At 63.6% G+C, this 55,339-nt stretch carries 56 protein-coding genes and 1 other RNA gene (1 of these 57 cut by a window edge); 43 read left to right on the plus strand and 14 right to left on the minus strand.

The features are described 5' to 3' along the window. Nucleotides 1-11 precede the first annotated feature (11 nt). On the minus strand, nt 12-908 hold the full coding sequence (locus ACQ4OD_RS16565) for a GlxA family transcriptional regulator (protein WP_173862478.1): 897 nt from the start codon (nt 906-908) through the stop codon (nt 12-14). Between the two features lie 207 nt (nt 909-1,115). Beyond that, nucleotides 1,116-2,156, minus strand: a complete 1,041-nt coding sequence (locus ACQ4OD_RS16570; RefSeq protein ID WP_198754372.1) for an NADP(H)-dependent aldo-keto reductase — start codon at nt 2,154-2,156, stop codon at nt 1,116-1,118. A gap of 256 nt (nt 2,157-2,412) precedes the next feature. On the opposite strand from ACQ4OD_RS16570, the gene rplM reads away from it, so the two are divergent. From rplM to ACQ4OD_RS16605, 7 genes are all read left to right on the plus strand, one after another. Further along, nucleotides 2,413-2,841, plus strand: coding sequence for a 50S ribosomal protein L13 (gene rplM / locus ACQ4OD_RS16575; protein WP_008097538.1), 429 nt, complete (start codon nt 2,413-2,415; stop codon nt 2,839-2,841). Nucleotides 2,842-2,855: 14 nt separating this feature from the next. Beyond that, complete coding sequence (gene rpsI / locus ACQ4OD_RS16580; protein ID WP_003260797.1) at nt 2,856-3,248, plus strand: 30S ribosomal protein S9; 393 nt, start codon at nt 2,856-2,858, stop codon at nt 3,246-3,248. Nucleotides 3,249-3,513: 265 nt separating this feature from the next. Continuing rightward, the gene (petA, locus tag ACQ4OD_RS16585) at nt 3,514-4,107 is read left to right on the plus strand and encodes a ubiquinol-cytochrome c reductase iron-sulfur subunit (RefSeq protein WP_023628711.1); all 594 of its coding nucleotides are present in this window, start codon (nt 3,514-3,516) and stop codon (nt 4,105-4,107) included. After that, nucleotides 4,107-5,318 carry a cytochrome b gene (locus ACQ4OD_RS16590; RefSeq protein WP_023628712.1) on the plus strand — a complete coding sequence of 404 codons (1,212 nt, stop codon included), beginning with the start codon at nt 4,107-4,109 and terminating at the stop codon, nt 5,316-5,318. Before petA ends, ACQ4OD_RS16590 begins: the two co-directional genes overlap by 1 nt. Beyond that, nucleotides 5,318-6,097, plus strand: coding sequence for a cytochrome c1 (locus tag ACQ4OD_RS16595; protein WP_110700469.1), 780 nt, complete (start codon nt 5,318-5,320; stop codon nt 6,095-6,097). The genes ACQ4OD_RS16590 and ACQ4OD_RS16595 overlap by 1 nt, the downstream gene beginning before the upstream one ends. Before the next feature lie 118 nt (nt 6,098-6,215). After that, the gene (locus ACQ4OD_RS16600) at nt 6,216-6,839 is read left to right on the plus strand and encodes a glutathione S-transferase N-terminal domain-containing protein (protein ID WP_102682663.1); all 624 of its coding nucleotides are present in this window, start codon (nt 6,216-6,218) and stop codon (nt 6,837-6,839) included. Nucleotides 6,840-6,852: 13 nt separating this feature from the next. Then, entirely contained in the window at nt 6,853-7,272 is a 420-nt protein-coding gene (locus tag ACQ4OD_RS16605) for a ClpXP protease specificity-enhancing factor (RefSeq protein ID WP_102682664.1), read from the plus strand. Between the two features lie 56 nt (nt 7,273-7,328). Here the strand turns inward: ACQ4OD_RS16605 and ACQ4OD_RS16610 are convergent, their stop codons facing one another. The 5 genes from ACQ4OD_RS16610 to ACQ4OD_RS16630 form a co-directional block, all read right to left on the minus strand. Further along, a complete protein-coding gene (locus tag ACQ4OD_RS16610; protein WP_102682665.1) occupies nt 7,329-7,547 on the minus strand; it encodes a YgdI/YgdR family lipoprotein in 219 nt (72 codons plus the stop codon). Between the two features lie 59 nt (nt 7,548-7,606). Further along, complete coding sequence (locus tag ACQ4OD_RS16615; RefSeq protein ID WP_102682666.1) at nt 7,607-8,185, minus strand: BON domain-containing protein; 579 nt, start codon at nt 8,183-8,185, stop codon at nt 7,607-7,609. Next, nucleotides 8,182-8,775: a phosphoheptose isomerase gene (locus ACQ4OD_RS16620; protein ID WP_102682667.1), complete on the minus strand. Its 594-nt coding sequence runs from the start codon at nt 8,773-8,775 to the stop codon at nt 8,182-8,184. Before ACQ4OD_RS16620 ends, ACQ4OD_RS16615 begins: the two co-directional genes overlap by 4 nt. A gap of 87 nt (nt 8,776-8,862) precedes the next feature. Continuing rightward, a complete protein-coding gene (locus ACQ4OD_RS16625; protein ID WP_046857017.1) occupies nt 8,863-9,234 on the minus strand; it encodes a YraN family protein in 372 nt (123 codons plus the stop codon). Continuing rightward, complete coding sequence (locus tag ACQ4OD_RS16630) at nt 9,234-11,051, minus strand: penicillin-binding protein activator (RefSeq protein ID WP_430944595.1); 1,818 nt, start codon at nt 11,049-11,051, stop codon at nt 9,234-9,236. Before ACQ4OD_RS16630 ends, ACQ4OD_RS16625 begins: the two co-directional genes overlap by 1 nt. A gap of 188 nt (nt 11,052-11,239) precedes the next feature. Here ACQ4OD_RS16630 and rsmI point away from each other — a divergent pair, with 188 nt between their 5' ends. From rsmI to lpxC, 18 genes are all read left to right on the plus strand, one after another. Next, the gene (gene rsmI, locus ACQ4OD_RS16635; RefSeq protein ID WP_102682669.1) at nt 11,240-12,115 is read left to right on the plus strand and encodes a 16S rRNA (cytidine(1402)-2'-O)-methyltransferase; all 876 of its coding nucleotides are present in this window, start codon (nt 11,240-11,242) and stop codon (nt 12,113-12,115) included. Between the two features lie 67 nt (nt 12,116-12,182). Next, nucleotides 12,183-12,542, plus strand: an RNA gene (gene rnpB / locus ACQ4OD_RS16640) — RNase P RNA component class A. 309 nt (nt 12,543-12,851) lie between these two features. Continuing rightward, nucleotides 12,852-13,307, plus strand: coding sequence for a division/cell wall cluster transcriptional repressor MraZ (gene mraZ, locus ACQ4OD_RS16645; protein WP_011535546.1), 456 nt, complete (start codon nt 12,852-12,854; stop codon nt 13,305-13,307). Then, a complete protein-coding gene (gene rsmH / locus ACQ4OD_RS16650) occupies nt 13,304-14,251 on the plus strand; it encodes a 16S rRNA (cytosine(1402)-N(4))-methyltransferase RsmH (protein WP_046857014.1) in 948 nt (315 codons plus the stop codon). Before mraZ ends, rsmH begins: the two co-directional genes overlap by 4 nt. Next, complete coding sequence (ftsL, locus tag ACQ4OD_RS16655) at nt 14,248-14,541, plus strand: cell division protein FtsL (protein WP_023630124.1); 294 nt, start codon at nt 14,248-14,250, stop codon at nt 14,539-14,541. The genes rsmH and ftsL overlap by 4 nt, the downstream gene beginning before the upstream one ends. Beyond that, nucleotides 14,541-16,271: a peptidoglycan D,D-transpeptidase FtsI family protein gene (locus tag ACQ4OD_RS16660; protein ID WP_177485990.1), complete on the plus strand. Its 1,731-nt coding sequence runs from the start codon at nt 14,541-14,543 to the stop codon at nt 16,269-16,271. The genes ftsL and ACQ4OD_RS16660 overlap by 1 nt, the downstream gene beginning before the upstream one ends. Continuing rightward, on the plus strand, nt 16,271-17,758 hold the full coding sequence (gene murE / locus ACQ4OD_RS16665) for a UDP-N-acetylmuramoyl-L-alanyl-D-glutamate--2,6-diaminopimelate ligase (RefSeq protein ID WP_198754375.1): 1,488 nt from the start codon (nt 16,271-16,273) through the stop codon (nt 17,756-17,758). The genes ACQ4OD_RS16660 and murE overlap by 1 nt, the downstream gene beginning before the upstream one ends. Continuing rightward, nucleotides 17,751-19,118, plus strand: coding sequence for a UDP-N-acetylmuramoyl-tripeptide--D-alanyl-D-alanine ligase (locus tag ACQ4OD_RS16670; RefSeq protein WP_430944596.1), 1,368 nt, complete (start codon nt 17,751-17,753; stop codon nt 19,116-19,118). The genes murE and ACQ4OD_RS16670 overlap by 8 nt, the downstream gene beginning before the upstream one ends. Then, a complete protein-coding gene (gene mraY, locus ACQ4OD_RS16675) occupies nt 19,118-20,200 on the plus strand; it encodes a phospho-N-acetylmuramoyl-pentapeptide-transferase (RefSeq protein ID WP_011535540.1) in 1,083 nt (360 codons plus the stop codon). Before ACQ4OD_RS16670 ends, mraY begins: the two co-directional genes overlap by 1 nt. Nucleotides 20,201-20,206: 6 nt before the next feature. Continuing rightward, the gene (gene murD / locus ACQ4OD_RS16680; RefSeq protein WP_198754377.1) at nt 20,207-21,553 is read left to right on the plus strand and encodes a UDP-N-acetylmuramoyl-L-alanine--D-glutamate ligase; all 1,347 of its coding nucleotides are present in this window, start codon (nt 20,207-20,209) and stop codon (nt 21,551-21,553) included. Next, a complete protein-coding gene (ftsW, locus tag ACQ4OD_RS16685; RefSeq protein WP_102682675.1) occupies nt 21,550-22,764 on the plus strand; it encodes a putative lipid II flippase FtsW in 1,215 nt (404 codons plus the stop codon). Before murD ends, ftsW begins: the two co-directional genes overlap by 4 nt. Then, nucleotides 22,754-23,833 carry an undecaprenyldiphospho-muramoylpentapeptide beta-N-acetylglucosaminyltransferase gene (murG, locus tag ACQ4OD_RS16690; RefSeq protein ID WP_139668788.1) on the plus strand — a complete coding sequence of 360 codons (1,080 nt, stop codon included), beginning with the start codon at nt 22,754-22,756 and terminating at the stop codon, nt 23,831-23,833. The genes ftsW and murG overlap by 11 nt, the downstream gene beginning before the upstream one ends. Beyond that, entirely contained in the window at nt 23,826-25,274 is a 1,449-nt protein-coding gene (gene murC, locus ACQ4OD_RS16695) for a UDP-N-acetylmuramate--L-alanine ligase (protein WP_102682676.1), read from the plus strand. Before murG ends, murC begins: the two co-directional genes overlap by 8 nt. After that, the gene (locus tag ACQ4OD_RS16700; RefSeq protein WP_198754378.1) at nt 25,271-26,227 is read left to right on the plus strand and encodes a D-alanine--D-alanine ligase; all 957 of its coding nucleotides are present in this window, start codon (nt 25,271-25,273) and stop codon (nt 26,225-26,227) included. The genes murC and ACQ4OD_RS16700 overlap by 4 nt, the downstream gene beginning before the upstream one ends. 5 nt (nt 26,228-26,232) lie before the next feature. Beyond that, a complete protein-coding gene (locus ACQ4OD_RS16705; protein ID WP_023629819.1) occupies nt 26,233-27,102 on the plus strand; it encodes a cell division protein FtsQ/DivIB in 870 nt (289 codons plus the stop codon). Nucleotides 27,103-27,116: 14 nt separating this feature from the next. After that, a complete protein-coding gene (ftsA, locus tag ACQ4OD_RS16710) occupies nt 27,117-28,385 on the plus strand; it encodes a cell division protein FtsA (protein WP_094010215.1) in 1,269 nt (422 codons plus the stop codon). A gap of 55 nt (nt 28,386-28,440) precedes the next feature. After that, complete coding sequence (ftsZ, locus tag ACQ4OD_RS16715; protein ID WP_016395521.1) at nt 28,441-29,637, plus strand: cell division protein FtsZ; 1,197 nt, start codon at nt 28,441-28,443, stop codon at nt 29,635-29,637. Between the two features lie 112 nt (nt 29,638-29,749). Beyond that, nucleotides 29,750-30,661: a UDP-3-O-acyl-N-acetylglucosamine deacetylase gene (gene lpxC / locus ACQ4OD_RS16720; protein ID WP_046857004.1), complete on the plus strand. Its 912-nt coding sequence runs from the start codon at nt 29,750-29,752 to the stop codon at nt 30,659-30,661. A 145-nt stretch (nt 30,662-30,806) separates the two neighbouring features. On the opposite strand, the gene ACQ4OD_RS16725 is transcribed toward lpxC, so the two are convergent. After that, on the minus strand, nt 30,807-31,268 hold the full coding sequence (locus tag ACQ4OD_RS16725; RefSeq protein WP_110700451.1) for a DUF721 domain-containing protein: 462 nt from the start codon (nt 31,266-31,268) through the stop codon (nt 30,807-30,809). A gap of 334 nt (nt 31,269-31,602) precedes the next feature. Here ACQ4OD_RS16725 and secA point away from each other — a divergent pair, with 334 nt between their 5' ends. From secA to ACQ4OD_RS16745, 4 genes are all read left to right on the plus strand, one after another. Beyond that, nucleotides 31,603-34,338: a preprotein translocase subunit SecA gene (gene secA, locus ACQ4OD_RS16730; protein WP_111531711.1), complete on the plus strand. Its 2,736-nt coding sequence runs from the start codon at nt 31,603-31,605 to the stop codon at nt 34,336-34,338. 88 nt (nt 34,339-34,426) lie between these two features. After that, the gene (gene argJ / locus ACQ4OD_RS16735; protein WP_102682680.1) at nt 34,427-35,644 is read left to right on the plus strand and encodes a bifunctional glutamate N-acetyltransferase/amino-acid acetyltransferase ArgJ; all 1,218 of its coding nucleotides are present in this window, start codon (nt 34,427-34,429) and stop codon (nt 35,642-35,644) included. Between the two features lie 94 nt (nt 35,645-35,738). Further along, entirely contained in the window at nt 35,739-36,371 is a 633-nt protein-coding gene (locus tag ACQ4OD_RS16740) for a glutathione S-transferase family protein (protein ID WP_102682681.1), read from the plus strand. Then, nucleotides 36,368-37,312: a Nudix family hydrolase gene (locus ACQ4OD_RS16745; RefSeq protein WP_198754381.1), complete on the plus strand. Its 945-nt coding sequence runs from the start codon at nt 36,368-36,370 to the stop codon at nt 37,310-37,312. The genes ACQ4OD_RS16740 and ACQ4OD_RS16745 overlap by 4 nt, the downstream gene beginning before the upstream one ends. 139 nt (nt 37,313-37,451) lie before the next feature. Here ACQ4OD_RS16745 and ACQ4OD_RS16750 read toward each other — a convergent pair whose 3' ends face one another. The 3 genes from ACQ4OD_RS16750 to ACQ4OD_RS16760 are packed head-to-tail and all read right to left on the minus strand — an operon-like array spanning nt 37,452 to nt 41,002. Further along, on the minus strand, nt 37,452-38,018 hold the full coding sequence (locus ACQ4OD_RS16750) for a cob(I)yrinic acid a,c-diamide adenosyltransferase (RefSeq protein WP_430944597.1): 567 nt from the start codon (nt 38,016-38,018) through the stop codon (nt 37,452-37,454). 1 nt (nt 38,019) lies between these two features. Beyond that, nucleotides 38,020-40,047 carry a sensor histidine kinase gene (locus ACQ4OD_RS16755; protein WP_102682684.1) on the minus strand — a complete coding sequence of 676 codons (2,028 nt, stop codon included), beginning with the start codon at nt 40,045-40,047 and terminating at the stop codon, nt 38,020-38,022. A gap of 37 nt (nt 40,048-40,084) precedes the next feature. Next, nucleotides 40,085-41,002 (minus strand): putative 2-dehydropantoate 2-reductase, encoded by a 918-nt coding sequence (locus ACQ4OD_RS16760; protein ID WP_430944598.1) that lies wholly within the window; start codon nt 41,000-41,002, stop codon nt 40,085-40,087. 101 nt (nt 41,003-41,103) lie between these two features. Between ACQ4OD_RS16760 and ACQ4OD_RS16765 the strand changes: the two genes are divergently transcribed. The 3 genes from ACQ4OD_RS16765 (at nt 41,104) to ACQ4OD_RS16775 (ending at nt 43,976) form a co-directional block, all read left to right on the plus strand. Continuing rightward, entirely contained in the window at nt 41,104-41,589 is a 486-nt protein-coding gene (locus ACQ4OD_RS16765; RefSeq protein WP_139668800.1) for a YajQ family cyclic di-GMP-binding protein, read from the plus strand. Nucleotides 41,590-41,702: 113 nt separating this feature from the next. Further along, nucleotides 41,703-42,539: a mechanosensitive ion channel family protein gene (locus ACQ4OD_RS16770; RefSeq protein WP_023631294.1), complete on the plus strand. Its 837-nt coding sequence runs from the start codon at nt 41,703-41,705 to the stop codon at nt 42,537-42,539. 198 nt (nt 42,540-42,737) lie between these two features. Further along, a complete protein-coding gene (locus tag ACQ4OD_RS16775) occupies nt 42,738-43,976 on the plus strand; it encodes an MFS transporter (RefSeq protein WP_110700435.1) in 1,239 nt (412 codons plus the stop codon). Nucleotides 43,977-44,065: 89 nt separating this feature from the next. On the opposite strand, the gene ACQ4OD_RS16780 is transcribed toward ACQ4OD_RS16775, so the two are convergent. Together ACQ4OD_RS16780 and ACQ4OD_RS16785 are read right to left on the minus strand one after the other, a co-directional pair. After that, the gene (locus ACQ4OD_RS16780) at nt 44,066-45,613 is read right to left on the minus strand and encodes an AmpG family muropeptide MFS transporter (protein WP_102682686.1); all 1,548 of its coding nucleotides are present in this window, start codon (nt 45,611-45,613) and stop codon (nt 44,066-44,068) included. A 44-nt stretch (nt 45,614-45,657) separates the two neighbouring features. Further along, nucleotides 45,658-46,011 carry an MGMT family protein gene (locus tag ACQ4OD_RS16785; RefSeq protein ID WP_198754384.1) on the minus strand — a complete coding sequence of 118 codons (354 nt, stop codon included), beginning with the start codon at nt 46,009-46,011 and terminating at the stop codon, nt 45,658-45,660. Nucleotides 46,012-46,163: 152 nt separating this feature from the next. On the opposite strand from ACQ4OD_RS16785, the gene ACQ4OD_RS16790 reads away from it, so the two are divergent. The 5 genes from ACQ4OD_RS16790 (at nt 46,164) to groL (ending at nt 50,845) form a co-directional block, all read left to right on the plus strand. Next, nucleotides 46,164-47,171, plus strand: coding sequence for a DUF481 domain-containing protein (locus tag ACQ4OD_RS16790; protein ID WP_102682688.1), 1,008 nt, complete (start codon nt 46,164-46,166; stop codon nt 47,169-47,171). Between the two features lie 162 nt (nt 47,172-47,333). After that, nucleotides 47,334-48,059, plus strand: coding sequence for a HugZ family protein (locus tag ACQ4OD_RS16795; RefSeq protein ID WP_139668804.1), 726 nt, complete (start codon nt 47,334-47,336; stop codon nt 48,057-48,059). 66 nt (nt 48,060-48,125) lie between these two features. Continuing rightward, nucleotides 48,126-48,587, plus strand: coding sequence for an FxsA family protein (locus ACQ4OD_RS16800; protein WP_102682690.1), 462 nt, complete (start codon nt 48,126-48,128; stop codon nt 48,585-48,587). Nucleotides 48,588-48,862: 275 nt separating this feature from the next. Next, nucleotides 48,863-49,156, plus strand: coding sequence for a co-chaperone GroES (locus tag ACQ4OD_RS16805; protein WP_003260750.1), 294 nt, complete (start codon nt 48,863-48,865; stop codon nt 49,154-49,156). 48 nt (nt 49,157-49,204) lie between these two features. Next, nucleotides 49,205-50,845, plus strand: coding sequence for a chaperonin GroEL (groL, locus tag ACQ4OD_RS16810; RefSeq protein ID WP_046856989.1), 1,641 nt, complete (start codon nt 49,205-49,207; stop codon nt 50,843-50,845). 83 nt (nt 50,846-50,928) lie between these two features. Here the strand turns inward: groL and ACQ4OD_RS16815 are convergent, their stop codons facing one another. Continuing rightward, a complete protein-coding gene (locus ACQ4OD_RS16815; protein WP_198754386.1) occupies nt 50,929-51,657 on the minus strand; it encodes a phosphatase PAP2 family protein in 729 nt (242 codons plus the stop codon). 62 nt (nt 51,658-51,719) lie between these two features. Between ACQ4OD_RS16815 and ACQ4OD_RS16820 the strand changes: the two genes are divergently transcribed. The 6 genes from ACQ4OD_RS16820 to ACQ4OD_RS16845 form a co-directional block, all read left to right on the plus strand. Further along, nucleotides 51,720-51,857, plus strand: a complete 138-nt coding sequence (locus ACQ4OD_RS16820) for a hypothetical protein (RefSeq protein ID WP_177485988.1) — start codon at nt 51,720-51,722, stop codon at nt 51,855-51,857. Then, the gene (gene colR, locus ACQ4OD_RS16825; protein ID WP_102682693.1) at nt 51,838-52,521 is read left to right on the plus strand and encodes a two-component system response regulator ColR; all 684 of its coding nucleotides are present in this window, start codon (nt 51,838-51,840) and stop codon (nt 52,519-52,521) included. The genes ACQ4OD_RS16820 and colR overlap by 20 nt, the downstream gene beginning before the upstream one ends. Then, nucleotides 52,511-53,836 carry a sensor histidine kinase gene (locus ACQ4OD_RS16830; RefSeq protein ID WP_139668808.1) on the plus strand — a complete coding sequence of 442 codons (1,326 nt, stop codon included), beginning with the start codon at nt 52,511-52,513 and terminating at the stop codon, nt 53,834-53,836. The genes colR and ACQ4OD_RS16830 overlap by 11 nt, the downstream gene beginning before the upstream one ends. A gap of 107 nt (nt 53,837-53,943) precedes the next feature. Continuing rightward, nucleotides 53,944-54,624, plus strand: a complete 681-nt coding sequence (locus ACQ4OD_RS16835; protein WP_046856985.1) for a class I SAM-dependent methyltransferase — start codon at nt 53,944-53,946, stop codon at nt 54,622-54,624. A gap of 6 nt (nt 54,625-54,630) precedes the next feature. Then, nucleotides 54,631-55,332 carry a lipopolysaccharide kinase InaA family protein gene (locus ACQ4OD_RS16840; protein WP_198754387.1) on the plus strand — a complete coding sequence of 234 codons (702 nt, stop codon included), beginning with the start codon at nt 54,631-54,633 and terminating at the stop codon, nt 55,330-55,332. Then, nucleotides 55,329-55,339, plus strand: partial view of a hypothetical protein gene (locus tag ACQ4OD_RS16845; protein ID WP_139668812.1) — the start only. 220 nt of this gene lie beyond the right edge of the window; only the first 11 of its 231 coding nucleotides appear in the window; it begins with the start codon at nt 55,329-55,331; its stop codon lies off the right edge, out of view. Before ACQ4OD_RS16840 ends, ACQ4OD_RS16845 begins: the two co-directional genes overlap by 4 nt.

Below are 55,339 nucleotides of genomic sequence, written 5' to 3' on the forward strand. Positions count from 1 at the left end.
CCTTGTCGTATTCAGGCCTCTTGCATGAACTGCTGGCGATACTGGTTCGGCGACAACTCCGTGTGCTGGCGGAACAGCCGGGCGAAGAAACTCGCGTCGTCGTAGCCCACCTCGTAGCTGATCGTCTTTATGCTCTTGCGCGTGCTCGACAGCAGGCCCTTGGCGGTCTCGATGCGCAGGCGCTGCAGGTAGTGCAGGGGCTTGTCGCCGGTGGCACTCTGGAAGCGGCGCATGAAATTGCGGATGCTCATGCCGTGGTTGCGCGCCACATCCTCGAAGCGGAACTTGTCGGCGAAGTGCTCTTCGAGCCAGTGCTGGATCTGCAGGATGATCAGGTCCTGGTGCAGCTTCTGGCCGCCGAAGCCCATGCGCCCCGGGGTATAGCTGCGCTGCACCTCGTAGAGGATGTCGCGGGCCACCGCGCGGGCCACGTTGGCGCCACAGAAGCGCTCGATCAGGTAGATGTACAGGTCGCAGGCCGAGGTGGTGCCACCGGCGCAGTAGAGATTGTCGGCGTCGGTCAGGTGTTTGTCCTGGTTCAGGCGGATCTTCGGGAAGCGCTCGGCGAAGCTGCTGAAGAAGCGCCAGTAGGTGGTCGCCTCCTTGCCGTCGAGCAGCCCCGACTCGGCCAGCCAGAACACGCCGCTGGCCTCGGCGCATAGCACCGCGCCACGGGCATGCTGCTCGCGCAGCCAGGGCAGTACCTGCGGATAGCGTTGCAGCAGGTTGTCGAAGTCGTCCCAGAAGGCCGGCAGGATGATCACGTCGGCGTCGTTGAGGCCGCTGTCGACCGGTAACTGCACGTTGCTGAAGCTGTCCACGGGCAAACCGTCCGGGCTCACCAGGCCGATCTCGAACATCGGTTGCAGGCCCAGGCCCAGCTGCTTGCTGTAGCGCAGGCTGGCCAGGTGGAAGAAGTCCTTGGCCTGCATCAGTGTCGAAGCGAACACTTTATCAACGGCCAGGATGCTGACGCGCCGCAGCGACGCCGGGGGTTGGGTAAACATCATTGTCATTGTTCTTATAGGGTAGAGTGGTCAATCACCGGCTGGATCGTCTTATTTTTTGGCGATTGTGTCTACCCCACGAAAGAGCAGTGCAGCGCCTGCGTTGCATCAAGGCGCGGGGTTTGGCTGCTCCTGATGGACCGCCTCGATTGCCGCCAGCAGTTCATCGCCCAGATTCAACGCCTGGCTGTCGATATTGCTGCGCAGTTGCTCGAGGTTCGTCGCGCCGATGATGTTGCTGGTCACGAACGGCTGCCGGGTCACGAACGCCAGCGCCATCTGCGCCGGGTCCAGCCCGTGTTCGCGGGCCAGCTGCACATAGCGGCCGCAGGCGGCCACGGTCTGCGGATTGGAATAGCGGGCAAAGCGGCTGAACAGGGTCAGGCGGGCGTGTTCCGGGCGGGCGCCGTTTTCGTACTTGCCCGACAGCATGCCGAAGGCCAGCGGCGAATAGGCCAGCAAACCGCACTGCTCGCGGATTGCCACCTCTGCCAGGCCCACTTCGAAGCTGCGGTTGAGCAGGTTGTAGGGGTTCTGGATCGACACCGCGCGGGGCCAGCCGCGGGTTTCGGCCAGGTGCAGGAATTTCAGGGTGCCCCACGGGGTTTCGTTGGACAGGCCGATGTGGCGGATCTTGCCGGCGCGCACCTGTTCATCGAGCACCTCCAGGGTTTCCTCCAGCGGAGTGAAGATGTCCTGGGGCAGGTGCTGGTAGCCGAGCTTGCCGAAGAAGTTGGTGCTGCGCTCGGGCCAGTGCAACTGGTAGAGGTCGATGCGGTCGGTCTGCAGGCGCTTGAGGCTCTCCTCCAGCGCGGCGACGATGTGCTGGCGGTTGTGCTTGAGTTGGCCATCGCGGATGTGGCTGATGCCGTTGCCGGGGCCGGCGACCTTGCTGGCGAGGATCCATTCGTCACGGTCGCCGTTGGCGGCGAACCAGTTGCCGATGACGCGTTCGGTGGCGGCGTAGGTCTCCGGGCGCGGTGGCACCGGGTACATCTCGGCGGTGTCGATGAAGTTGATGCCGCTGGCCTTGGCCAGGGCGATCTGGGCGAAGGCCTGGTCCTGGGTGTTCTGTTCACCCCAGGTCATGGTGCCCAGGCACAGGGCGCTGACATCGAGGTCGGTACGACCGAGCTTGCGGTATTCCATCGGGAAGGTGCTCCGTGACAAAGAAGTCCATAAAAGCAGGTTGAAATTTTTCCTGCAATCTGGATAATTCTGCCCCTCTCCGTGTGGCGGAAGTGATGCACCACCATGCAGGGAACCCTTGTCGAACATTGGCGTGCCCGACCCGAGCCCCCAAAAGCGTCAGCGTTCGGCTGCGCGCTTGCCCTTGGCAAGCTGTGCACTATCCAGTAAGATTCGCCGTCTATTTTTCGCTGGGCGGCCTCTGAGGCTTTAGAGAATGAAAACTTTTACTGCTAAACCGGAAACAGTAAAGCGCGAGTGGTTCGTAGTCGACGCCGCTGGTCAGACCCTGGGTCGTCTGGCTACCGAAATCGCTAGCCGCCTGCGTGGCAAGCACAAGCCAGAATACACCCCTCACGTTGACACCGGCGACTACATCGTCGTCATCAACGCCGAGCAGATCCGTGTGACTGGTGCCAAGTCTTCCGACAAGATGTACTACTCCCACTCCGGCTTCCCGGGCGGTATCAAGGAAATCAACTTCGAGAAGTTGATCGCCAAGGCCCCTGAGCGTGTTATCGAAACCGCGGTCAAAGGCATGCTGCCGAAGAACCCGCTGGGTCGCGACATGTACCGCAAGCTGAAAGTGTACGCGGGTGCTGCTCACCCACACACTGCTCAGCAGCCTCAAGAACTGAAGATCTAACGGGATAGTTCATTATGTCGGCGACTCAAAACTACGGCACTGGCCGTCGCAAGACCGCAACCGCTCGCGTTTTCCTGCGTCCAGGTACCGGTAACATCTCCATCAACAACCGTTCTCTGGACGTGTTCTTCGGCCGCGAAACCGCTCGCATGGTTGTTCGCCAGCCGCTGGAACTGACCGAAACCGTTGAGAAGTTCGACATCTACGTCACCGTTTCCGGTGGTGGTGTCAGCGGTCAGGCCGGTGCAATCCGCCACGGCATCACCCGCGCCCTGATGGAATACGACGAAACCCTGCGTGGCGCTCTGCGTCGTGCTGGCTACGTCACCCGCGACGCTCGTGAAGTTGAGCGTAAGAAAGTGGGTCTGCGTAAAGCGCGTAAGCGTCCTCAGTACTCCAAGCGTTAATACCGCTTCGGCAGTCGAAAAAAGCCCGGTTCCTTTTTGGAACCGGGCTTTTTTTATGTCTTCAACTAACCTGTCTGCTAGTCCGTGGCCGTTTGTCGCATAGACGCAGATCAAGCAAAGCGAGGGTAGTAGCCCGACGAGCGGGTAATCACCTTGTCAGCGTGTGGATTTGTTCCTTACCATTGCGGCCAATTTTTAGTGCCACAGACGTACCTAAGTAGATGCCTGTTCAAACAGGCCAAGCAAGCTGATGGGAGAGGACTGAATGAGCAATGACGGCGTCAACGCAGGCCGGCGCCGCTTCCTCGTAGCCGCGACATCCGTGGTCGGGGCAGCGGGGGCAGTGGGGGCAGCGGTACCGTTCGTGGGGTCATGGTTTCCCAGTGCCAAGGCGAAAGCCGCAGGGGCACCGGTGAAGGTCAATATCGCCAAGGTCGAGCCCGGTCAGCAGATGGTAGCTGAATGGCGGGGGCAACCTGTATTCATCGTGCGGCGAACGGAGGAGATCCTCGGTAATCTGAAAAAGATCACCGGTGAGCTGTCCGATCCTGAATCCAAGGCGTCGGTGCAGCCGACCTACGTCGACCCGCAAGTTCGCTCGATCAAGCCCGAGATTCTCATCCTGGTAGGTCTGTGCACGCACCTGGGTTGCTCGCCAACCTTCCGCCCTGAAGTTGCCCCGGCTGACCTGGGGCCGAAGTGGGTCGGTGGCTATTTCTGCCCCTGCCACGGTTCGCACTACGACCTGGCCGGGCGCGTCTACAAATCCCAGCCGGCGCCTCTCAACCTGCCAGTGCCACCGCACTCGTACGAGTCGGACGAAATCATCGTCATCGGCGTCGATCAGGAGAACGCATGATGAGCAAGTTCATGGAGTGGATCGATGCGCGCTTCCCCGCGACGAAAATGTGGGAAGACCATCTAAGCAAGTATTACGCGCCCAAGAACTTCAACTTCCTGTACTTCTTCGGCTCCCTGGCGTTGCTGGTGCTGGTCAACCAGATCGTCACCGGCGTGTGGCTGACCATGAGTTTCACCCCCTCGGCGGAAGAGGCCTTTGCCTCGGTCGAGTACATCATGCGCGACGTCGAGTACGGCTGGATCCTGCGCTACCTGCACTCCACCGGCGCCTCGGCGTTCTTTATCGTGGTCTACCTGCACATGTTCCGCGGGCTGCTCTACGGCTCCTACCAGAAGCCGCGCGAGCTGGTCTGGTTGTTCGGCATGCTGATCTACCTGGCGTTGATGGCCGAGGCGTTCATGGGCTACCTGCTGCCCTGGGGGCAGATGTCTTACTGGGGTGCCCAGGTGATCATCTCGCTTTTCGGTGCGATCCCGGTAATCGGTGATGACCTGACCCAGTGGATCCGTGGTGACTACCTGATCTCCGGCATCACCCTGAACCGCTTCTTCGCCCTGCACGTGGTGGCCCTGCCTATCGTGATCCTGGGCCTGGTGGTGCTGCACATCCTGGCGCTGCACGAAGTGGGTTCGAACAACCCCGATGGCGTGGACATCAAGAAGAAAAAGGACGAGAACGGCATCCCGCTGGATGGCATCCCGTTCCACCCGTACTACACCGTCAAGGATATCGCCGGTGTGGTGGTGTTCCTCTTCGTGTTCTGTGCCGTGGTGTTCTTCTTCCCGGAAATGGGTGGCTACTTCCTGGAAAAACCGAACTTCGAACAGGCCAACGCCTTCAAGACCCCTGAGCATATCGCCCCTGTCTGGTACTTCACGCCGTTCTACGCGATTCTGCGCGCGGTGCCCGACAAGCTGTTCGGGGTGATTGCCATGGGCGCGGCAATCGCGGTGCTGTTCGTGTTGCCCTGGCTTGACCGCAGTCCGGTGCGCTCGATGCGCTACAAGGGCTGGCTGAGCAAGATCTGGTTGCTGGTGTTCTGCGTGGCCTTCGTCATCCTTGGCGTGCTGGGCGTGCTGGCGCCGACCCCGGGGCGTACCTTGCTGTCGCAGGTGTGCACGGTGTTGTACTTCGCCTACTTCCTGCTGATGCCGTTCTACACAAGGCTCGAGAAGACCAAACCGGTTCCGGAAAGGGTGACTGGCTGATGAAAAAGTTTATTGCAGTATGCTTGCTGGCATTGATGCCTGGCCTTTCGTTCGCCGCCGAACACGGCCTGGAGCTGGACAAGGTCGATATCGACCTGACCGACAAGGCCGCGATGCAGGATGGCGCACGCACCTTCGCCAACTATTGCATGGGGTGCCATAGTGCCAAGTTCCAGCGATACGAGCGTGTCGCCGACGACCTGGGGATCCCCCACGAGCTGATGCTCGAAAACCTGGTGTTCACTGGCGCCAAGATCGGCGACCACATGAAGATCGGCATGCAGCCCAATGATGCCAAGACCTGGTTCGGCGCTGCGCCGCCCGACCTCACCCTGGTTGCCCGGGTGCGTGGCAACGATTGGTTGTACACCTACCTGCGCAGTTTCTATGAAGACAAGTCGCGGCCATACGGGGTAAACAACAAGGTCTTCCCCAACGTCGGCATGCCTAACGTGCTGGTTGGCCTGCAGGGCAACCAGGTGATTGGCTGCAAGCAGGTGCAGAGTGTGGTCGACGGCAAGAAGCAATATGACCCGCTGACCGGCAGCCCATTGACCCATGAAGCGTGCGACCAGCTGACCGTCGAGGAGAAATCCGGTACCCTGACGGCTGAGCAGTTCGACGAGAAGGTCAAGAACCTGGTGACCTTCCTGGCCTATTCGGCCAACCCGGTCAAACTGGAAAGCCAGCGCATCGGTACCTACGTGTTGCTGTACCTGGCTTTCTTCTTCGTGTTCGCCTACTTGCTCAAGCGCGAATACTGGAAGGACGTGCACTGATCACGCAGTAGTTTCTGGTAGTTGAACGCGCCCGGGGTGCCCCAGTCATGTCGCTGGGGCACCCCGGGCGCGTTTTCATTTGCAGTTTTTACAAGCATCCCGTGCGAGGAGGCGCTACATGGGCGCAACCAACAGGTTAGCCTGCTATTCCGACCCCGCTGACCATTACTCTCATCGGGTACGCCTGGTGCTCGCGGAGAAAGGCGTCACGGTGCAGATCATCGATGTCGACACCAACCGCCTGCCGCCCAAGCTGGTCGAAGTGAACCCTTACGGCAGCTTGCCGACCCTGGTCGATCGCGATCTGGCGCTGTACGAGTCGAGCGTGGTGATGGAGTACCTCGAGGAGCGTTACCCGCACCCGCCGCTGATGCCGGTCTATCCGGTGGCCCGCGGCAACAGTCGCCTGCTGATGCACCGCATCCAGCGCGACTGGTGCAGCCTGGCCGACACCGTGCTGGATCCGCGCAGCAGCGAGCCGGCACGTACCCAGGCGCGCAAGGAGTTACGCGAGAGCCTGACGGGCGTGGCCCCGCTGTTCGCTGAAATGGCCTGCTTCATGAGTGAGGAGCAGAGTCTGGTCGATTGCTGTCTATTGCCCATACTCTGGCGCTTGCCGGTGATGGGTATCGAATTGCCGCGGCAGGCCAAGCCGCTGCTGGATTACATGGAGCGACAGTTCGCCCGCGAGCCTTTCCAGGCGAGCCTGTCTGCTACTGAACGTGAAATGCGCAAGGTTTAAAGAGGAGCCGTTGATGAACTCCAGTCGCCCCTATCTGGTTCGCGCGCTGTACGAGTGGATCGTCGACAACGATTGCACGCCCCATATGCTGGTCAACGCCGAGTACCCGGCCGTTCAGGTGCCCCAAGGTTTCGCCAGCGATGGCCAGATCGTCCTGAACATCTCTCCCAGTGCCGTGCGCAGCCTGCACATGGACAACGAGGCGGTGAGTTTCGAAGGACGCTTCGGTGGTGTGGCGCACACGCTGTATGTGCCCATCGGCGCCATCCTGGGGATCTATGCCCGGGAGAATGGCCAGGGTATGGTCTTCGAGCTGGAGCCGCCGCTCGCGGACGAGGATGACCTTGAGGACGACGTTGTCGAGCCGGATGACGATGGTCCGCCCGAGCCGCCGCGTCCCAGTGGTCGTCCGAGCCTGAAAGTCGTGAAGTAACAGGCAGGGACAAAAAAGGCGATCCGCAGGGATCGCCTTTTTCATGGCTGCCGCAATTACAGGTCCTTGATGCTCTGCACCTGGTCCTTGTTGATGCGGGTCGGCTTGCCGTCCAGTTGCTTGAACTCGTAGAAGCCGGAGTTGCGGTCGAAGTGCGGCGTGTCGGTGGTCTGCAGTTCGCGGCCATCGTTGAGGGTGATCACGCTCGGGGTGGAGCAGCCGGCCAGGGTGGCGAAGGTGCCGATCAGCAGGGCGGGCAGCAGAAACTTCTTCATGGGGTACTTCCTGGATCAGAGTGAAAAAGGCGAGCGTCCCGACGCTCGCCGAGGGGTTGTCAGTCGATGTATTCGAACAGCTTGACGATCTTCTGCACGCCCGACACACCCTGCACCACATTGGTGGCGGCGTTGGCCTCTTGTTGCCTGACCAGGCCGAGCAGGTAGACGATGCCATTTTCGGTGATGACCTTGATGCGTGAGCTGGGCACGCTCTCGTCGGTCAGCATCTGGGTCTTGATCTTGGTGGTCAGCCAGGCGTCGTTGTTGCGCGCCAGGATCGATGACGGCTGCATCACCTGCAGCTCGTTGTGCACCTTCTTGACTCGCTGAACCTGGCCGGCGGTCTGTTCGGCGAGGGATTTGAGGTCGGCGCGGGGTGTCTGGCCGGCGAGCAGCACAACACCGTTGTAGCTGCTGACGACGATGTGCGAGCCCTTGTCCAGCTCCGGGTTGGCCTTGGCGATGTTGACCGAGACCTTTGTCTCGATCAGCGAGTCATCGATCTTGCTGCCGATGGTGCGGGTGCCGCGGTCATCCTCGATAGGCGAGTTACGCGCCGAGGTGAGCACGGAACTGCAGCCCGATACGCCGAGGCACAGGGTCAGGGCCATCAGGCCGATACGCTTGGAGATCATTCTTCACTCCCGAACAGTTGGCTGTCGATCAGGTCGCACAGACAGTGGATCGCCAGCAGGTGGACTTCCTGGATGCGCGCGGTGACCGTGGCGGGGACGCGGATCTCCACGTCCTCGGGCAGCAGCAGCGAGGCCATGCCGCCGCCATCGCGCCCGGTCAGGGCGACGACAATCATTTCGCGGTCATGGGCGGCCTGGATCGCCTGGATCACGTTGGCCGAATTACCGCTGGTGGAGATCGCCAGCAGCACATCGCCGGGCTGGCCCAGGGCGCGGATCTGCTTGGAGAAGACTTCGTTGTAGCTGTAGTCGTTGGCGATCGAGGTAAGCGTCGAGCTGTCGGTGGTCAGGGCGACGGCCGGCAGGCTCGGGCGCTCGCGCTCGAAGCGGTTGAGCAACTCCGAGGAGAAGTGCTGGGCATCGCCGGCCGAGCCGCCGTTGCCGCACGCGAGCATCTTGCCGTCGTTGAGCAGGGCATTGACCATGACCAGGCTGGCCTGCTCGATGTGGGGTGCCAGGATGTCCATTGCCTGTTGCTTGGTGTCGATGCTGGCCTGGAACAGCCGGCGAATTCGGGATTGCATGTCCATCTGGGTGACCTTAAGAGGGGCGGTGGCCTTTGCTACGCGCAACAGTGACCAGCCCGCGAAACATAGAGCTAGAAAATCGAATTGGGTTCAGCATTCGAAGGCATTTTTCAGCCATTGAAGCGGTTGCCCCGCATGCCCCCGGCCCTGCAGGGCGATAACGTCGAAGCGGCAGGGGCGGGTGGCCCAGCGGGGTTCGTGCTGCAGGAAGAGGTTGGCGGCAAGCGCCAGTCGTTGCTGCTTGCGCCCATCGATACTGGCGAGCGCTCCGCCGAACTCCGCATGCAACCGGTAGCGGACTTCGACGAATACTACTGTATCGGCATCGAGCATGACCAGATCGAGCTCGCCCCCCTTGCATCGCCAGTTGCGCTCCAGCAGCCGCAGACCTTGCCCTTGAAGGTATTCAAGGGCGTGATCTTCGGCTGCCTGGCCGGCAAGGCTGGGCGATGCGCCGGGCATCAGCGAGGGGTGTCCGGCAGGCGCTTGACCTGGCCGCCGGCGAATTCGGCCCATGGCAGCTGGCGCTCGATGCGCTGGCTGGGGTTCATGCTCAGGCTGCCGGACAGGCCTTCGACGCGGTTGTCCGGCAGCGCCTTGAGTTGGCCCAGGCGCGGTGCAAGGCTGTAGGCGTCGACGCCCATGGCGTACAGGCGGCCGAGGCTGCCGGCGGCCTGAGGCCACTGCTGCACGACTTGTTGGCGCAGGCTGTTGGTGGTGTCCAGCAGCCACGGCGTTTCGCAGAAGCGGATGCCGTTCATGTCGTTGTACTGGTTCACGTCACCGCTGGCGCTATACAGGTTGGAGGTGGCGTAGACAGGCACGTCACCGGCGTACTGGAAGTTCAGCGTGGGTTTGATCTGCTGGGCTTGCTGCGGCGTCGAGGCGAGGAAGATGAAGTCGATGTCCTGGCGGCGCGAAGGTTGCGCGGCGATGGTGCCGCCGACGGTGCTCTGCAGGCTCTTGGCGCGGCCTTCACTCTGGCGCAGCTGGAACAGATCAGCGATCTGCTGGGCGAGGGCGACGGGCTGGGCGATGCGCTGCGCGGTAATCAGGGTGCCACCATTGCCTTCCCAGTCCTGGCGGAAGGCGGCGAGCACGCGGTCGCCCCATTCACCGCTCGGAACCAGGGCCACGGCGCGGACCATGCCGTCGGCGCGTGCGCGACGCGCGACTTCGCGAGCTTCATCTTCGGCGGCCAGGCCGAACTGGAACAGTTGTGGCGGCGCTTTCTGGCCAGCGTCGGCGTAGTTCAGGGCCAGGGTGGTGATGGGCAGTTGCGGGTAGGCGGCGAGCTTCTTGACCAGCGGCTTTTCCAGCGGGCCGACCACCAGTTGCACGCCGGCAGCCTGGGCCTGGCGGTAGAAGTCGTCGAGCGAGGTAATGCGTGAGCTGTCGAACACTTGTACTGCAGGGGCGGGCTGGCCACCTTGCTGGGCCTGGAAGTGAGCGGCCATGAAGCCGTCACGCAGGGCGCGGGCGACACCGGCCAGCGGGCCTTCCTGGGGCAGCAGCAGGGCGATCTTGGTCAGTGGCTGGCTGGCCAGCTCCTTGAGCTTGACCAGGGCTGTCGGCAATTGCTTGGCTGCCGGGTGTTCTGGATGCTGCTGGCGCCAGGTGTCGATGGCGGCCTGTTGCTGTTCCAGGGTGCCGGCGCGCTTCACGGCCAGGGCCAGGCTGGTCCAGCCGGCCAGGGTCTCGTCGGCGGCCGGCTGCTGCAGCTGTTCGGCGGGCAGCGAGGCGACCAGGGCCCAGATCGCGTCATTGTTGGCGCTGGCGGCCTGGCCGCTGAGCAGGGGGGCCAGCAGTGCGCGCTGCTGGGCGGCGGCCAGGGCCTGGCCGTCGGCTTCGAGGGCTGCGGCATGAACGCTGTAGGTGCGGGCCTGCTGCTCGGTCGGCAGTTCGCCGACGCGCTGCAGGCTCGGGTGGGCGAGGGCGGTCAGGGCGGCCTTGGGCTGGTTGCGGCCCATGGCGAGCTCGGCGGCCAGGGTGGAGGCGAACACCTGCTGGGCGGGCTTGAGCGGCTCCAGCGGGACCTGCTCGAGAATCCGCGCGGCGCGCGGGAAGTCCTTCTGCTTGTATGCCAGGTCCGCAGCGCTCAAGCGCAGCAGGGCCGCATCCTCGGCGGACTTGCTGGAGGCCGCCTTCTCGAGCAGTTGCTCGATGCTGGCGTCCGGGGTGCGTGGCAGTTCGCCCAGGCTGGATGAGGGCGAGCTGGCGCAGGCTGCCAGCAGGGCAGCGAGGCAGAGGGCTGTGAGCAGCCGCAGACAAGCGATCATGTAAAGGTCCTGTTACTCGATCAAGTTGGCCGGCAATTGTACCCAAGCGGGGGGCACGGCGCGATCTCGCCGACACTGAACCTTCACTATAGGTTGCCCGAGGTGTGCCTGGGGCGAAGTTCTTTGCGCCCTGTTACCGGTGCTCGGGCTACAATGGCGACCTTTGATCCGGAAAGCAGGTGTGCGCAGTGACTGATGTTGCAGGGGTTTCGAAATCCACGTTGGGCAAGCTTTACGTCGTTGCCACGCCCATCGGCAACCTCGACGACATGAGCGCCCGGGCACTGAAGGTGCTGGCGGATGTCAGTCTGATCGCTGCCGAGGACACCCGCCACTCGGTGCGTCTGCTGCAGCATTTCGGCATCGATACGCAACTGGCAGCCTGTCATGAGCACAACGAGCGTGACGAGGGCGGGCGCTTCATCACCCGCCTGCTGGCCGGCGACGATGTGGCGCTGGTGTCCGATGCCGGTACGCCGCTGATTTCCGATCCGGGCTATCACCTGGTGCGCCAGGCGCGTGCTGCGGGCGTGCAGGTGGTGCCGGTGCCGGGCGCCTGTGCGTTGATCGCCGCGCTGTCGGCGGCGGGGTTGCCGTCGGACCGCTTCATCTTCGAAGGTTTCCTGCCGGCCAAGGCCGCCGGGCGCCGCGCGCGTCTGGAGCAGGTCAAGGAAGAGCCGCGCACGCTGATCTTCTACGAGGCGCCACACCGGATCCTCGAGTGCCTGGAGGACATGGAAGCGGTGTTCGGTGGCGAGCGTCCGGCGCTGCTGGCGCGCGAGATCACCAAGACCTTCGAAACCCTCAAAGGCTTGCCGTTGGCCGAGTTGCGCGCATTCGTACAGGGTGACAGCAATCAGCAGCGTGGCGAGTGTGTGGTGCTGGTGGCCGGTTGGAGCGCGCCGGAGGGCGAGCAGGCGATCAGCGCCGAGGCGCAGCGAGTGCTGGATCTGCTGCTGGCCGAGCTACCACTGAAGAAGGCAGCGGCGCTGGCGGCCGAGATCACCGGGGTGCGCAAGAACCTGCTCTACCAGTTGGCCCTGGAAAAGCAGAAAGCTCATTAGTGGCATAGTGATATTAATAGTCGCGCCGCTTGTTCTTGAGCGTGGCTACCGGTAACCTTGGCGGCGGAGAGTCGATCGGACAGTCGCTGCCGACTTTTGTTCCGCAAAAGGCGGGGGAGGAAAGTCCGGGCTCCATAGGGCAGAGTGCCAGGTAACGCCTGGGAGGCGCGAGCCTACGGAAAGTGCCACAGAAAACAACCGCCTAAGCACTTCGGTGCCGGTAAGGGTGAAAAGGTGCGGTAAGAGCGCACCGCACGGCTGGCAACAGTCCGTGGCTAGGTAAACCCCACTCGGAGCAAGACCAAATAGGGTTCCATACGGCGTGGCCCGCGTCGGAACCGGGTAGGTTGCTAGAGGCGTCCAGTGATGGCCGTCGTAGAGGAATGACTGTCCTCGACAAAACCCGGCTTACAGATCGACTCTCCACCTCTTCCCTTCCTGCTTGAATCGATAGCAGATGTGTCCTGGTAATACCGAAAAAATCTTACTCTTAATAAATCACTTTAACTTCGCACTCTATCCGCTTGAGTGTGTTTGATTTTTTCCGTCAGTTTTTCCCTCTTGTAATCCTTCCACCTTCCTTTGTTGCGCTAAATCGCCGTCCTGTAAGGGATTTCCTTATGAACGTGCCTTGACGGTGTGGCGGGCGGATTCCTATAGTGTGCGCAAGTGGCAGAAAGTGGGATGAAGTGGGTTTTCTGGCACAAAAAAGCTAACATTGTGGGGAATCGCAGCCGTGTTCCGCGGAGCCAACGCCGTCAGCCTCGATGCAAAGGGCCGTCTCGCCATGCCGAGCCGGTACCGTGACGAGCTCGATTCGCGTTGCAATGGTCAATTGATCGTGACCATCGACGCCGTTGACCCCTGCTTGTGTGTTTATCCCCTCGATGAGTGGGAACAGATAGAAGCCAAGTTGCGCGCCTTGCCGTCGTTGCGTGAGGAAAACCGTCGCCTGCAGCGTTTGCTGATCGGCAATGCGGTGGACCTGGAGCTCGATGGCAGTGGGCGTTTCCTGGTGCCGCCCCGCCTGCGTGAGTACGCCAAGCTGGACAAGAAGGCGATGCTGGTGGGGCAGCTGAACAAATTCCAGCTGTGGGATGAGGATGCCTGGAACGCGGTTTCGGCAGCCGACCTTGCAGCTATTCAACAACCGGGCGCCATGCCCGATGATTTGCGTGACCTGATCCTGTGACCATAGATAGCGGCTTCAACCACATCACCGTCCTCCTCGACGAAGCCGTCGAGGCATTGGCCCTGCGCGCCGACGGTTGCTATCTGGACGGCACCTTCGGGCGTGGCGGCCACAGCCGCCTGATCCTCAGCAAGCTTGGGCCGCAAGGGCGGTTGCTGGGGTTCGACAAGGATCCACAGGCGATTGCCACCGGGCAAGCGCTGGCGGCCGAAGACGGCCGCTTTGTCATTGTGCAGCGCAGCTTTGCCGAGCTCGGCGACGAAGTGCGCGCCCGCGGCCTGGATGGCAAGGTCAGCGGCATTCTGCTCGACCTGGGCGTATCCTCGCCGCAACTGGACGACCCCGAGCGCGGCTTCAGCTTCCTTAACGACGGTCCGTTGGACATGCGCATGAACCCGGGCCAGGGCATCAGTGCAGCCGAGTTTGTCGCCACCGCCCCCGTCGAAGAAATTGCCCGCGTGTTCAAGGAGTACGGCGAGGAGCGCTTCGCCGGTCGCATGGCGCGCGCTGTGGTCGAGCGCCGCGAGAAGCAGCCGTTCACCCGCACCGCCGACCTGGCGGAAGTGCTCAAGGTTGCCAACCCGGCCTGGGAAAAGGGCAAGAACCCTGCGACCCGGGCCTTCCAGGGCCTGCGTATCCATGTCAACAACGAGCTTGGCGACCTCGAGACCGGCCTTGAAGCCGCGCTCGACGCCCTTGAAGTGGGTGGCCGCCTGGCAGTGATCAGCTTCCACTCGTTGGAAGACCGTATCGTCAAACTGTTCATGCGCAAGCTGGTCAAGGGCGAGGCAGACAACCTGCCGCGCAACCTGCCGGTTCAGCACAAGGCCTTCGAGCCGAAGATCAAATTGATCGGCAAGGCGCAGTTCGCCTCCGAAGCCGAACTCAAGGCCAACCCGCGGTCGCGCAGCGCCGTGATGCGGGTAGCGGAGAAGTTGCGGTGAGCAGGCTGTTTGCCAAGCCGCTGCCAGGCGGAAGCTTTTTGATGCTTCTGCTGTTCGTCGCCGTCCTGATTTCGGCGATCGCCGTTTCCTACAGCGCTCACTGGAACCGTCAGTTGCTCAATACCCTGTACGGTGAACTGAACGAGCGCGACAAGGCCCAGGCCGAGTGGGGCCGGTTGATCCTCGAGCAAAGCACCTGGACTGCCTCCAGTCGCATCGAGAGTCTGGCCTCGGAGCAGCTCAGGATGCGCGTGCCCGCTGCTGACGAAGTGCGGATGGTGGCGCCATGATGAAGCTCGAAGGCGCACTCTACCCCTGGCGCTTCCGGGTGGTGATCGGTTTGCTGGCGCTGATGGTCGGTGCTATCTGCTGGCGCATCATCGACCTGCAGGTCGTCGACCGCGACTTCCTCAAGGGGCAGGGCGATGCCCGCAGCCTGCGCCATATTCCCATCCCCGCGCACCGTGGCCTGATCACCGATCGCAACGGTGAGCCGCTGGCTGTCAGTACGCCCGTCACCACCTTGTGGGCTAACCCCAAGGAAATGCAGGCGGCCAAGGATCGCTGGCCGCAGCTGGCCGCCGCACTTGGGCAGAACCCACAGCAGTTGAGCGAGCGTCTTACCCAGCAGGCCAACAAGGAATTCATCTACCTGGTCCGCGGCCTGACCCCGGAGCAGGGCCAGCACGTGCTCGACTTGAAGGTTCCGGGCGTCTACGGCCTCGAAGAGTTCCGCCGCTTCTATCCGGCTGGCGACGTCACCGCGCACATGGTCGGTTTTACCGACCTGGATGACCATGGTCGTGAAGGCGTCGAGCTCGCCTACGACGAATGGCTCGCCGGGGTGCCCGGCAAGCGGCAGGTGATCAAGGACCGGCGTGGCCGGCTGATCAAGGACATCCAGGTAACCAAGAACGCCAAGGCCGGCAAGACCTTGGCGTTGTCGATAGATCTGCGCCTGCAGTACCTGGCCACCCGCGAGCTGCGTAACGCCATCGCCGAACAGGAAGCCAAGGCTGGCAGCCTGGTGATCATGGACGTCAAGACCGGCGAGGTCCTGGCGATGGTCAACCAGCCGACCTACAACCCGAACAACCGCCGCAGCATGTTCCCGGCGGCGATGCGCAACCGGGCGATCATCGATGTGTTCGAACCAGGCTCCACGGTCAAGCCGATTTCGATGAGCGCCGCGCTTGAAAGCGGGCGCTGGAAGCCGACCGACAAGGTCGAGGTGTATCCCTTCACCCTGCAGATCGGCCGCTACACCATCAAGGACGTATCGCGTGGTGGTGGGCCGATCCTCGACCTGACCGGCATCCTGATCAACTCCTCCAACGTCGGCATGAGCAAGATCGCTTTCGATATTGGTGGCGAGGCCATCTACCGGGTCATGTCCCAGGTGGGCCTGGGCCAATACACCGGGCTCGGTTTCCCGGGTGAGCGCGTGGGCAACCTGCCGAATCACCGCGACTGGCGCAAGGCCGAAACCGCGACGCTTTCTTATGGCTATGGCGTATCGGTGACCGCGCTGCAGCTGGTGCATGCCTACGCGGCATTGGCCAACGACGGCAAGATGGTGCCGCTGTCAATTCTCAAGGTCGACAAGGCCCCGGAGGCTGTGCAGGCGATCCCGAAGGAAACCGCCGAAACCGTGCAGGCCATGCTCCAGCAGGTGATCGAAGCACCGCGTGGCGTGTTCCGTGCCCAGGTGCCGTTCTACCACGTGGGCGGCAAGTCGGGTACCGCGCGTAAAGCCACCGTCGGCTCCAAGGGCTACACCGAGAACGCCTACCGTTCGCTGTTCGCCGGCTTCGGCCCGATGAGCGACCCGCGCTACGCCATCGTCGTGGTCATCGATGAGCCGAGCAAGGGTGGCTACTTCGGCGGCCTGGTATCGGCGCCCGTATTCAGCAAAGTGATGTCAGGCACCCTGCGCCTGATGAATGTACCGCCGGACAACCTGCCGCCGCCTTCGACGCAGCAAGCCAGCGCAGTACCCGCCAAGGGAGGGCGAGGTTGATGACGATGCCATTGAGCAAACTGTTCGCCCATGCCAGCCGCGATCCGCTGATCCGCGAGCTGACCTTGGACAGCCGCCAGGTGCGCCAGGGTGATCTGTTCCTCGCCGTGCCGGGTGCCAAGGTCGACGGCCGTGAGCATATTGCCGACGCACTGGCCCGTGGTGCCGCAGCCGTCGCCTATGAAGAGCAGGGTACCTGCGTGTTGCCGATTACCGACGCGCCGCTGATTCCGGTCAAGGGGCTGATCGGCCAGCTGTCGCAGATCGCTGGGCGCTTCTATGGCGAACCCAGCCGCCAATTGAGCCTGGTGGGGGTCACCGGTACCAACGGCAAGACCAGCGTCACCCAGCTGGTGGCTCAGGCGCTCGATGCCCTTGGCCAGCGTTGCGGGCTGATCGGTACCCTCGGCACCGGCTTTTACGGTGAGTTGCAGAGCGGTCGCCTGACCACGCCGGACCCTATCGCCGTGCAGTCGACCCTCAACGACCTGAAAAAAGCGGGTGCCAGGGCGGTGGCCATGGAAGTGTCCTCTCACGCTCTCGAGCAAGGGCGGGTCGCTGCGCTGGAGTTCGATATCGCGGTGATGACCAACCTGTCGCGCGATCACCTGGACTATCACGGCAGCATGGAGGCCTATGAGGCCGCCAAGGCCAAGCTGTTCGCCTGGCCGAGCCTGCGTTGCCAGGTGGTCAACCTGGATGATGAGTTCGGACGTCGCCTGGCCGCCGATTTCGCCCGCCGCCCGAGTGCCGATCATATCGAGACCCGGTTGCTCAGCTACAGCCTGGAAAACCCGGACGCTTCGCTGTTTTGCCGCGAGGCCACGTTCGACGATGATGGCGTGCGTGCCACCCTCGTCACCGCACAGGGCGAGCGCAGCCTGCGCAGCCAGCTGCTGGGGCGCTTCAACCTGAGCAACATGCTGGCGGCGGTGGCCACCTTGCTGGCGCTGGATTATTCACTGGACGAGATCCTGAAAGTCACCCCGCAGTTGCAGGGGCCGGTCGGTCGCATGCAGCGCCTGGGTGGCGGTGAGAAGCCGTTGGTGGTGGTCGACTACGCCCACACCCCGGATGCCCTGGAAAAGGTGCTCGAGGCATTGCGCCCGCACGCCCACGGCAAGTTGCTGTGCCTGTTCGGCTGTGGTGGTGACCGTGACGCCGGCAAGCGCCCGCTGATGGCGGCAGTCGCCGAGCGCCTGGCCGATCGTGTGCTGGTGACTGATGACAACCCGCGTACCGAGGATCCGCAGCGCATCTTCGATGACATTCGCCCCGGCTTTGCCCAGCCCGACAGCGTGGAGTTCGTCGCCGGCCGTGGTCAGGCCATTGCCCACCTGGTCGCCACTGCTGCTGCCGAGGATGTGATCGTCCTGGCCGGCAAGGGCCACGAGGATTACCAGGAGATCAATGGCGAGCGCCATGACTTCTCCGATCTGGTCGAAGCCGAGAAGGCCCTAGCCGCCTGGGAGGCTCCACATGCTTGAGCCCATGATGCTCAGCCAGTTGACTGCTGCCTTGAGTGCTCGTCTGGCAGGCGCCGACGCCAGCTTTACCGGCGTCAGTATCGACAGCCGCAGCGTCGCTGCCGGTCAACTGTTCGTCGCCCTCAGCGGGCCGCGCTTCGATGGCCATGACTACCTGGCCGATGTGAAGGCCAAGGGGGCCGTCGCCGCGCTGGTCGAGCGCGAAATCACCGATGTCGATCTGCCGCAACTGGTGGTTGCCGACTGCCGTGTAGCGCTTGGTCAGCTCGGCGCGCTGAATCGTGCTGCCTTCGACAAGCCGGTGGTGGCCATTACTGGCTCCAGCGGCAAGACCACGGTCAAGGAAATGCTCGCCGCGATCCTGCGTACCCGCGGGCCAGTGCATGCCACCCGTGGCAACCTCAACAACGACCTCGGCGCACCGCTGACCCTGCTGGAGATCGCCCCGGAGCACAGCGCCGCGGTGATCGAACTGGGTGCCTCGCGCATCGGCGAGATCCGCTACACCGTCGGCCTGACCCGGCCGCAGGTGGTCATCATCAACAACGCCGGTACCGCCCACGTCGGCGAGTTCGGCGGCCCGGAGAAGATCGTCGAGGCCAAGGGCGAGATCCTCGAAGGCCTGGGCGAGGGTGGCACGGCCATCCTCAACCTGGCCGACAAGGCGTTCGACATCTGGCGCCAGCGCGCGGGCAGCCACCGCGTCGTCAGCTTCGCGCTGGACAACCCGCAAGCAGACTTCTACGCCAGCGATATCGGTCGCGACGCCCGTGGTTGCCCCTCGTTCACCCTGCATGGCCCGGACGGCAGTGTCCCGGTGCAGTTGAACCTGCTTGGCACCCATAACGTCAGCAATGCCTTGGCCGCCGCTGCCGCAGCCCATACCGTTGGTCTGAGCCTGAGCGGCATTGCTGCCGGCCTTGGCGCCGTGCAACCGGTCAAGGGCCGCACCGTGGCGCAGATCGCGCCCAGCGGCGTGCGGGTCATCGACGACAGCTACAACGCAAATCCCACCTCGATGTGTGCCGCCATTGATATACTCGCCGGCTTTTCCGGTCGCACCGTTCTGGTGCTCGGGGATATCGGCGAACTGGGGCAATGGGCCGAGGAAGGTCACCGCCAGGTGGGTGACTACGCACGTGGCAAGGTCGATGCGCTGTACGCGGTGGGCACCAATATGGCCTACGCCGTTCAGGCATTCGGTACCAATGGCCGCCATTTCACTACTCAAGCTGAGCTGATCGAGGCCGTCAAGGCCGAGTCCGCCGGCGACACCACTATCTTGATCAAGGGCTCGCGCAGCGCTGCGATGGAAAACGTCGTGGCCGCACTGTGCGGCGCCAGCGGGGAGAAACATTAATGCTGCTGCTGTTGGCTGAGTATCTGCAACAGTTCCACAAGGGCTTCGCGGTCTTCCAGTACCTGACCCTGCGCGGGATCCTGGGTGTGCTGACCGCGCTGTCCCTGGCCCTGTGGCTGGGCCCGTGGATGATCCGTACCCTGCAGATCCGCCAGATCGGTCAGGCCGTGCGTAACGACGGCCCGCAATCGCACCTGTCCAAGTCCGGCACCCCGACCATGGGCGGTGCGCTGATCCTCTCTGCCATTGCCATCAGTACCCTGCTGTGGGCCGACCTGACCAACCGCTATGTGTGGGTGGTGCTGATCGTCACCCTGGCGTTCGGCGCCATTGGCTGGGTCGACGACTACCGCAAGGTCATCGAGAAGAACTCCCGCGGCCTGCCGAGCCGCTGGAAGTATTTCTGGCAGTCGGTGTTCGGCCTGGCTGCGGCGATCTTCCTGTACAAGACCGCGCCGACCAGCGTTGAAACCACGCTGATCATCCCGATGCTCAAGGACCTGGCCATCCCGCTGGGCGCCGGCTTCATTGTGCTGACCTATTTCGTCATTGTCGGCTCGAGCAACGCGGTCAACCTGACCGACGGCCTCGATGGCCTGGCGATCATGCCGACGGTGATGGTCGGCGGTGCGCTGGGCATCTTCTGCTACCTGTCGGGCAACGTGAAGTTCGCCGAATACCTGCTGATCCCGTATGTGCCGGGCGCGGGCGAGCTGATCGTGTTCTGCGGCGCGCTGATCGGCGCGGGCCTGGGCTTCCTGTGGTTCAACACCTACCCGGCCCAGGTATTCATGGGCGACGTCGGCGCGCTGGCCTTGGGCGCCGCGCTGGGCACCATCGCGGTAATCGTGCGCCAGGAAGTCGTCCTGTTCATCATGGGCGGCGTGTTCGTGATGGAAACCCTGTCGGTGGTCATCCAGGTGGCCTCGTTCAAGCTGACCGGCAAGCGCGTGTTCCGCATGGCGCCGATCCACCACCACTTTGAACTCAAGGGTTGGCCCGAGCCACGGGTGATCGTCCGCTTCTGGATCATCACCGTGATTCTCGTGCTGATTGGCCTTGCCACCCTGAAACTGAGGTAAACGAGCGTGTCACTGATCGCTTCCGACCAATTCCGCATCGTTGTCGGCCTCGGCAAGAGCGGCATGTCCCTGGTTCGCTTCCTGGCGAACCGGGGCATTGCCTTTGCGGTCGCCGACACCCGCGAGCAACCGCCGGAACTGGACACCCTGCGCCGTGAATACCCGCAGGTGGAAGTGCGCTGTGGCGAGCTGGACGTGGACTTCCTGTGCCGGGCCAGCGAGCTGTATGTCAGCCCTGGCCTGGCCCTGGCCACACCTGCGCTGCAACAGGCCGCCGCGCGTGGCGTCAAGCTGTCCGGAGACATCGAGCTGTTCGCCCATCACGCCAAGGCGCCGATCGTGGCCATCAGCGGCTCCAACGCCAAGAGCACCGTGACCACCCTGGTCGGCGAGATGGCCGCCAAGGCAGGCAAACGTGTGGCGGTCGGCGGCAACCTCGGTACCCCGGCCCTGGACCTGCTGGCTGACGACGTCGAGCTGTATGTGCTGGAGCTGTCGAGCTTCCAGCTGGAGACCACCGACCAGCTCAACGCCGAAGTAGCCACCGTGCTGAACATCAGCGAAGACCACATGGACCGCTACAGCGGCCTGCCGGCCTATCACCTGGCCAAGCACCGGATCTTCCGTGGCGCCCGCCAGGTGGTGGTCAACCGCCAGGATGCCCTGAGCCGTCCGTTGCCGGTCGAAGGCCGGCCGTGCTGGACCTTTGGCCTCAACGCGCCGGACTTCAAGGCCTTCGGCCTGCGTGAAGTGGATGGCGAGAAATACCTGGCGTTCGAGTTCCAGACCCTCATGCCGGTGCGCGAGTTGAAGATCCGTGGTGCTCACAATCACAGCAACGCCCTGGCTGCCCTGGCTCTCGGCCATGCCGTCGGCCTGCCATTCGCGCCGATGCTCGAAGCCCTGCGCGAATTCAAGGGCCTGGCCCATCGTTGCCAGTGGGTGCGCGAGCGCAACGGCGTGAACTGGTACGACGATTCCAAGGCCACCAACGTCGGTGCCGCGCTGGCGGCCATCGAAGGCCTGGGCGCCGATATCGAGGGCAAACTGGTGCTGATCGCCGGCGGCGATGGCAAAGGCGCCGATTTTGCGGCCTTGCGTAGCCCGGTGGCGCAGCATTGTCGCGCCGTGGTGCTGATCGGTCGCGATGCCGAACGCCTGGCCGAAACCCTGAAGGATGCCGTGCAACTGGTGCCCGTGCAGACCCTTGATGAGGCCGTGCAGCGTTGCGCCGAGCTGGCCCGCGCCGGTGACGCGGTGCTGCTGTCGCCGGCCTGCGCCAGCCTCGACATGTTCAAGAACTTTGAAGAACGCGGGCGCCTGTTCGCCCAGGCAGCGGAGGGGCTGGCATGATCTTCGGCATCCTCAAGCCGTACCCGTCGCCGCTGATCAGCGGCCGTGGCATCGACCTCGACTTCCCGCTGCTGGCCGGTTGCCTGGCGCTGCTCGGCCTGGGCCTGGTGATGATCACCTCGGCCTCCTCCGAAGTGGCCGCGGTGCAGTCCGGCAACCCGCTGTACCACATGTTCCGCCACCTGGTGTACGTCACCCTTGGCTTGGGCGCCGGGTTGATGACCATGCTGGTGCCGATCGCCACCTGGCAGCGCATGGGCTTCATGATGCTGATCGGTGCCTTCGGTCTGCTGGTGCTGGTGCTGGTGCCCGGTATCGGCCGTGAGGTGAACGGTTCGATGCGCTGGATCGGCTTCAGCTTCTTCAACGTCCAGCCATCGGAGATCGCCAAGGTCTTCGTGGTCATTTATCTCGCCGGCTACCTGGTGCGTCGCCAGACCGAGGTGCGCGAGAGCTGGATGGGCTTCTTCAAACCCTTCATCGTGCTGCTGCCAATGGCCGGCCTGCTGCTGATGGAGCCGGACTTCGGCGCCACGGTGGTGATGATGGGCGCTGCGGCGGCCATGCTGTTCCTCGGAGGAGTGGGGCTGTTCCGCTTCTCGCTGATGGTGGTGCTGGCGGTCATATCGGTGGTGGTGCTGGTCCAGGCCCAGCCCTATCGAATGGCGCGCCTGATCACCTTCACCGACCCCTGGAGCGATCAGTTCGGCTCCGGCTACCAGCTGACCCAGGCGTTGATCGCCTTCGGGCGCGGCGAATGGTTGGGCGTGGGCCTGGGCAACAGTGTGCAGAAGCAGTTCTACCTGCCCGAGGCGCACACCGACTTCGTGTTCTCGGTGCTGGCCGAGGAGCTGGGGGTGGTCGGCTCGCTGCTGACCATCGCGCTGTTCGTGTTCATCACCGTGCGTGCCCTGTACATCGGCCTGTGGGCCGAGAAGGCCAAGCAGTTCTTCGCCGCCTACATGGCCTTCGGCCTGTCGTTCCTGTGGATCGGCCAGTTCTTGATCAACATTGGCGTGAACGTCGGCTTGCTGCCGACCAAGGGCCTGACCCTGCCGTTCCTCAGCTACGGGGGCAGTTCCCTGGTGATCTGTTGCGCCTGTGTCGGGCTGCTTTTACGCATCGAGTGGGAGAGCCGTACCCATCTGGGCAGCGAAGAACACGAGTTCAAGGAGAGCGATTTTGCCGAGGAGCCCAGCCATGGCCGCTGACGGCAAGAACGTCCTGATCATGGCCGGTGGCACCGGGGGGCACGTGTTCCCGGCCCTGGCCTGTGCCCGCGAGTTCCAGGCCCGCGGCTACAGTGTGCACTGGCTGGGTACCCCGCGTGGCATTGAAAACGAACTGGTGCCCCAGGCCGGCCTGCCGCTGCACCTGATCCAGGTCACCGGCCTGCGCGGCAAGGGCAAGCTGTCGCTGCTCAAGGCGCCGTTCACCCTGGTCAAGGCCGTGCTGCAGGCGCGGCGCATCGTCCGTGAGCTCAAGCCGGTCTGCGTGGTCGGCTTCGGTGGTTATGTGACCGGCCCCGGTGGCGTAGCCGCCCGGTTGTGTGGTGTGCCACTGGTGATCCACGAGCAGAATGCCCGCGCCGGTACCACCAATCGTTTGCTGCTGCCGCTGGCCGCGCGTGTCTGCGAAGCATTCCCGGACACCTTTGCCGCCAGCGACAAGCTGCGCACCACGGGCAATCCGGTGCGCCCGGAGCTGTTCATGGACGCCCTGCGCGCGCCCCTGGCCGAGCGCCGTGCGCGCCTGTTGGTCATGGGCGGCAGCCTGGGTGCGGAACCATTGAACAAATTGTTGCCTAAGGCCCTGTCCGAGGTGCCGGCGAACCTGCGCCCCGAAGTGTTCCACCAGGCGGGCAGGAACCACGCGCCCGCCACCGCCGAGCGTTATCACGAGGCGGGGGTCGAGGCCCAGGTCGAACCGTTCATCAAGGACATGGCCCATGCCTATGGCTGGGCCGATATGGTGGTGTGCCGGGCCGGTGCCCTGACCGTCAGCGAACTCGCGGCGGCGGGCCTGCCCTCGATGCTGGTGCCCTTGCCCCATGCCATCGACGACCACCAGACCCACAACGCCCAATACCTGGCACGTGAAGGCGCCGCCTTCCTGATGCCACAAGCGACTACTGGCGCAGCGCAGCTCGCTGAACGCCTGAACGAGGTGCTGATGCAACCCGAGAAACTCAACGCCATGGCCGGCACCGCCCGCCGCCTGGCCAAACCTGCCGCAACCAGCACCGTGGTGGATATCTGCCTGGAGGTGGCCCATGGTTGAGAGCCAGAAAGCCATGCCGCATCCGAAGATGGGCCGTATCCGTCGCATCCACTTCGTCGGTATCGGCGGCGTGGGCATGTGCGGCATCGCCGAAGTGCTGCTGAACCTCGGCTATGAAGTGTCCGGCTCCGACCTCAAGGTGTCGCCGGTCACCGAGCGCCTTGAGTCGTTCGGCGCCGAGATCTTCGTCGGCCACCGCGCCGAGAACGCCGCCAACGCCGATGTGCTGGTGGTGTCCAGCGCGATCAATCCGGCCAACCCGGAAGTCGCCACCGCACTGGAGCGCCGCATCCCTGTGGTGCCGCGTGCCGAGATGCTCGCCGAGCTGATGCGCTATCGCCATGGCGTGGCGGTAGCCGGCACCCACGGCAAGACCACCACCACCAGCCTGCTGGCCTCGGTGTTCGCCGCCGGTGGCCTGGACCCGACCTTCGTCATCGGTGGTCGCCTGACCGCGGCCGGGACCAACGCGCAGTTGGGCACCAGCCGCTACCTGATCGCCGAAGCCGACGAGAGCGACGCCAGCTTCCTGCACCTGCAGCCCATGGTCGCCGTGGTCACCAACATCGACGCCGACCACATGGCCACCTACGAAGGCGACTTCAACAAGCTGAAGAAGACCTTCGTCGAGTTCCTGCACAACCTGCCGTTCTATGGGCTGGCGGTGATGTGCCTGGACGACCCGGTGGTGCGTGAGATCCTGCCGCAGGTCAAGCGTCCGACGGTCACCTACGGCTTCAGCGAAGAGGCCGACATCCGCGCCATCAACGTGCGTCAGCAGGGCATGCAGACCCACTTCACCGTGCTGCGCCGTGACTGCGAGCCGCTGGAAGTGTCGGTGAACATGCCAGGCAACCACAACGTGCTGAACGCTTTGGCGACCATCGCCATCGCCACCGACGAAGGCATTAGCGACGAGGCCATCGTCCAGGGGCTGTCGGGCTTCCAGGGCGTTGGCCGGCGTTTCCAGGTCTACGGCGAGCTGCCGGTCGACGGTGGCAGCGTGATGCTGGTCGACGACTATGGCCACCATCCGACCGAGGTCGCCGCGGTGATCAAGGCCGTGCGTGGCGGCTGGCCGAGCCGCCGCCTGGTGATCGTCTACCAGCCACACCGCTATAGCCGCACCCGCGACCTGTACGACGATTTCGTGCAGGTGCTGGGCGATGCCAACGTGCTGCTGCTGATGGAGGTCTACCCGGCCGGCGAAGAGCCGATCCCCGGCGCCGACAGCCGCCAGCTGTGCCACAGCATCCGCCAGCGCGGCAAGCTCGATCCGATCTACATCGAACGCGGCGCCGAGCTCGCGCCGTTGGTCCAGCCGCTGCTGCGCGCCGGTGACATCCTCATCTGCCAGGGTGCCGGCGATGTCGGCGGCCTGGCCCCGCAATTGATGAATAGCCCGCTGTTCGCAGGCGCCAAGCAGGAGAAGTCGAAATGACCAGCGCCTACGACAAGTTGCACTCGACCCTGGACGCCAAGGCCTTTGGCCGCGTCGCCGTGCTGTACGGTGGCAAGAGTGCCGAGCGTGAGGTTTCCCTGAAGTCGGGCAAGGCAGTGATCGAGGCGCTGACCAGCGCTGGTGTCGACGTAGTCGCCATCGACGTCGGCGACGACCTTCTGAACCGCCTGCAGAGCGAGAAGATCGACCGCGCCTTCATCATCCTCCACGGCCGTGGCGGTGAGGACGGCAGCATGCAGGGCCTGCTCGAGTGCCTGGGGATTCCCTACACCGGCAGCGGCATTCTTGCCTCGGCGCTGGCCATGGACAAGCTGCGCACCAAGCAGGTGTGGCAGAGCCTGGGTATCCCCACGCCGCGTCACGCCGTGCTGGCCAGCGAGCAGGATTGCGTGGCCGCCAGTGCGGAACTGGGCTTCCCGTTGATCGTCAAACCCGCCCATGAAGGTTCGAGCATCGGCATGGCCAAGGTGAACAGCGAGCAAGAGCTGGTCGCCGCCTGGAAAGACGCCGCCAACTACGATTCGCAAGTCCTGGTCGAGCAATGGATCCACGGCCCGGAATTCACCATCGCCGTGCTGCGTGGCCAGGTGCTGCCGCCGATCGCGCTGGGCACGCCGCACGTGTTCTACGACTACGACGCCAAGTACATCGCCAATGACACCCAGTACCGCATCCCGTGCGGCCTGGACAGCGTCAAGGAGCAGGAACTGATCGACCTTACCGCGCGCGCCTGCGATGCCGTTGGCATCGAGGGCTGGGGCCGTCTGGACGTGATGCAGGACGAGCAGGGCCGTTTCTGGCTGCTCGAGGTCAACACCGCACCGGGCATGACCGACCATAGCCTGGTGCCCATGGCGGCCCGTGCCGCCGGTCTGGACTTCCAGCAGCTGGTGCTGGCGATCCTGGCCGACAGCGTAGCGACGAGAGGTTAATAGCCATGCAAGGCGCGATGATACGTCAGCAGCCACCCGTTACCGGCCGTAGCAAGCCGGTGCCGCGTGGTGCCAGCCGACTGGTGGCCGACGAGCCCGTATCGGCGCGCCTGCCGCGGCCAAGCTTCGGCGGCCTGAAGCGCCTGCTGTGGCCGGTATTGCTGGTGGCCGCCGGCTTTGGCGCCTATGAGGGGGCCATTCGCCTGATGCCCTACGCCGACCGGCCGATCACCAAGATCGCCGTGCAGGGTGATCTCAGCTACATCAGCCAGCAGGCGGTGCAGCAGCGTATCGCGCCCTACGTGGCGGCGAGCTTCTTCACCGTCGACCTCGCGGCGATGCGCGTCGAGCTCGAGCAGATGCCTTGGATCGCCCACGCCGAGGTGCGCCGGGTGTGGCCGGACGAGGTGGTGATCCGCCTGGAAGAACAGTTGCCGGTGGCGCGTTGGGGCGACGAGGCCTTGCTCAACAACCAGGGCCAGGCCTTCACCCCGCGCGAACTGGCCAACTATGAGCACCTGCCGCAGCTGTTCGGGCCGCAGCGCGCTCAGCAACAAGTCATGCAGCAGTATCAGGTATTGAGCCAGATGCTGCGCCCCATGGGCTTTTCCATCGCTCGCCTGGAGCTGCGCGAGCGAGGCAGCTGGTTCCTGACCACTGGCGCGGGTAGCGCCGGCCCAGGTATCGAGCTGCTGCTGGGGCGCGACCACCTGGTGGAGAAGATGCGCCGTTTCATTGCCATTTACGACAAATCGCTTAAAGACCAGATCACCAATATCGCCCGCATCGATCTGCGTTATTCCAACGGACTTGCCGTTGGTTGGCGGGAACCGAATGCACCGACGACGGCCCAACCCGCCGTTGCGAAGAATTAGAGAGAGGCAGGACCATGGCAAACGCGCATAGCGGCAAAATGATCGTCGGGCTGGACATCGGCACCTCCAAGGTGGTGGCGCTGGTGGGTGAAGTCGGCGAGGACGGTACCCTGGAGATCGTCGGGATCGGCACCCATCCGTCTCGCGGCCTGAAGAAGGGCGTGGTGGTGAACATCGAGTCGACGGTGCAGTCGATCCAGCGCGCCGTGGAAGAGGCCCAGCTGATGGCCGGCTGCCGCATCCACTCGGCGTTCGTCGGCGTGGCCGGCAACCACATCCGCAGCCTGAACTCCCACGGCATCGTCGCCATCCGCGATCGCGAAGTCAGCACCGCCGACCTTGAGCGCGTGCTCGATGCCGCCCAGGCCGTGGCCATTCCGGCCGACCAGCGGGTGCTGCACACCCTGCCGCAGGACTACGTGATCGACAACCAGGAAGGCGTGCGCGAGCCCCTGGGCATGTCGGGCGTGCGCCTGGAAGCCAAGGTCCACGTGGTTACCTGCGCGGTGAACGCGGCGCAGAACATCGAAAAATGCGTGCGTCGCTGTGGTCTGGAAATCGACGACATCATCCTTGAACAGCTGGCCTCGGCCTACTCGGTGCTGACCGACGACGAGAAAGAGCTGGGCGTGTGCCTGGTGGACATCGGTGGCGGCACCACCGACATCGCCATCTTCACCGAAGGCGCGATCCGCCACACCGCGGTAATCCCGATCGCTGGCGACCAGGTCACCAACGACATCGCCATGGCCCTGCGTACGCCTACGCAGTACGCCGAGGAAATCAAGATCCGCTACGCCTGCGCCCTGGCCAAGCTGGCCGGCGCCGGCGAGACCATCAAGGTGCCGAGCGTGGGTGATCGCCCGCCGCGCGAGCTGTCGCGCCAGGCCCTGGCCGAAGTGGTGGAGCCGCGTTACGACGAGCTGTTCACCCTGATCCAGGCCGAACTGCGCCGCAGCGGCTACGAGGACCTGGTGCCGGCCGGCATCGTCCTCACCGGCGGCACCGCGAAGATGGAAGGCGCCGTGGAACTGGCCGAGGAAATCTTCCACATGCCGGTACGCCTGGGCGTGCCGCACAGCGTCCGCGGGCTGAGCGACGTGGTCCGCAACCCGATCTATTCCACCGGCGTGGGCCTGCTCACCTACGGCCTGCAGAAGCAGTCCGAGGACCTGTCCCTGACCGGTATCAGCAACAGCAACAGCAGCAACAACAGCTATGGCGATGAACCCAAGGGGCCAGTGCTTGAGCGACTCAAGCGTTGGGTCCAGAGCAACTTCTGAGTTTCAAAGCAGTAGTGGTAGGCGCGACAACTAGAGAACTGTAAGGAGAGGGAAAATGTTCGAGCTCGTAGACAACGTCCCGCAAAGTCCGGTCATCAAGGTGATCGGCGTCGGCGGTGGCGGCGGCAACGCCGTCAACCACATGGTCAAGAGCAGCATCGAAGGCGTGGAGTTCATCTGCGCCAACACCGATGCTCAGGCGCTGAAAAACATCGGCGCGCGCACCATCCTGCAACTGGGCACTGGTGTGACCAAGGGCCTGGGTGCTGGCGCCAATCCGGAAGTCGGCCGTCAGGCCGCGCTGGAAGACCGTGAGCGCATCGCCGAAGTGCTGCAGGGCACCAACATGGTGTTCATCACCACCGGCATGGGTGGCGGTACCGGTACCGGCGCGGCGCCGATCATCGCCGAAGTGGCCAAGGAAATGGGCATCCTCACCGTTGCGGTGGTGACTCGTCCGTTCCCGTTCGAAGGCCGCAAGCGCATGCAGATCGCCGATGAAGGCATCCGCATGCTGGCTGAAAGCGTCGACTCGTTGATCACCATCCCCAACGAGAAGCTGCTGACCATCCTGGGCAAGGATGCAAGCCTCCTGTCCGCCTTCGCCAAGGCCGACGACGTGCTGGCCGGCGCCGTGCGCGGCATCTCGGACATCATCAAGCGTCCGGGCATGATCAACGTCGACTTCGCCGACGTACGCACCGTGATGGGTGAGATGGGCATGGCGATGATGGGTACCGGCTGCGCCAGCGGCCCGAACCGTGCTCGCGAAGCCACCGAGGCGGCGATCCGCAACCCGTTGCTCGAAGACGTCAACCTGCAGGGCGCCCGCGGCATCCTGGTGAACATCACCGCAGGGCCTGACCTGTCGCTGGGTGAGTACTCCGACGTGGGTAGCATCATCGAGGCCTTCGCCTCCGACCACGCGATGGTCAAGGTCGGCACCGTGATCGATCCGGACATGCGCGACGAGCTGCACGTGACCGTCGTGGCCACCGGCCTGGGCGCGCGCATCGAGAAACCGGTCAAGGTGGTCGACAACACCCTGCAGACTGCCCAGCAGGCGTACGAGGCTTCCAACCCGGCCCCGGTTCGCCAGGAGCAGTCGGCCGTCAACTACCGTGACCTGGAGCGTCCGACCGTGATGCGCAACCAGGCCCATGCAGGTGCCGCGGCAGCCGCTAAACTCAACCCTCAGGATGATCTGGACTACCTGGATATCCCGGCGTTCCTGCGTCGTCAGGCCGATTAATGGAATTTATCAGGGGTATAAGGGTGATTGGTGTTCAGCAAAGGCCGGGTCTGTTATCATCCCCAGCCTTTGTTGATACCTGTTCGCAATTTGCGCTGAAGCGGCCAATGCCATGATTAGACAACGCACCCTGAAGAATACCATCCGTGCCACAGGCGTCGGCCTGCACTCCGGGGAGAAGGTCTACCTGACCCTCAAGCCTGCGCCTGTCGACAGCGGCATCGTCTTCCGTCGCGCCGACCTCGACCCTGTGGTCGAAATCCCGGCGCGCGCGGCCAACGTCGGCGAGACCACCATGTCCACCACGCTGGTCAACGGTGACGTCAAAGTCGATACGGTCGAGCACCTGCTCTCCGCCATGGCGGGCCTGGGCATCGATAACGCCTACGTCGAGCTCTCCGCCTCGGAAGTGCCGATCATGGATGGTAGCGCCGGACCCTTCGTATTCCTGATCCAATCGGCCGGCCTGGAAGAACAGGACGCACCGAAGAAGTTCATCCGCATCCTGCGTGAAGTGACAGTGGAAGAGGGCGACAAGCGCGCCACTTTCCTGCCCTTCGACGGGTTCAAGGTGAGCTTCGAGATCGACTTCGATCACCCGGTCCTCAAGGGCCAGACCCAGAGCGCGGTCGTCGACTTCTCGAGCACCTCGTTCGTGAAGGAAGTCAGCCGTGCCCGTACCTTCGGTTTCATGCGTGACATCGAGTACCTGCGCAAGCACAACCTTGCGCTGGGTGGCAGTGTCGAGAACGCCATCGTCGTCGACGAAACCGGTGTGCTCAACGAAGACGGCCTTCGTTCCGATGACGAATTCGTCAAGCACAAGATCCTCGACGCCATCGGCGATCTGTACCTGCTGGGCAACAGCCTGATCGGCGAGTTCAAGGGCTACAAGTCCGGACACGCGCTGAACAACCAGCTGTTGCGCAAGCTGATTGCGGAAACCGACGCCTGGGAAGTGGTCACCTTCGAAGATGCCAGCACGGCACCGATCTCGTACATGCGCCCTGTTGCGGCTGTGTAAGTTCGAACACTCTCTCTAGTGATTAAGGCCACCTTCGGGTGGCCTTTTTTATGGCTGGGATTTGGATTCGGGCTGATGGCAAACAGTTCGAGAACTGCGTTGTGGCGGATATCGAGTACCTATGCAAGGTTCAAGTCGAGCGCTCTCAACCGTTATCCTTCCCTTGAGCATGCGCCGCCAATCGCTCCAGCGCCGCCTTGAGCTTCGGGTCACTGATTCCTTCCGCCGACCCTCGGATACTCTGAGCGGCAGTTTCCGAAAGCTCCGGCCCTTGCCCCTCGCGTTTGGCTGCCACCAGTGGCGGTTGCACCTTGAACAGTATGCGCGTCAGGTTGGCGAAGGCTTCCATGGCCATGAGCTGACGTTGCAGGCGTTTCTGCTGGTAGCGCAGGCGGGTCGCCCAATGGCCGTCGGTAACCACCAGCAACAACGTCCCTTCCTTCCAGGAAGCCACGTGGCAATGCTCGCGGGCGGCTGGCTGCAGCTGGCTTTCCAGCAGGCGCTGCAGGTGCTCCAGGCGCTCAGCCTGGTTCAGCAGCAGGCGCAGCGGGCGTGCCTTGCGCAGCAGGGCCGAGGGCGGGTGGGCGGAAGAGGGTTTGTAGGCCATGGAAGTTCGCGGCGGGTTGCTAGACCGGCAGTTTAACAGGCGCCGCCTGATCGCGGGGCAAGCCCGCTCCCACGCCACGTGCGAAAACGGCCATGCTGGCTGGGATCTTGATGCAAGTCATTCGCGATACGTTTCATCTGCGCGCACCTTGAACTTGCGCAAAAAGCCCCTATGTTAGTCAAGCCCCCTAAAAGCGCTGTGCCAGCATCGTGGAAATCCACCACTTTCCTCACCATCGTTTCCGGGTAGAATGCTCGTTCGCATGCGGCCTCTGGGCTGCACGGGCGACTCATGGGGCCGCCCTCCATCCCTACGTGTGGAAGATCCTGCCGATATGTTTGCGCCTTTGTTAAAAAAACTTTTTGGAAGCAAGAACGAGCGTGAAATCAAACGCATGCTCAAGACGGTGAGCACCGTCAATGCCTTCGAAGAGAAGATGGTGGCCCTCTCCGACGAGCAGCTGCGGAGCAAGACCGCAGAGTTCAAGGAGCGCCTGGCCAAAGGCGAAACGCTTGATCAACTGCTGCCTGAAGCCTTCGCCGTGGCCCGCGAGGCCGGCAAGCGCGTGATGGGCATGCGTCACTTTGATGTCCAGCTGATCGGCGGCATGACCTTGCACGAAGGCATGATCGCAGAAATGCGTACCGGTGAAGGCAAGACCTTGGTCGGTACCCTGGCCGTCTATCTCAACGCGCTGTCCGGCAAGGGCGTGCACGTGGTCACGGTGAACGATTACCTGGCCCGCCGCGACGCCAACTGGATGCGCCCGCTGTACGAGTTCCTCGGCCTGACCGTGGGCATCGTCTCGGCCTTCCAGCCACCGGAAGAGAAACGCGCCGCCTACGCCGCGGACATCACCTACGGCACCAACAACGAATTCGGTTTCGACTACCTGCGCGACAACATGGCGTTCAGCCAGGACGAGAAGTTCCAGCGTGAGCTGAACTTCGCGGTGATCGACGAAGTCGACTCGATCCTCATCGACGAAGCGCGTACCCCGCTGATCATCTCCGGCCAGGCCGAGGACAGCTCCAAGCTGTACATCGAGATCAACCGCCTGATCCCGCGCCTGACCCAGCACATCGAGGAAGTCGAAGGCCAGGTGACCCAAGAGGGTCACTACAGCATCGACGAGAAGAGCCGCCAGGTCGAACTGAACGAGGCCGGCCACCAGTTCATCGAGGACATGCTCACCCAATCCGGCCTGCTGGCCGAGGGCGAGAGCCTGTACTCCGCGCACAACCTGGGCCTGCTGACCCACGTCTACGCCGGCCTGCGGGCGCACAAGCTGTTCCATCGCAACGTCGAGTACATCGTCCAGGACGGCCAGATCCTCCTGATCGACGAGCACACCGGCCGCACCATGCCGGGCCGCCGCCTGTCCGAGGGCCTGCACCAGGCCATCGAGGCCAAGGAAAACCTGAACATCCAGGCCGAAAGCCAGACCCTGGCCTCGACCACCTTCCAGAACTACTTCCGCCTGTACACCAAGCTGTCCGGCATGACCGGTACCGCCGACACCGAGGCGTTCGAGTTCGCGCAGATCTATGCGCTCAACGTGATGGTCATCCCGCCGAACAAGCCGTTGGCGCGCAAGGACTTCAACGACCTGGTGTACCTGACCGCCGACGAGAAGTACGCGGCAATCATTGCCGACATCAAGGAAAGCATGGCCCAGGGCCGTCCTGTCCTGGTCGGCACCGCGACCATCGAAACCTCCGAGCACATGTCCAACCTGCTCAAGAAGGAAGGTATCGACCACAAGGTCCTGAACGCCAAGTACCACGAGAAAGAAGCCGAGATCATCGCGCAAGCCGGTGCGCCGGGTGCCCTGACCATCGCCACCAACATGGCCGGTCGTGGTACCGACATCCTGCTGGGCGGTAACTGGGAGGCCGAAGTCGCCGCCCTGGACAACCCGACCGCCGAGCAGATCGCCCAGATCAAGGCCGACTGGCAGAAGCGCCACCAGCAGGTGCTGGAGGCCGGCGGCCTGCACGTGATCGCCTCCGAGCGCCACGAATCGCGCCGTATCGACAACCAGCTGCGTGGCCGTGCCGGCCGTCAGGGCGATGCCGGCTCGAGCCGCTTCTACCTGTCGCTGGAAGACAGCCTGATGCGCATCTTTGCCTCCGACCGGGTGAAGAACTTCATGAAGGCGCTGGGCATGCAGTCCGGTGAGGCCATCGAGCACCGCATGGTTACCAACGCCATCGAGAAAGCGCAGCGCAAGGTCGAGGGTCGCAACTTCGATATCCGCAAGCAGTTGCTCGAATACGACGACGTGGCCAACGAACAGCGCAAGGTGATCTACCACATGCGCAACAGCCTGCTGGCGGCCGAGAACATCGGTGACACCATCGCCGAGTTCCGCCTGGAAGTGCTCGATGCCACCATCAGCCAGCACATCCCGCCGCAGTCGCTGCCCGAGCAGTGGGACGTGGCCGGCCTGGAGGCCTCGCTGTCCAGCGACTTCGCCATGAAGCTGCCGATCCAGCAGTGGCTCGACGAAGACGATCACCTCTACGAGGAGACCCTGCGCGAGAAGCTGCTCAAGGAAATCACCGACGCCTACAACGAGAAGGAAGACCAGGCCGGCATCGACGCCCTGCGTACCTTCGAGAAGCAGATCCTGCTGCGCGTGCTGGACGATCTGTGGAAAGACCACCTGTCGACCATGGACCACCTGCGCCACGGTATCCACCTGCGCGGCTATGCGCAGAAGAACCCCAAGCAGGAGTACAAGCGCGAATCCTTCACCCTGTTCCAGGAGCTGCTCGAGTCGATCAAGCGCGACACCATCCGCGTGCTGTCGCACGTTCAGGTCCGTCGCGAAGACCCGGTCGAGGAAGAAGCCCGTCTGCGCCGCGAGGCCGAGGAACTGGCCAGCCGCATGCAATTCCAGCACGCCGCCGCACCAGGCCTGGAAGGCGAGCAACTGGCCGAGGAGGGCGCTGAAGTCGCCGTCGCATCGGCCCCTGTGCGCAACGACATGAAGCTCGGTCGCAACGAGCCTTGCTGGTGTGGCTCGGGCAAGAAATTCAAGCATTGCCATGGTCAGATTGAATGATCTGAACCACCTGCAGTAACGTGACACATCCGGGGCCGCTTTGCGGCCCCGCTTTTTGTTCTCAACCGATTTATCTAGGAGCGCTCTAATGGCTGTTGGTCTTGGTCCCCTGCCCACCCTGCACCCGGTTCCCGGTTTCGAACTCGGTATCGCCTCGGCGGGCATCAAGCGCCCGGGGCGCAAGGATGTGGTGGTGATGCGCTGCGCCGAAGGCTCCAGCGTCGCCGGCGTGTTCACCCTCAACGCCTTCTGCGCGGCCCCGGTGATCCTCTCCAAGCAGCGCGTGCAGGGCACCGTGCGTTACCTGCTGACCAACACCGGCAACGCCAACGCCGGCACCGGCGCACCGGGCCTGGCCGCCGCCGAGCGCACCTGCGCCAGGCTGGCCGAACTGGCCGGCGTGCCGGCCGAGTCGGTCCTGCCGTTCTCCACCGGCGTGATCGGCGAGCCGCTGCCGGTCGAGAAGATCGAAGGCGCGCTGCAGGCCGCCCTGGACAACCTGTCGGAAAACAACTGGGCCGAAGCCGCCACCGGCATCATGACCACCGACACCCTGCCCAAGGGCGCCAGCCGTCAGTTCCAGTTCGACGGCAAGACCATCACCGTCACAGGCATCAGCAAGGGCGCGGGGATGATCCGCCCGAACATGGCCACCATGCTCGGCTACATCGCCACCGACGCCAAGGTCGCCCCGGCGGTGTTGAAGGACCTGATGCTCGACGGCGCCAACAAGTCGTTCAACCGCATCACCATCGACGGCGACACCTCGACCAACGACTGCTGCATGCTGATCGCCACCGGCAAGGCCGATGTGCCGGAAGTGACCGAGGCCAGCGGCGCGCTGTTCGAAGCACTGAAGCAAGCGGTGTTCGAAGTGTGCATGGAGGTGGCGCAGGCCATCGTCCGTGACGGCGAAGGCGCCACCAAGTTCGTCACCGTGCAGGTCAACGGTGGGGGCAACCACCAGGAATGCCTGGACGTTGGCTATGCCGTGGCCCACTCGCCGCTGATCAAGACCGCGCTGTTCGCCTCCGACCCCAACTGGGGCCGCATTCTCGCAGCTGTCGGTCGCGCCGGCGTGCCCGAACTGGATGTCAGCCTGATCGACGTGTATCTGGACAGCGTGTGCATCGCCAGCAAAGGCGGGCGCAGCCCGAGCTACACCGAGGCGCAGGGCTCGGCGGTGATGGCCCAGGAAGAGATCACCATCCGCATCGAGCTCGGCCGTGGCCAGTGCAGCGAAACCATCTGGACCACCGACCTGTCCCACGAGTACGTGAAGATCAACGCCGAATACCGCACCTGACCCATCGCGGGGCAAGCCCGCTCCCACGCACAGCTTGGTGGGAGCGGGCTTGCCCCGCGATTACCGCACACTGCCCGCAACATGGAGCCGAACCATGAGCTATCACCTGATCATCGGCGACAAGCTGTATTCCTCCTGGTCGCTACGCGGCGCCCTGGCCCTTGACCTGGCCGGCGTGCCCTACGAAGAAACCCTGATCAAACTCAACCAGCCCGATACCCGCCAGCGCCTGCTGGCGTTCTCGGCCACAGGCAAGGTGCCGCTGCTCAAGACCGAGCATGGCGTCATCGCTGATTCCCTGGCCATCGCCGAGTACCTCAACGAGCAGCATCCGCAAGCATGCCTGTGGCCGGACGACATCGCGGCCCGTGCCCAGGCGCGTTCGGCCTGTGCCCAGATGCACAGCGGCTTCTTCGCCCTGCGCGGCGCCATGCCGTTCGACCTGTCCCGCGACCAGGCGCTGGAAAGCGTGCCGCTGGATGTGCAGGTCGACATCGACCGCATGGTCGCCCTGTGGTCCGAGTGCCGCCTGGTGGCCAAAGATAGTGGCCCATTCCTGTTTGGCCGGCCGACCCTGGCCGATGCCTTCTTCGCCCCGGTGGCCGTGCGCCTGCGCACCTACCGCGTCGAGGTGCCGGCCGAGGCCGCCGCCTATATCGAAACCATCTACCAGTGGCCGGCCTTCCAGGCTTGGCAGCAGGCTGGCCTGGCGGAGCGTGAAGGGTGAAGCGGATTCATGTAGTGGCAGCGGTCATCCGTGGTGCCGATGGTCGCATCCTGATCGCCCGTCGTGCGGATACTCAGCATCAAGGCGGCTTGTGGGAGTTCCCCGGCGGCAAGGTGGAAGCGGGGGAGGGCGTCGAAGCGGCGCTGGCCCGTGAGCTGCGCGAGGAACTGGGTATCGAGGTCACGGGTTCGCGCCCGCTGATCAAGGTCAGCCACGATTACCCGGACAAGCAGGTGTTGCTGGATGTGCGAGAGGTGGATGGCTTTACCGGTGAGCCACATGGGGCAGAAGGGCAGCCTTTGGCGTGGGTGGCTCCGCGTGACCTGGGGCAGTATGCGTTCCCCGAGGCCAACAAGCCGATCGTCTCCGCCGCGCGTTTGCCCGATCAATACCTGATCACCCCGGACGGTCTGGAAGTGCCCGAGTTGCTCAAGGGTATCCAGAAGGCCGTGGCCAGCGGTATCAGGCTGATCCAGTTACGGGCACCGGACATGTACGACCCGAAGTACCGCGATGTGGCGGTCGACGCGGTTGGCCTGTGCGCAGGCAAGGCGCAACTCATGCTCAAGGGGCCGCTGGAATGGCTGGGCGACTTCCCGTCGGCCGGCTGGCACCTGACCGCCGCGCAGTTGCGCAAGTACGCGGCCAAGGGCCGGCCATTCCCGCAGGAGCGCTGGCTGGCAGCGTCCTGCCACAGTGCCGAGGAGCTGGCATTGGCCGAGCAGATGGGGGTGGATTTCGTCACCCTGTCGCCGGTGCAGGCGACCCAGACGCATCCGGATGCCACACCGCTCGGTTGGGATGAGGCGCAGCGCTTGATCGGCACGATCAGCCGCCCGGTGTTCCTGTTGGGTGGGGTCGGGCCGGGTGAGCGGGAACAGGCGTGGGATGCCGGTGCTCAGGGCGTGGCGGGGATTCGGGCGTTCTGGCCCGAGATTTGAGTCACTCGTGAGAGGGACCGCTTTGCGGTCCTTTCGCCGGCAAGCCGGCTCCCACAGGTTCGCCACTGACCGAAGGTCGGCGATGTAACTGTGGGAGCCGGCTTGCCGGCGAAAGGGCTGCAAAGCAGCCCCGGCGATTTCAGCCCTGAGGCTTCTCGGCCGCCTGCCACAGTACTTCAGCAATGCCTTGCCGTCGCCCAATGATCCGCGCTGCCACGAACAACAGATCCGACAACCGGTTGATATACGCCAATCCCACCCCTTCCAGCGGCTCAATGGCATTCAACTGCTGACACCGCCGCTCCGCCGCCCGCGCCTGGCTGCGGCACACATGCGCCTGGGCCACCAGTGCCGACCCACCCGGCAGGATGAAGTTCTTCAGTGGCCCCAACTCGTCGTTCCAGCGGTCAATCGCGGCCTCCAGGCGCTCCACTTCAATGCTGTTCAGCGCCTGGTAACTGGGCATCGCCAACTCGCCCCCCAGGTCGAACAGCCGATGCTGACAAGGCGCCAGCACCTCGATCAGCTCGCCCAACCCTGCCTCGGCCAGACCCGCCAGCAACACGCCGAGCTGGCTGTTGAGGCTGTCCACCTCGCCGATTGCCTCGACGCGCGGATGGTCCTTGGGCACTCGGCGCCCGTCGCCCAGGCCGGTTTCACCTTTGTCGCCGGTGCGCGTATAGATCTTCGACAGGCGATAGCCCATGTCATGTCTCCGTGTTCAGGGGGGCCGGTTGGGCCTGGTTCAGGGGCAGGCGCAGGGTGAAGCAGGTGCCCTGGCCCGGGGTGGACTGTACTTCCATCTGCCCCTTGTGGTTGTTGGTGATGATGAAGTACGACACCGACAGGCCCAGGCCGGTGCCCTGGCCGATCTCCTTGGTGGTGAAGAACGGCTCGAAGGTGCGCTTGCGCACCGTCTCGGGCATGCCGACGCCGTTGTCCTCGACCTGGATTTCCGCCCAGGGCGGGTTGAGCCGGGTGCGCAAGGTAATACGCCCGGGCTCGCTGGGTTGCGGGCGCTGGTGGATGGCCTGGGCGGCGTTCTTCAACAGGTTCAGCAGCACCTGCTCCAGTTCGTTGGCGGTGCAGGGCACCGGCCCCAGCTGTGGGTCGAACTGGCGGACGATGGCCTGGCCCTTGAAGTCGAAGCCGATGGCCAGGTCGAAGTCGTTGCCGGCGATCTCCACCGCCTGGTCGATCAACGCCGGCAGGTCGCAAGGGGCGAGTTGACGGTTGCTGCGACGGCTGAAACTGAGCATGTGGGTGACGATCTTGGCGGCCCGTGCGCCGGCTTGCTGGATGCCGTCGAGCAACTGTGGCACTTCGCGGCTGTCCAGGTAGCGATTGACGGCTGGCAGGTCGATGCCCAGCTCGCTGGCTTGCTCCTGGTTGCGCGGCAGGTCCGGCGACAGGCGGCGGCGGATGTTCTGCACGTTGTGCAGGATCGCGCCCAGCGGGTTGTTGATTTCGTGGGCCATGCCGGCGGCCAGGCCGCCGACCGAGAGCATCTTCTCGGACTGCACCATCATTTCTTCCAGTGACAGACGCTGGGTGATGTCGTCGATACGGATCACCACGCCGCGTCCGCCACCGCCCATCAGCGGGTAGAAGGTCAGCGCGTAGTGGCGCAGGTCCTCGCCCTTGGGCCAGGTGACGCGCTCGACCTTGGCGACCCGGTGCTTCTCCACGCTCTCCTTGAGCTGCGGCAAGAACGGCTTGAGCGGCTCGAATGCGAGGAAGATCGGCTGGTTCAGCGCTTCGTCCAGCGGTGTCCCGGAGAGCACCGTGGCCTCGTGGTTCCACTGGGTGACGTAGAGCTGTTCGTCGAGGGCGATCAGCGCCGAGGGCATCGAGTCGATGATGCTGTTCAGGTAGTTCTGGAAACCGGTGAGTTTTTTCTCGATCTTGCTGCGCACCTGGACTTCCAGTTCCAGCTTGCGGTTGGTATGGCGGGTTTCCTCGGCCAGGCCCTGGGCCTGGTCATAGGCATCCTGGAACTCGTCACGGGTGCGCTTGAGCTGCTGCTCGCGGGCTTCGATGCGCGACAGCATGGTATTGAACGCCTCGGCCAGGCCGCCGATTTCGTCGTCATTGCCGCGCTGGGCGCGCAGGGCATAGCTTTCCTCGCGGGTGACCTGGCGGGTCAGTTCTTCGAGGCGATTGATCGGCAGGGTGATCAGGCGCTTGATCTGCCGGGCGATGAGCAGCCACAGCAGCACACTGAACACCAGGATGGCCAGGCTGGCGGAGAGGGTGCCGGTGTAGAACGCCGTGGGTAGTTCACTGCTGGCCACCAGCAGCAGGTGTGCGGGGGGCGCGGCGTTGCGTGGCAGGCGGATCAGCTGGGTACTGCGAAACTCCATCAGGCGCCAGCCATCGATGTTGCGGTAGCGCTTGGGCAGGCTCAGCGGCTCGCCATGTTGCAGTTGCGCCAGCAGGCGCCCGTCGCCGCCGTAGATGGCCGCCGCGCGCAATGGCGAGTAGCTGTCGAGCTCCTTCAGTAGCGCCGTGGCGGCTTCCGGCGAGTCGCCGGCCCGTGAGGACAGCTGCGGGTTGGACACCAGCTTGCCGATGGTCTGCAGGGCTTGGGGCGCCATGCTCTCCTGGGTGATCCAGTAAGCGGCGCTGATGAAGGCGAGGTTGGCCACCAGCAGGATGGTCACCAGCAGCACCAGCAAGGCCGCCAGCAGCTTCTGCCCGACCGGTAGGTTTTCCAGGCGTTGACGCAGGGTCATGGGTCTGAGGGTGTCCGTATCCGATGAATGGGCAGAATCAGTCGCTGCGCAGGCCACGCGCCTGCAGGTTATCGACCAGGCGCCGGTGCAGGTGTTCCAGTTGCGGCACTGCCAGGCCGTGTCGGCCAGCGGCGCGGCAGGCGTGGCCGAGCAGGTATTGGACCTCGGTGCGCCGGCCATGGCGGACATCCTGGTACATGGAAGAGTAGTTGGCCGCGGTGGCCAGGATCACCCGCTGTACTTCCTCGTGCAGGTCGCTGGCCGCTTCGGGCTGGCCGCAACGGTGCAGCAGGTTGACCAGTTCGTCGCACAGTGGGTCGACTTCGGTCAGGTACCCGAGCAGGCCGCCATTCTGGCAGTCGTGCAGTACCGTCAGCGGGTTGATCGCACAGTTGAGCGCCAGTTTGCGCCACAGGCGAGCAGGGATGTCGAGCGCCCACTGGGCCGGTATGCCGGCGTCGTGCAGGTCGTCGAACCAGGATGGCATGCCGGGGCTGGCCGGATCACCCAGCCAGTTGAAGCCGTGGCCGGCAAAGCGAACCTGCCAGTCGGCTTCGCGGAACGCGCCCTCGGTGCTGGAGGCGAAGATGCAGCGGGCGTGGGGCACCTGCTCGGCAACCTCGTCCTGGCTGCCCAGGCCGTTCTGCAACAGTACCAGCTCGGCGCCATGGGCCAGCCTGGGGGCCAGGCGCGCCACGGCAGGCGCGGCGTCGTAGGCCTTGCAGGCGACCAGCAGGCGATGGATCGGGCCGGGCGCGTCGAAGCTCTCCGCAGGGATCGCATAGTGGTGCTGGGCATCCTGCTCCACCAGGGTCAGCCCGCCCTTGCGTTCATAGGCGGCCAGGCGCTGCTGGTCGCGCAGGATCAGGCGAACCGCCTTGCCGGCGCGGGCCAGGCGACAGGCCCAGAGGCTGCCGAGGCTGCCGGCGCCGAGAATATGCCAGGTGCTGCTCATCTGCGTTTCGCAACCCGTTATAATGAGTCCGCATTTTAACCCCCTAACCCTGACGCGCTCCATCTTCAAGCTGAGCGCGCTGTTTTTTTATGGAGAACCCCATGCCTTCGTTCGACGTGGTATCGGAACTGGACAAGCACGAAGTCACCAACGCCGTGGACAACGCGGTGAAGGAACTGGACCGCCGCTATGACCTCAAGGGCAAGGGCAGCTTCGAGTTCAAGGACAAGGAGCAGACCGTGATGCTGACCGCCGAGGCCGAGTTCCAGCTCGAGTCGATGGTCGAAATCCTGCGTCTGGCTCTGGTCAAGCGCAAGATCGACGTCAAGTGCCTGGAAGTGAAGGACGCCTATCCGTCCGGCAAGGAGATGAAGCAGGAAGCCAAGTTCCGCGAAGGCATCGACAAGGAACTGGCGAAAAAGATCGTTGCCCACATCAAGGACGCCAAGCTCAAGGTCCAGGCCTCGATCCAGGGCGAGCAGGTACGCGTCACCGGCAAGAAACGTGACGACCTGCAGGAGGCCATCGCCGCGTTGCGCGCGAAGGAATTCGACATGCCGCTGCAGTTCAACAACTTCCGCGACTGATCGCACGGCGGCCCGGAACCTTGATGGCGCATTGATGTCCATCGGGGTCCGGGCCGCTGGCTTTGTGTTGCCCGCTTCACTGTGTACTTGCCGTTCGGCATCAGGAGATAAACATGGATTTGAACGCTGAAGTCGATCAGCTGGTTCGCCAATCGCAGACCTGGGTTCCCTTGATCATGGAGTACGGCAGCCGCCTGTTGCTGGCGCTGCTGACCCTGGCCATCGGCTGGTGGATCATCAACAAGCTCAGTGCCCGCCTGGGCAAGCTGGTCGGCCTGCGTGCAGACGCGGCGCTGCAGGGCTTCATCAGCACCCTGGCCAACATCGTGCTGAAGGTGCTGCTGATGGTCAGCGTGGCGTCGATGATCGGTATCGAGACCACCTCGTTCGTCGCCGCCATCGGTGCCGCCGGCCTGGCCATCGGCCTGGCCTTGCAAGGCAGCCTGGCCAACTTCGCCGGTGGTGTGCTGATCCTGATGTTCCGTCCGTTCCGTATCGGTGACTGGATCGAGGCCCAAGGTGTCAGTGGCACCGTGGACAGCATCCAGATCTTCCACACCGTGCTGCGCACCGGCGACAACAAGACCGTGATCATGCCTAACGGCAGCCTCTCCAACGGCATCATCACCAACACCAACCGCCAGCCGACCCGCAAGGTGGTGTTCGACGTGGGTGTGGATTACGACGCCGACCTGCAGAAGGCGCGCAATGTACTGCTGGAGCTGGCCCAGGATCCGCGTGTGCTGCAGGACCCGGCGCCGCAGGCGGTTATTTCGACCCTGGGTGACAGCTCGATCACCGTGTCGCTGCGCATCTGGACCAAGACCGCCGACTACTGGGACGTGATGTTCATGCTCAACGAGCATGCCCGCGACCGGCTCAAGGCAGAAGGGATCGACATTCCGTTTCCGCAGCGAGTGATTCGCGTGGTGCAGGAGACCGTGGCGTAACATAAGCGTCCGCGAAATCGGGGCCGCTTCGCGCCCCATCGCCGGCAAGCCGGCTCCCACAGGGTCAATGGTCAACCTGTAGGAGCCGGCTTGCAGGCGATGGGGCGCGAAGCGGCCCTGTTTTTTACACTTGTTCACAGCCAGGCGCTGCCATATCTGGCATACACCCTGATCTTGCCTGCCAACCCGATGTTCGCCATGAAACCTCTGCTGTATATCACCCCCCTGCGCGCCTTGCTGTTCGGCCTGACCCTGGCGCTGTTCGAACTGTTGACCTACCTGGCCAGCGACGCGGTCATGCCCGCCATGCCGGTAGTGGTCGGCGATCTCCAGGCCAGCCCCGAATACATTCCCCATGCCCTCAACCTCTACCTGCTGGGTGGCGTGCTGCTGCAGTGGCTGATCGGCCCGTTGGCCGACCGCTATGGCCGGCGCCCGCTGTTGCTGGGGGGCTGTGTGTTCTTCGGGCTGGCGTGCCTGGCGGCCTTCTGGGCGCAGGATATTGGTGTGTTCAACCTGTTGCGGCTGTTGCAGGGCATCGGCCTGGGCTTTGTGGTCACGGTCAGCTATCCGGCGCTTAACGAGGCGTTCAGCGAGGCCGACGCGGTGCGCATGATGGCGCTGCTGGCCAACATCGCGCTGCTGTCGCCGTTGCTTGGCCCGCTGGTGGGCACCTTGATGCTGCAGTGGCTGGACTGGCGCTGGCTGTTCGTGGCCTTCGCCGCCGGCGCGGTGCTGTGCTGGCTGCTGCTCTACCGGCTGATGCCGGAAACCCTGGGCGTGGAGCGCCGCGACGGTTCGCGCCTGCCGTTCACGCCCATCCACCTGCTGCCATTGCTGGCGGGTTACGGTCAGTTGCTGGGCAACCGTCGTTTCGTGGCCGGTAGCGCGGCGCTGGGGCTGGTGGGGTTGCCCCTTATCGGCTGGATCGGCCTGTCACCTGTGCTGCTGATCCATGATGAAGGTCTGAGCACGATGGAATACGCATTGTGGCAACTGCCGGTGTTCGGCGGGTTGATCCTGGGCAACCTGATCATCAACCGCATCGCCGATCGCTACCCGCTGCCGGCGTTGGTGCGTGGCGCCCTGTGGCCTTACCTGGCGGGCCTGGCGCTGATGGTCGCGGCCACCTGGTTCTGGCCGACGGTGACCAGTGTGGTGGCCGGCATGTCGCTGTACGCGCTGGGTCTGGGCGTCGCCAACGCGGTGCTGTACCGCATGACGCTGTTCTCCAGCGAGCAGAGCAAGGGCCTGGTGTCGGCAATGCTGGGGATGATCACCATCGCCCTGCTGGGCCTGGGCGGCGCGGTGTTGGCGATGCTGGGTGCCGGTGCGAGCCTGATGCATTTTGCCCTGGCCGCGGGCGTGGCGGGTGCGTTGGCGCTGTGGCCGTTGTGGTTCGTGATCGGCAGGCGCCGTGCGGTGGTTGCAGGCTAGACGCATCGCGGGGCAAGCCCGCTCCCACGCAGTGCCCAAAGAAAGTATGCGTGGGAGCGGGCTTGCCCCGCGATAAGGCCGATGATGGCTTAGTGTTGTTCAGCTGCCGGGCTCTCCACCGGCGCCGGCTTTCCCCGACCGACTTCCTGGCGCCAGTGCAGCGCGATCAGCACCAGCGTCGGCACGCCCAGCAGGGCGGTGACCAGGAAGAAGTCGTGATAGCCGAATTTCTCCACCATGACCCCGGAATAGCCGCCGATCAGGCGCGGCAGCAGCAGCATGATCGAGCTGAGCAGGGCGTACTGGGTGGCCGAGAACTTCAGGTTGGTCAGGCTCGACAGGTAGGCGACGAAGGCCGAGGTGGCGAGCCCCGAACTGAAGTTGTCCAGCGAAATGGTGACCACCAGCATTTCCAGGTTCGGGCCCATGTCGGCCAGCATCAGGAACAGGATGTTGGTGGCCGCCGAGGCCGCGCCGCCGATGAACAGGATCGGCAGGATACCGAAGCGCACGATCAGCAGGCCGCCGGCGCCAGCGCCGACCAGGGTCATGATCAGGCCGAAGATCTTGCTGACGCTGGCGATCTGGTCCTTGGTGAAGCCCATGTCGATGTAGAACACGTTGGCCATCACGCCCATCACCGTATCCGACATGCGGTAGGTGGCGATCAGCCCGAGCAGCAGCAGGGCCTGCCAGCGATAGCGCACGATGAAGTCGTTGACCGGCGTGAGCACCGGCGCCAGGCCGCGACGGCCAAGGGACGACAGGCACGCCCAGGTCAGCAGTACATAGAGGATCAGGCGCAGGAAGGCGCGGTCTTCGAGCAGCAGGTCGAGCAGGGTCGCGTCGCCGAACGCCACGCTGCCCCAGTCGGTGTTGAACATCTGGGTGAAACTGGCCGGTACCGAGACCAGCAGGATGATCAGCACGAACACCGACGCCAACTGGTGCATCAAGCCATAGCGTGCGGCCGACAGCTGGGTACGCAGGGGGACGGGGGGCTCACGCATCACCAGGGTGGTGAACACCGCCGGCAGCATCAGCACGCCGAACAATACGTAGGTGCCGGTCCAGGCTTCGTGCAGGTAGCTGAAACCGGTGGAGCCGAACCACTCGGCGAAGAACAGTGCACCGGCGGTGGCAAGCAGGGCGGCGACCCGGTAGCCGGCCATGTAGCTGGCAGCCAGGGCAGCCTGGCGCTGGTCGTCGGCGATCTCCAGGCGATAGGCGTCGACGGCGATGTCCTGGGTCGCCGAGGCGAAGGCCACCAGTACCGCCAGGGCGACCAGCCACGACAGGTGTTTCTGCGGGTCGCAGAAGCCCATGCCGACCAGCCCGAGCACCACCAGCAGTTGCGACAACAGCAGCCAGGAACGGCGCCGGCCCATGCCGCCGAGCAGCGGCAGGCGCCACTGGTCGAGCAGTGGCGACCAGACCCATTTGAACGCGTAGGCGAGGCCGATCAGGCTGGCATAGCCGATGGTCTCGCGGGCCACGCCGGCTTCGCGCAGCCACACCGACAGCGTCGAGAACACCAGCATGTACGGCAGGCCGGCGGCGAATCCGAGCAGCAAAAGTACCAAAGTTGACGGGCTGGCATAGGCAGCGAGCGCAGCGCGCCAGGTTTTACGGGGCATGGGCCAACATCTGCCTCAAGGTTTGCGAAAACAAAGCGCGCACTCTAACCGCTGTGCTCCATCGGACGCCAGCCATGGCGCGCCATATCCACACGATTATTGGCCACATTCACGCCTTCTGCGCGCAGCCGGGCGCGTTGTTCGTCGCCAGACGGCGTGCCCAGGGCCAGGCTCAACCTGCCACCCGCGCCCAGTACCCGGTGCCAGGGCAGGCGGGTGTCCTGGGGTAGCTGCGAAAGTGTGCGTCCTACCCACCGCGCCGCGCGGCCAAGGCCTGCAAGCTCGGCGAGTTGTCCGTAGCTGACGACCTTCCCCGGCGGTACTTGGCCGAGGACGGAATACAGTGCCATTCGTCGGGCTTGTGCATCCTGCGCAGCGGGCGGATCGAGGGCGTACATCAGAAGATCCCTGTGCTGCAGATGAAACCGGACAGAAGGTTCCGGCAAATGCGAGTGGAACTCATCGGCATGGTCTGGGTCTGTCCTTGCTCAGGTTGTCGGTATCTGGATAATGCCCGGCTTTTTCGTCGAATCGAACCCATATTGCGCTTATGTCTTCTAGAACCCTGCTGTGCCTCATCGCTGCGTCCCTTTGTACGCCCGTGCTCGCCGATACCGTGTGGATGAAGAACGGTGACCGCCTGAGCGGCAAGATCAAGGTCTTCGACGGCGGCAAGCTGCTGCTGGAGACCCCCTATGGAGGTTCGATCGCCCTGGACTGGAAACAGGTGCAGACGCTGGAAAGCGATCAGGAACTGCTGGTCAAGCAAGATGCCTACAGCGGCGAGAAAGCCAAGGCATTGAAGGCCGCCGAACCCGGCAAGGTGACCCTGGCCAACGGCGAGGCACCGAAGACCGTCGAGCTGGCCAGCATCGAGCAGATCATGAAGCCGCGTCCGGTGCTCGAGGATTTCCTGTGGAAGGGCAACGTCGATGTGGCGATGGACTACAAGCGCGCCGAGAACAACACCGACGACTATGACGTCAGCTTCAAGACCACTGCCCGCCATGGCCGCTGGCGGCACAACGCCGAGGGCGAATACAACCGCGAGACCAAGGACGACGTCACCACCACCAACAACTGGAGCGCCGAGTACGCGCTAGACCGCTTCATAACCGAGAAGTGGTTCTGGCAGGGGCGCCTGGAATACAAGCGCGACCATATCGAGGATCTGGCCCGCCAGCGTACCGTCGGTACCGGCCCGGGCTACCAGTTCTGGGATGACGAGCTCGGCGCGTTCTCGCTGGGCTCGCTGATCAACCGCACCGACTTCGAGTACCGCGACGGTGGCAAGGACAACTTCTATTCCGCCGCGGTGAAGTGGGACTACAACCGTTACCTGATCGGCAAGAAGGTCGAATTCTTCACCAATGGCGAATTCGGCAAGCCGCTGGGCGGCGTGGCCGACTACTCGCTCGATGCCGAGATGGGCCTGCGCTACAAGGTGACCGAGTGGGCTTCGCTCAACCTCAAGGCGGAAAAGGACCTGATCAAGGGCACCCGCGACAGCGACCTGGACAAGACCCGCTATACCGCCGGTTTCGGCGTTACCTGGTAGATCGCAGGGGCGCTGCGCGCCCCATCGCCGGCAAGCCGGCTCCCACAGGGGCACTTCGACTCCTGTGGGAGCCGGCGATGGTCTGCGCAGCATACCCAGTGGCAGCGGCGGGTGATAATGCTTATCTTGTCACCCATCCAGTCCGCCGCCAGGAGCCCTACAGTGAGTACCAACGCCCTTCGCCCCGCCCGGGAACTGCTGCTCAAGGAATACCGCGGCGTCCTCTCCACGCATTCCAAATCGATGCCCGGTTTCCCCTTCGGCTCGGTGGTGCCGTATTGCCTCGACGCCGACGGCCATCCGCTGATCCTCATCAGCCGCATCGCCCAGCACACCCACAACCTGCAGAAAGACCCCAAGTGTTCGCTGCTGGTAGGTGAGCGCGACGCCGAAGATGTCCAGGCAGTCGGACGCCTGACGGTGATGGCCCAGGCGCGCAAACTCACTGACGATGCCGCCATCGAGGCTGCTGCAAGCCGGTACTACCGGTATTTCCCCGAATCTGCGAACTACCACAAGGCCCACGATTTCGACTTCTGGGTGCTTGAGCCGGTACGCCACCGTTACATCGGTGGTTTCGGCGCGATCCACTGGCTCGATCAGGTGACGTTGGCCAATCCGTTTGCGGGCCAGGTCGAAAAAAGCATGATTGAGCATATGAATGACGACCATGCCAATGCCATTGAACACTATGTAAAACTGTCGGGGCTGCCGCGCTCGGCGCACATGGTCGGTATCGACAGCGAGGGCATGCACCTGCGTATTGGTCAGGGCATTTACTGGCTGCCTTTCCCAACTACTTGCAATACGCCGACACAAGTCCGCGAGGCTCTGGTTTTACTGGCGCGCGCTGAAAAATGGCCGGATGCGACGCAAGTCGAGGGTTGAAAACAGGCGTCGAGGCATCCATCTGATGGTCTTACAGGAAGATTCTCTTCCGTCGAGGAACCCTTGATGCGTGCTTTTCTACTGCTGTTTCTTATTTTTCCTGTGCTGGAGCTGTTCGTCTTCGTCAAGGTCAGCGCCGCCATTGGCTTCTTCCCAGCGTTGCTGCTGATCATCGCCGGTTCCGCCCTGGGTGTGCTGGTGATGCGCGTGGCCGGCCTGGCTACCGCCCTGCGTGCCCGGGAGAGCCTGCAGCGCGGCGAACTGCCAGCCGAGGACATGTTCCAGGGCTTGATGCTCACCGTCGGTGGCGGCCTGTTGCTGCTGCCGGGTTTCATCAGTGACGTGCTGGGCCTGCTGTGCCTGCTGCCGTTCACCCGCCGCCTGGTGGCCGGCCGTCTGCGCCGCCGCGCCGAAGAGCAGGCCCTGCGTCAGCGGGCGTTCCAGGATGATCCGTTCCAGGCCCAGCCCCGCGATGACGGCCACCGTCCGAACGTGATCGAGGGCGAGTACGAGCGTCGCGACAAGTAACGCCGAGGGAGGATCGCGGGCTTGGTCGGCGATGGCTGGCGCTGTCGCGGGCCAAGCCTGCTCTCACGATGGCGTGGTGAAAAAATTTCCTTTCAAGCCTTGTAATCGATTTTGCCGGCCTCATGTATGTGGTCACCGCAAGGTTTCTGGTGGCGACACCAGACATGACACAGGTGGTTCGCCCTTTGCGAGCCACCCCCCGGCAACGCCGGATCGAATCAACCCGCCGGTGCTGACACCGGCCGATGAAAACCACAATTTGGGAGAGATCGACAATGAAGCTTCGTCCTCTGCATGACCGCGTCGTCATCCGTCGCAGCGAAGAAGAATCGAAAACCGCTGGCGGTATCGTCCTGCCGGGTTCGGCCGCTGAAAAACCAAACCGCGGTGAAGTCGTTGCCGTCGGCACCGGTCGCATCCTGGACAACGGCGAAGTACGCGCGCTGGCCGTGAAAGTGGGTGACAAAGTGGTTTTCGGCCCTTACTCGGGCAGCAACACCGTGAAAGTCGATGGCGAAGACCTGCTGGTAATGGCCGAGAACGAAATCCTCGCTGTTATCGAAGGCTGATTTCCCCGACTTCCCGTTACTCCAAAGAATTCCAAGGATTAAACGATCATGGCTGCTAAAGACGTAAAATTCGGCGATTCCGCCCGTAAGAAAATGCTGGTTGGTGTCAACGTTCTGGCTGACGCGGTAAAAGCGACCCTGGGCCCGAAAGGCCGTAACGTGGTCCTGGCCAAGAGCTTCGGCGCGCCGACCATCACCAAGGACGGCGTTTCCGTCGCCAAAGAGATCGAGCTCAAAGACGCTTTCGAGAACATGGGCGCCCAGCTGGTCAAGGAAGTTGCTTCCAAGGCCAACGACGCTGCCGGTGACGGCACCACCACCGCTACCGTCCTGGCCCAGGCCATCGTCAACGAAGGCCTGAAAGCCGTCGCTGCCGGCATGAACCCGATGGACCTCAAGCGCGGCATCGACAAGGCCACCGCCGCCGTCGTCGCCGAGCTGAAGAACCTGTCCAAGCCATGCGCCGATTCCAAGGCCATCGCCCAGGTAGGCACCATCTCCGCCAACTCCGACAACTCCATCGGTGAAATCATCGCCGAAGCCATGGAAAAAGTCGGCAAGGAAGGCGTGATCACCGTTGAAGAAGGCTCGGGCCTGGAAAACGAACTGTCCGTCGTCGAAGGCATGCAGTTCGACCGCGGCTACCTGTCGCCGTACTTCGTCAACAAGCCGGACACCATGGTTGCCGAGCTGGAAGGCGCCCTGCTGCTGCTGGTCGACAAGAAGATCTCCAACATCCGTGAGCTGCTGCCAGTTCTGGAAGCCGTTGCCAAGGCCGGCCGTCCGCTGCTGATCGTTGCCGAGGACGTCGAAGGCGAAGCCCTGGCTACCCTGGTGGTCAACAACATGCGCGGCATCGTCAAGGTCGCCGCGGTCAAGGCGCCAGGCTTCGGCGATCGCCGCAAGGCCATGCTGCAGGACATCGCTGTCCTGACCGGCGGCACCGTGATCTCCGAAGAGATCGGCCTGTCCCTGGAAACCGCCACCCTGGAGCACCTGGGTAACGCCAAGCGCGTCATCCTGTCCAAGGAAAACACCACCATCATCGACGGTGCTGGCGAAGAGTCCGACATCCAGGCTCGCGTCACCCAGATCCGTGCCCAGGTTGCCGACACCACTTCGGACTACGACCGTGAGAAGCTGCAAGAGCGCCTGGCCAAACTGGCTGGCGGTGTTGCCGTGATCAAGGTCGGTGCCGGCACCGAAGTCGAGATGAAAGAGAAGAAAGCCCGCGTCGAAGACGCCCTGCACGCCACCCGCGCAGCCGTTGAAGAAGGCGTGGTGCCTGGCGGTGGTGTTGCCCTGGTACGCGCCCTGGCTGCCATCGTTGACCTCAAAGGCGACAACGAAGACCAGAACGTCGGTATTGCCCTGCTGCGTCGCGCTGTCGAAGCGCCGCTGCGCCAGATCACTGCCAACGCCGGCGACGAGCCAAGCGTTGTCGCTGACAAGGTCAAGCAAGGTTCGGGTAACTTCGGTTACAACGCCGCTACCGGCGAGTACGGCGACATGATCGAGATGGGCATCCTGGACCCAGCCAAGGTCACCCGTTCGGCCCTGCAAGCCGCAGCTTCGATCGGTGGTCTGATGATCACCACCGAAGCCATGGTTGCCGACCTGCCGGAAGACAAGCCAGCTGCTGGCATGCCTGACATGGGCGGCATGGGTGGCATGGGCGGCATGATGTAAGCCAGCCTTACCCCCGGTACCAAGAAGAAGCCCCGCCTAGTGCGGGGCTTTTTCGTTTGCCAGATTTGCCCCGCGATGGTTAATCAGGCAGCGCTGTGTTCGGCCGCTGGTGTTTCGCAGCGGTTTCGGCGATACAGCACCAGGTAGTACGACCCCAGCCCGATCAGCCAGCAGAACACCGCCGTCCATACGTTGTGCGACAGGAAGTGCGCGCCCTGCATCATCCGCCCGATCGACAGCACCGAGCCGGCCACGAAGGCCACTGCCAGCGCGACCCGTGCCATGCGGGGCTTGCGGTCACGCAGCATGAAGAACAGGCCAAACAGGCAGAACCCGGTCGCCGCATGCCCTCCGGGCCAGCACAGCCCCGGCTTGTCGGTAGCCGGGCGGGCTTCGAGCAACTTGCTGTAGGTCTCCTTGCCACCGAACTGCGTCAGGCTCCACGGGCATTGCACCTGGGTCACCTTCTTCAGTGGCGTGACGAAGGCCGTCGACAGCGCCAGCGCCAGTACCAGGCAGCCCAACTCGCGGCGCCAGCCCAGCAGCCGGCTCCAGAAGAAGCTCAGGGCGAACCCGGCCACTGCCAGTAGACCGAACAGGATCACACCCTGCTTGACGCGGTCATGCAGGATATTCTCCAGCACATAGCTGTGGCGGCCGATGAACGCGCCGGCGGCCGGGTCGTAGAACAGGTTGGCCAGGTCCATGTCCAGCGAGGTCCACTCCAGCAGGACCAGGGTCACGACAGTGATGAATGGGATGCCCAGGTACAGCCAAAAATTGATCGGGCGAGGGGGGACGCTAGCCTGCATGGTGACTCCAGAAGGTGTAAGAGACGGGGCATTGTCGTTGGGCCGCTATCCTGTGTTCGTGAATGATCGGTGAAAAAACCGTCAAGTTCGGTGATTTCGATCCAGGGCATGGCACCATGCGGGCAAATGGCCGTAAGCTGCGCCTGCCGCGCCCGGCGAAGCGCCGCACAGGAGATCTCGATGCGCATTCTTTTGGTTGAAGACAACCGCGATATTCTGGCCAACCTGGCCGACTACCTCGGCATGAAGGGCTACACCGTCGATTGTGCCCAGGATGGCCTGTCCGGCCTGCACCTGGCCGCGACCGAACACTACGACCTGATCGTGCTCGACATCATGTTGCCGGGCATCGACGGCTATACGCTGTGCAAGCGCCTGCGCGAGGATGCCCGCCGCGACACCCCGGTGATCATGCTTACCGCCCGCGACCAGCTGGACGACCGCCTGCAGGGCTTCCGCTCAGGGGCCGACGACTACCTGCTCAAGCCGTTCGCGTTGTCGGAGCTGGCCGCGCGCATCGAGGCGGTGCTGCGGCGTGCCCAGGGGGGCGGCCGGCGAACCTTGCAGGTCGCCGACCTGAGCTACGACCTCGACACCCTGGAGGTGACCCGCCAGGGCCGCCTGCTCAAGCTCAACCCCGTCGGCCTGAAGCTGCTCGCCGTGCTGATGCAGAAGAGCCCCCACGTCCTGCGTCGCGAGGTGCTGGAAGAGGCGCTGTGGGGCGACGACTGCCCGGACAGCGACAGCCTGCGCAGCCATGTCCACCAATTGCGCCAGGTCATCGACAAACCCTTCGAAAGACCGCTATTGCATACCGTCCATGGCGTCGGCTATCGCCTCGCCGAGGGCCGCGATGGAGTTTAAGCAGAGCCTTGCCCAGCGCATCATCATCGCCTTTGCGCTGATGAGCGCGCTGGTGGCCGGGGCATTTGCCTTTGGCATTGTCGCCACGGTGCATTTGGTCGAAGAGCGGTTGATCTCTTCGGTGCTCGGTGGCGACCTGCAGCGCCTATTGCGCATGGACAGTGTCAGCGACTGGAGCCACCGGCCGCGCCCCGACCAGTTGTTCTACTTCAGTGGCGGGCGAGATGATTTCGAGCTGCCCAAGGACCTGCGCCACCTGAACGCCGGCTTCCACGAAGTATTTCGCGACCAGCTCTCGTACCACGCCATGGTCGAGATCGTCGATGGCCGACGTTATGTGCTGTTGCAGGACCAGAGCGATTTCGAGGAGCGCGAGCGGGTGCTGTTCGCCGTTGTCGTGGTCGGCTTCGTGCTCAGCCTGGCCCTGGCGGTGATTCTCGGCTGGTTGCTGGCCCGGCGGGTGATGGCGCCAGTGATCCGCCTGGCGCGCCAGGTCCGTCACCGTGATCAGCTGTTGGGATTGGCACCGCCATTGGCACCGGATTATGCCGCGGATGAGGTCGGCCAGTTGGCCGTCGCCTTCGACGATACCTTGGGGCGCCTGCGTGATGCCTTGACCCGTGAGCGCTTGTTCACCAGCGATGTCAGCCACGAGCTGCGCACGCCGCTGATGGTCCTGGCCACCTCGTGCGAGCTGCTGATGGAAAACCCCAACCTCGAGAGCCGCGCGCGCAGCCAGGTCGAACGTATCGCCCGGGCGACCGAGGAGATGCGCGAGTTGGTGAAAACCTTCCTGATGCTTGCCCGTGCCCAGCGCGATGAAGGTGCAGTCGCTTCGCGGGCGACCCTGCGCGAGGTGGGTGACGACTTGATCGGGGTATGGCGCGATACCGTCGAGCAGAAAGGCCTGGCGCTTTACTACGATGGCCAGGTCAGTGCCAGCCCGGTGCTGTACAACGCCACCTTCCTGCAGTCGGTGATGGGCAACCTGCTGCGCAATGCTGCCCACTACACCGACAGTGGATACATCCGCCTCAGCCTGGAAGCCAATGGCTTCAGTGTGGAAGACAGTGGCGTGGGGATTCCGGAAGAACAGCGCGAGGCGATGTTCCGGCCGTTCGTGCGCGGTGACGAGCGTCGGGGCGAGGGGTTGGGGTTGGGCCTGTCGCTGGTCCAGCGCATCTGCGACGACCAGGGCTGGCGCGTGACCCTGACGGCGACGCTGCCCCACGGCTGTCGTTTCCAGGTCGATCTGAGCCAGGGCACCCCGATGGCGCATGGCGAAGGGCGTGGCGGGATATTGGATCCGGATTAACGTCCGGTAACACCTGCGGAGCTTTCCTACAGATTTTTCACATCGGCATGACCTGACGCCAACGCCCACCTGCCTAAGGTGGGCGCACTGGAGTCAGGAGATGCTCAATGCGTAGCCCCATCAAACTCGAATTCTCGGACAAGTACGACCGGGATCATGCCCGCCAGTACTTCCTCAAGCACCAGGATGGCCTGGCTCGACGCCTTTCCCACCAGCGCGACGAGCAGCTGGCCCGGCGCGCCCTGGCGTTGGCCGGCGAGCCCGGGCTGGTGCTCGACCTGCCTTGTGGCGCCGGGCGTTTCTGGCCGCTGCTGGCGGAAAAGGCCAACCGGGTGATCATCGGTGCAGACAACTCCGCCGCGATGATAGAGACAGCCTGTGCGGCACAACCGCCAGAAGTCGTCGCACGGGTACGGCCCTTGCAGACTTCCGCCTTTGCCATTGACCTGCCGGACAACTCGGTGGACAGCATTTTCTGCATGCGCTTGTTCCATCACATTGGCGACCCTGCGCATCGAAAGACAATTCTCTCTGAATTTCAAAGGGTTAGCCGCGACAGCGTGATCCTGTCGCTGTGGGTGGATGGCAATTTCAAGGCCTGGCGCCGGCGCAAGCTCGAAGCGCGGCGCAGTGCCAAGGCGACACAGGACAGCTACCAGAACCGATTTGTGTTACCTGCGGCTACAGTGGAAGAAGAGTTTTCCTCAGCAGGCTTCAGAATTCAGGAACGTCTCGACTTTCTGCCGTTCTATGCCATGTGGCGAGTGTACGTATTGCGCAAGGGGTAAAGAGTCATGGCGGTAGCCCAGCATCATTCCAGGCAGTTCGATTATTACTGGCAGCAGCAAGGGGAATGGGTCGAGGAACCCAACCAGCGGCGTGGTGGCGAAAGCGGCGTGCAGCGGCTGAACGATGACCATGGCCATATGCTGTATGCCAAACGCCAGGTCGGGCATATCTACCGCAGCCTCCTGCATCCTTTCGGGCGCCCCACGGTGTTGCGCGAACTCGATGCATTGCACAGTTTCGAGCAGTTGGGCGTGCGGGTGCCGCGTATCGTCTATGCCGGTGCCGAGCGTGACGCCGATCACCAGTGGCGTGCGTTGCTGGTCAGCGAGGCACTCGATGGCTTTGTCGATCTCGATGCCTGGCATGCCTCGGGAGCTCGCGAGCATTATCCGCAGGCGGTGCACGAGCGCATGCTCAAGGATCTGGCCGACAACCTGGCGCGCATGCACCTGGGGCATTGGCAGCATGGCTGCCTGTACGGCAAGCATGTGTTCGTCAAGGTACTTGGCGAGGGGGAGCAGGCGCGGGTGGAGGTCGCGTTGCTGGATCTGGAGAAATGTCGGCGACGGATCAGTTGCCAGCGAGCAGCGTACAACGACCTGCGTCAATTGCGCCGCCACTCGTCGTTCAACGAGGCGCAGTGGCAGACCTTGCTCTACTTTTACCAAATGGCGTTTGGCAGCGCTGTCAAAGGTTTAGAGCAATGAAACTAGA

Origin of the sequence: Pseudomonas sp. WC1 (genome assembly GCF_050586565.1) — a bacterium.
In the GTDB taxonomy this organism is placed as follows: domain Bacteria; phylum Pseudomonadota; class Gammaproteobacteria; order Pseudomonadales; family Pseudomonadaceae; genus Aquipseudomonas.

Bases quoted from the DNA above. Each gene is read 5' to 3' on its own strand.
- secA (WP_111531711.1), top strand. From the start codon at position 31,603: ATGTTTGCGCCTTTGTTAAAAAAACTTTTTGGAAGCAAGAACGAGCGT.
- ACQ4OD_RS16595 (WP_110700469.1), top strand. From the start codon at position 5,318: ATGAAAAAGTTTATTGCAGTATGCTTGCTGGCATTGATGCCTGGCCTT.
- ACQ4OD_RS16590 (WP_023628712.1), top strand. From the start codon at position 4,107: ATGAGCAAGTTCATGGAGTGGATCGATGCGCGCTTCCCCGCGACGAAA.
- groL (WP_046856989.1), top strand. From the start codon at position 49,205: ATGGCTGCTAAAGACGTAAAATTCGGCGATTCCGCCCGTAAGAAAATG.
- ACQ4OD_RS16570 (WP_198754372.1), bottom strand. From the start codon at position 2,156: ATGGAATACCGCAAGCTCGGTCGTACCGACCTCGATGTCAGCGCCCTG.
- ACQ4OD_RS16805 (WP_003260750.1), top strand. From the start codon at position 48,863: ATGAAGCTTCGTCCTCTGCATGACCGCGTCGTCATCCGTCGCAGCGAA.
- ACQ4OD_RS16815 (WP_198754386.1), bottom strand. From the start codon at position 51,657: ATGCAGGCTAGCGTCCCCCCTCGCCCGATCAATTTTTGGCTGTACCTG.
- ACQ4OD_RS16835 (WP_046856985.1), top strand. From the start codon at position 53,944: ATGCGTAGCCCCATCAAACTCGAATTCTCGGACAAGTACGACCGGGAT.
- ftsA (WP_094010215.1), top strand. From the start codon at position 27,117: ATGGCAAACGCGCATAGCGGCAAAATGATCGTCGGGCTGGACATCGGC.
- ftsW (WP_102682675.1), top strand. From the start codon at position 21,550: ATGATCTTCGGCATCCTCAAGCCGTACCCGTCGCCGCTGATCAGCGGC.
- ACQ4OD_RS16780 (WP_102682686.1), bottom strand. From the start codon at position 45,613: ATGCCCCGTAAAACCTGGCGCGCTGCGCTCGCTGCCTATGCCAGCCCG.
- ACQ4OD_RS16625 (WP_046857017.1), bottom strand. From the start codon at position 9,234: ATGCCCGGCGCATCGCCCAGCCTTGCCGGCCAGGCAGCCGAAGATCAC.
- ACQ4OD_RS16760 (WP_430944598.1), bottom strand. From the start codon at position 41,002: ATGAGCAGCACCTGGCATATTCTCGGCGCCGGCAGCCTCGGCAGCCTC.
- ACQ4OD_RS16615 (WP_102682666.1), bottom strand. From the start codon at position 8,185: ATGATCTCCAAGCGTATCGGCCTGATGGCCCTGACCCTGTGCCTCGGC.
- ACQ4OD_RS16670 (WP_430944596.1), top strand. From the start codon at position 17,751: ATGCTTGAGCCCATGATGCTCAGCCAGTTGACTGCTGCCTTGAGTGCT.
- ACQ4OD_RS16790 (WP_102682688.1), top strand. From the start codon at position 46,164: ATGTCTTCTAGAACCCTGCTGTGCCTCATCGCTGCGTCCCTTTGTACG.
- ACQ4OD_RS16820 (WP_177485988.1), top strand. From the start codon at position 51,720: ATGATCGGTGAAAAAACCGTCAAGTTCGGTGATTTCGATCCAGGGCAT.
- mraY (WP_011535540.1), top strand. From the start codon at position 19,118: ATGCTGCTGCTGTTGGCTGAGTATCTGCAACAGTTCCACAAGGGCTTC.
- ACQ4OD_RS16660 (WP_177485990.1), top strand. From the start codon at position 14,541: ATGAAGCTCGAAGGCGCACTCTACCCCTGGCGCTTCCGGGTGGTGATC.
- ACQ4OD_RS16605 (WP_102682664.1), top strand. From the start codon at position 6,853: ATGAACTCCAGTCGCCCCTATCTGGTTCGCGCGCTGTACGAGTGGATC.
- ftsZ (WP_016395521.1), top strand. From the start codon at position 28,441: ATGTTCGAGCTCGTAGACAACGTCCCGCAAAGTCCGGTCATCAAGGTG.
- ACQ4OD_RS16830 (WP_139668808.1), top strand. From the start codon at position 52,511: ATGGAGTTTAAGCAGAGCCTTGCCCAGCGCATCATCATCGCCTTTGCG.
- ACQ4OD_RS16705 (WP_023629819.1), top strand. From the start codon at position 26,233: ATGCAAGGCGCGATGATACGTCAGCAGCCACCCGTTACCGGCCGTAGC.
- murC (WP_102682676.1), top strand. From the start codon at position 23,826: ATGGTTGAGAGCCAGAAAGCCATGCCGCATCCGAAGATGGGCCGTATC.
- ACQ4OD_RS16610 (WP_102682665.1), bottom strand. From the start codon at position 7,547: ATGAAGAAGTTTCTGCTGCCCGCCCTGCTGATCGGCACCTTCGCCACC.
- ACQ4OD_RS16800 (WP_102682690.1), top strand. From the start codon at position 48,126: ATGCGTGCTTTTCTACTGCTGTTTCTTATTTTTCCTGTGCTGGAGCTG.
- colR (WP_102682693.1), top strand. From the start codon at position 51,838: ATGCGCATTCTTTTGGTTGAAGACAACCGCGATATTCTGGCCAACCTG.
- murE (WP_198754375.1), top strand. From the start codon at position 16,271: ATGACGATGCCATTGAGCAAACTGTTCGCCCATGCCAGCCGCGATCCG.
- ACQ4OD_RS16775 (WP_110700435.1), top strand. From the start codon at position 42,738: ATGAAACCTCTGCTGTATATCACCCCCCTGCGCGCCTTGCTGTTCGGC.
- ACQ4OD_RS16770 (WP_023631294.1), top strand. From the start codon at position 41,703: ATGGATTTGAACGCTGAAGTCGATCAGCTGGTTCGCCAATCGCAGACC.
- ACQ4OD_RS16630 (WP_430944595.1), bottom strand. From the start codon at position 11,051: ATGATCGCTTGTCTGCGGCTGCTCACAGCCCTCTGCCTCGCTGCCCTG.
- argJ (WP_102682680.1), top strand. From the start codon at position 34,427: ATGGCTGTTGGTCTTGGTCCCCTGCCCACCCTGCACCCGGTTCCCGGT.
- ACQ4OD_RS16785 (WP_198754384.1), bottom strand. From the start codon at position 46,011: ATGTACGCCCTCGATCCGCCCGCTGCGCAGGATGCACAAGCCCGACGA.
- murG (WP_139668788.1), top strand. From the start codon at position 22,754: ATGGCCGCTGACGGCAAGAACGTCCTGATCATGGCCGGTGGCACCGGG.
- lpxC (WP_046857004.1), top strand. From the start codon at position 29,750: ATGATTAGACAACGCACCCTGAAGAATACCATCCGTGCCACAGGCGTC.
- ACQ4OD_RS16725 (WP_110700451.1), bottom strand. From the start codon at position 31,268: ATGGCCTACAAACCCTCTTCCGCCCACCCGCCCTCGGCCCTGCTGCGC.
- ACQ4OD_RS16620 (WP_102682667.1), bottom strand. From the start codon at position 8,775: ATGGACATGCAATCCCGAATTCGCCGGCTGTTCCAGGCCAGCATCGAC.
- ACQ4OD_RS16740 (WP_102682681.1), top strand. From the start codon at position 35,739: ATGAGCTATCACCTGATCATCGGCGACAAGCTGTATTCCTCCTGGTCG.
- ACQ4OD_RS16765 (WP_139668800.1), top strand. From the start codon at position 41,104: ATGCCTTCGTTCGACGTGGTATCGGAACTGGACAAGCACGAAGTCACC.
- ACQ4OD_RS16755 (WP_102682684.1), bottom strand. From the start codon at position 40,047: ATGACCCTGCGTCAACGCCTGGAAAACCTACCGGTCGGGCAGAAGCTG.
- ACQ4OD_RS16700 (WP_198754378.1), top strand. From the start codon at position 25,271: ATGACCAGCGCCTACGACAAGTTGCACTCGACCCTGGACGCCAAGGCC.
- ACQ4OD_RS16600 (WP_102682663.1), top strand. From the start codon at position 6,216: ATGGGCGCAACCAACAGGTTAGCCTGCTATTCCGACCCCGCTGACCAT.
- ACQ4OD_RS16840 (WP_198754387.1), top strand. From the start codon at position 54,631: ATGGCGGTAGCCCAGCATCATTCCAGGCAGTTCGATTATTACTGGCAG.
- ACQ4OD_RS16750 (WP_430944597.1), bottom strand. From the start codon at position 38,018: ATGGGCTATCGCCTGTCGAAGATCTATACGCGCACCGGCGACAAAGGT.
- rplM (WP_008097538.1), top strand. From the start codon at position 2,413: ATGAAAACTTTTACTGCTAAACCGGAAACAGTAAAGCGCGAGTGGTTC.
- rpsI (WP_003260797.1), top strand. From the start codon at position 2,856: ATGTCGGCGACTCAAAACTACGGCACTGGCCGTCGCAAGACCGCAACC.
- petA (WP_023628711.1), top strand. From the start codon at position 3,514: ATGAGCAATGACGGCGTCAACGCAGGCCGGCGCCGCTTCCTCGTAGCC.